The organism is Marivirga sp., assembly GCF_051117495.1.
Classification (GTDB): domain Bacteria; phylum Bacteroidota; class Bacteroidia; order Cytophagales; family Cyclobacteriaceae; genus Marivirga.
On sequence record NZ_JBNPEF010000042.1, the window covers coordinates 1 to 47,219 of the forward strand.

Annotated in this window: 40 protein-coding genes and 1 tRNA gene; 8 read left to right on the forward strand and 33 right to left on the reverse strand. The window is 33.9% G+C overall.

Annotated elements, in window-relative coordinates; all coding sequences use genetic code 11:
• Positions 1 to 106 precede the first annotated feature (106 nt).
• Together ACFE0M_RS18395 and ACFE0M_RS18400 are read right to left on the reverse strand one after the other, a co-directional pair.
• Positions 107 to 1,057 (reverse strand): Gfo/Idh/MocA family protein, encoded by a 951-nt coding sequence (locus ACFE0M_RS18395; protein ID WP_434547258.1) that lies wholly within the window; start codon positions 1,055 to 1,057, stop codon positions 107 to 109.
• Positions 1,058 to 1,304: 247 nt separating this feature from the next.
• Entirely contained in the window at positions 1,305 to 1,784 is a 480-nt protein-coding gene (locus tag ACFE0M_RS18400) for a hypothetical protein (protein ID WP_434547259.1), read from the reverse strand.
• Between the two features lie 114 nt (positions 1,785 to 1,898).
• Between ACFE0M_RS18400 and ACFE0M_RS18405 the strand changes: the two genes are divergently transcribed.
• On the forward strand, positions 1,899 to 2,252 hold the full coding sequence (locus ACFE0M_RS18405; RefSeq protein WP_434547260.1) for an arsenate reductase family protein: 354 nt from the start codon (positions 1,899 to 1,901) through the stop codon (positions 2,250 to 2,252).
• 6 nt (positions 2,253 to 2,258) lie between these two features.
• Here the strand turns inward: ACFE0M_RS18405 and ACFE0M_RS18410 are convergent, their stop codons facing one another.
• From ACFE0M_RS18410 to ACFE0M_RS18440, 7 genes are all read right to left on the reverse strand, one after another.
• A complete protein-coding gene (locus ACFE0M_RS18410) occupies positions 2,259 to 2,747 on the reverse strand; it encodes a hypothetical protein (protein ID WP_434547261.1) in 489 nt (162 codons plus the stop codon).
• 4 nt (positions 2,748 to 2,751) lie between these two features.
• Complete coding sequence (locus ACFE0M_RS18415; protein ID WP_434547262.1) at positions 2,752 to 5,103, reverse strand: TonB-dependent receptor; 2,352 nt, start codon at positions 5,101 to 5,103, stop codon at positions 2,752 to 2,754.
• A 17-nt stretch (positions 5,104 to 5,120) separates the two neighbouring features.
• The gene (gene rpe, locus ACFE0M_RS18420) at positions 5,121 to 5,777 is read right to left on the reverse strand and encodes a ribulose-phosphate 3-epimerase (RefSeq protein ID WP_434547263.1); all 657 of its coding nucleotides are present in this window, start codon (positions 5,775 to 5,777) and stop codon (positions 5,121 to 5,123) included.
• A gap of 35 nt (positions 5,778 to 5,812) precedes the next feature.
• Positions 5,813 to 6,724 carry an ROK family protein gene (locus tag ACFE0M_RS18425; protein WP_434547264.1) on the reverse strand — a complete coding sequence of 304 codons (912 nt, stop codon included), beginning with the start codon at positions 6,722 to 6,724 and terminating at the stop codon, positions 5,813 to 5,815.
• A gap of 286 nt (positions 6,725 to 7,010) precedes the next feature.
• A complete protein-coding gene (locus ACFE0M_RS18430; RefSeq protein ID WP_434547265.1) occupies positions 7,011 to 9,461 on the reverse strand; it encodes a TonB-dependent receptor domain-containing protein in 2,451 nt (816 codons plus the stop codon).
• A 279-nt stretch (positions 9,462 to 9,740) separates the two neighbouring features.
• Positions 9,741 to 11,000 carry a sensor histidine kinase gene (locus ACFE0M_RS18435; RefSeq protein WP_434547266.1) on the reverse strand — a complete coding sequence of 420 codons (1,260 nt, stop codon included), beginning with the start codon at positions 10,998 to 11,000 and terminating at the stop codon, positions 9,741 to 9,743.
• Between the two features lie 79 nt (positions 11,001 to 11,079).
• The gene (locus tag ACFE0M_RS18440; protein ID WP_434547267.1) at positions 11,080 to 11,679 is read right to left on the reverse strand and encodes a response regulator transcription factor; all 600 of its coding nucleotides are present in this window, start codon (positions 11,677 to 11,679) and stop codon (positions 11,080 to 11,082) included.
• 319 nt (positions 11,680 to 11,998) lie between these two features.
• On the opposite strand from ACFE0M_RS18440, the gene ACFE0M_RS18445 reads away from it, so the two are divergent.
• From ACFE0M_RS18445 to ACFE0M_RS18455, 3 genes are all read left to right on the forward strand, one after another.
• Complete coding sequence (locus ACFE0M_RS18445; protein WP_434547268.1) at positions 11,999 to 15,898, forward strand: PAS domain-containing protein; 3,900 nt, start codon at positions 11,999 to 12,001, stop codon at positions 15,896 to 15,898.
• A gap of 1 nt (position 15,899) precedes the next feature.
• On the forward strand, positions 15,900 to 16,568 hold the full coding sequence (locus tag ACFE0M_RS18450) for a haloacid dehalogenase type II (protein WP_434547269.1): 669 nt from the start codon (positions 15,900 to 15,902) through the stop codon (positions 16,566 to 16,568).
• 264 nt (positions 16,569 to 16,832) lie between these two features.
• Complete coding sequence (locus ACFE0M_RS18455; RefSeq protein ID WP_434547270.1) at positions 16,833 to 17,162, forward strand: thioredoxin family protein; 330 nt, start codon at positions 16,833 to 16,835, stop codon at positions 17,160 to 17,162.
• A 68-nt stretch (positions 17,163 to 17,230) separates the two neighbouring features.
• Here the strand turns inward: ACFE0M_RS18455 and ACFE0M_RS18460 are convergent, their stop codons facing one another.
• Complete coding sequence (locus tag ACFE0M_RS18460) at positions 17,231 to 18,535, reverse strand: amidohydrolase family protein (protein ID WP_434547272.1); 1,305 nt, start codon at positions 18,533 to 18,535, stop codon at positions 17,231 to 17,233.
• A gap of 6 nt (positions 18,536 to 18,541) precedes the next feature.
• Positions 18,542 to 21,568, reverse strand: coding sequence for an amidohydrolase family protein (locus ACFE0M_RS18465; RefSeq protein ID WP_434547273.1), 3,027 nt, complete (start codon positions 21,566 to 21,568; stop codon positions 18,542 to 18,544).
• A 244-nt stretch (positions 21,569 to 21,812) separates the two neighbouring features.
• Here ACFE0M_RS18465 and ACFE0M_RS18470 point away from each other — a divergent pair, with 244 nt between their 5' ends.
• On the forward strand, positions 21,813 to 23,393 hold the full coding sequence (locus ACFE0M_RS18470) for a GAF domain-containing protein (RefSeq protein ID WP_434547274.1): 1,581 nt from the start codon (positions 21,813 to 21,815) through the stop codon (positions 23,391 to 23,393).
• A 3-nt stretch (positions 23,394 to 23,396) separates the two neighbouring features.
• On the opposite strand, the gene ACFE0M_RS18475 is transcribed toward ACFE0M_RS18470, so the two are convergent.
• The 17 genes from ACFE0M_RS18475 to ACFE0M_RS18555 all read right to left on the reverse strand — a co-directional run bounded on the left by ACFE0M_RS18475 (position 23,397) and on the right by ACFE0M_RS18555 (position 39,694).
• Positions 23,397 to 24,698 carry an MFS transporter gene (locus ACFE0M_RS18475; RefSeq protein WP_434547275.1) on the reverse strand — a complete coding sequence of 434 codons (1,302 nt, stop codon included), beginning with the start codon at positions 24,696 to 24,698 and terminating at the stop codon, positions 23,397 to 23,399.
• Between the two features lie 87 nt (positions 24,699 to 24,785).
• A complete protein-coding gene (locus ACFE0M_RS18480; protein WP_434547276.1) occupies positions 24,786 to 25,268 on the reverse strand; it encodes an ExbD/TolR family protein in 483 nt (160 codons plus the stop codon).
• A gap of 3 nt (positions 25,269 to 25,271) precedes the next feature.
• Positions 25,272 to 25,847 carry an ExbD/TolR family protein gene (locus ACFE0M_RS18485; RefSeq protein ID WP_434547277.1) on the reverse strand — a complete coding sequence of 192 codons (576 nt, stop codon included), beginning with the start codon at positions 25,845 to 25,847 and terminating at the stop codon, positions 25,272 to 25,274.
• Positions 25,847 to 26,170 carry a hypothetical protein gene (locus ACFE0M_RS18490; protein ID WP_434547278.1) on the reverse strand — a complete coding sequence of 108 codons (324 nt, stop codon included), beginning with the start codon at positions 26,168 to 26,170 and terminating at the stop codon, positions 25,847 to 25,849. Before ACFE0M_RS18490 ends, ACFE0M_RS18485 begins: the two co-directional genes overlap by 1 nt.
• Positions 26,171 to 26,194: 24 nt before the next feature.
• Positions 26,195 to 27,052, reverse strand: a complete 858-nt coding sequence (locus ACFE0M_RS18495) for a MotA/TolQ/ExbB proton channel family protein (RefSeq protein WP_434547279.1) — start codon at positions 27,050 to 27,052, stop codon at positions 26,195 to 26,197.
• A gap of 174 nt (positions 27,053 to 27,226) precedes the next feature.
• Positions 27,227 to 27,313 (reverse strand) — tRNA-Ser (locus tag ACFE0M_RS18500).
• Positions 27,314 to 27,502: 189 nt separating this feature from the next.
• A complete protein-coding gene (locus ACFE0M_RS18505; RefSeq protein WP_434547280.1) occupies positions 27,503 to 28,573 on the reverse strand; it encodes an asparaginase in 1,071 nt (356 codons plus the stop codon).
• Positions 28,574 to 29,329, reverse strand: a complete 756-nt coding sequence (locus ACFE0M_RS18510) for a TatD family hydrolase (protein ID WP_434547281.1) — start codon at positions 29,327 to 29,329, stop codon at positions 28,574 to 28,576.
• Positions 29,326 to 30,384 carry a glycosyltransferase family 2 protein gene (locus ACFE0M_RS18515; RefSeq protein WP_434547282.1) on the reverse strand — a complete coding sequence of 353 codons (1,059 nt, stop codon included), beginning with the start codon at positions 30,382 to 30,384 and terminating at the stop codon, positions 29,326 to 29,328. The genes ACFE0M_RS18510 and ACFE0M_RS18515 overlap by 4 nt, the downstream gene beginning before the upstream one ends.
• A gap of 47 nt (positions 30,385 to 30,431) precedes the next feature.
• Entirely contained in the window at positions 30,432 to 31,034 is a 603-nt protein-coding gene (locus tag ACFE0M_RS18520; RefSeq protein ID WP_434547283.1) for a polysaccharide deacetylase family protein, read from the reverse strand.
• 28 nt (positions 31,035 to 31,062) lie between these two features.
• Positions 31,063 to 32,295 (reverse strand): GAF domain-containing SpoIIE family protein phosphatase, encoded by a 1,233-nt coding sequence (locus tag ACFE0M_RS18525; RefSeq protein WP_434547284.1) that lies wholly within the window; start codon positions 32,293 to 32,295, stop codon positions 31,063 to 31,065.
• Positions 32,296 to 32,589: 294 nt separating this feature from the next.
• A complete protein-coding gene (locus ACFE0M_RS18530; RefSeq protein ID WP_434547285.1) occupies positions 32,590 to 33,585 on the reverse strand; it encodes an isoaspartyl peptidase/L-asparaginase family protein in 996 nt (331 codons plus the stop codon).
• Entirely contained in the window at positions 33,582 to 35,162 is a 1,581-nt protein-coding gene (locus tag ACFE0M_RS18535; RefSeq protein ID WP_434547286.1) for a beta-N-acetylhexosaminidase, read from the reverse strand. The genes ACFE0M_RS18530 and ACFE0M_RS18535 overlap by 4 nt, the downstream gene beginning before the upstream one ends.
• A gap of 141 nt (positions 35,163 to 35,303) precedes the next feature.
• The gene (locus ACFE0M_RS18540) at positions 35,304 to 37,763 is read right to left on the reverse strand and encodes a leucine-rich repeat domain-containing protein (RefSeq protein ID WP_434547287.1); all 2,460 of its coding nucleotides are present in this window, start codon (positions 37,761 to 37,763) and stop codon (positions 35,304 to 35,306) included.
• Positions 37,750 to 38,550, reverse strand: coding sequence for a hypothetical protein (locus ACFE0M_RS18545; protein ID WP_434547288.1), 801 nt, complete (start codon positions 38,548 to 38,550; stop codon positions 37,750 to 37,752). Before ACFE0M_RS18545 ends, ACFE0M_RS18540 begins: the two co-directional genes overlap by 14 nt.
• 26 nt (positions 38,551 to 38,576) lie before the next feature.
• A complete protein-coding gene (locus tag ACFE0M_RS18550) occupies positions 38,577 to 39,116 on the reverse strand; it encodes a hypothetical protein (protein ID WP_434547298.1) in 540 nt (179 codons plus the stop codon).
• Between the two features lie 74 nt (positions 39,117 to 39,190).
• A complete protein-coding gene (locus tag ACFE0M_RS18555) occupies positions 39,191 to 39,694 on the reverse strand; it encodes a nucleoid-structuring protein H-NS (RefSeq protein WP_434547289.1) in 504 nt (167 codons plus the stop codon).
• A gap of 229 nt (positions 39,695 to 39,923) precedes the next feature.
• Between ACFE0M_RS18555 and floA the strand changes: the two genes are divergently transcribed.
• The 3 genes from floA to ACFE0M_RS18570 all read left to right on the forward strand — a co-directional run bounded on the left by floA (position 39,924) and on the right by ACFE0M_RS18570 (position 43,923).
• Positions 39,924 to 40,811, forward strand: a complete 888-nt coding sequence (gene floA / locus ACFE0M_RS18560) for a flotillin-like protein FloA (RefSeq protein WP_434547290.1) — start codon at positions 39,924 to 39,926, stop codon at positions 40,809 to 40,811.
• 160 nt (positions 40,812 to 40,971) lie between these two features.
• Positions 40,972 to 43,416: a zinc-dependent metalloprotease gene (locus tag ACFE0M_RS18565; RefSeq protein ID WP_434547291.1), complete on the forward strand. Its 2,445-nt coding sequence runs from the start codon at positions 40,972 to 40,974 to the stop codon at positions 43,414 to 43,416.
• A 78-nt stretch (positions 43,417 to 43,494) separates the two neighbouring features.
• Positions 43,495 to 43,923, forward strand: a complete 429-nt coding sequence (locus ACFE0M_RS18570; protein ID WP_434547292.1) for a hypothetical protein — start codon at positions 43,495 to 43,497, stop codon at positions 43,921 to 43,923.
• A 166-nt stretch (positions 43,924 to 44,089) separates the two neighbouring features.
• Here ACFE0M_RS18570 and ACFE0M_RS18575 read toward each other — a convergent pair whose 3' ends face one another.
• Genes ACFE0M_RS18575 through ACFE0M_RS18595 form a run of 5 tightly spaced genes read right to left on the reverse strand, consistent with a single transcriptional unit; the run spans position 44,090 to position 47,078 of the window.
• Complete coding sequence (locus ACFE0M_RS18575; RefSeq protein WP_434547293.1) at positions 44,090 to 44,425, reverse strand: YnfA family protein; 336 nt, start codon at positions 44,423 to 44,425, stop codon at positions 44,090 to 44,092.
• A 4-nt stretch (positions 44,426 to 44,429) separates the two neighbouring features.
• Entirely contained in the window at positions 44,430 to 44,786 is a 357-nt protein-coding gene (locus tag ACFE0M_RS18580) for a DUF3703 domain-containing protein (RefSeq protein ID WP_434547294.1), read from the reverse strand.
• Between the two features lie 9 nt (positions 44,787 to 44,795).
• Positions 44,796 to 45,053, reverse strand: coding sequence for a hypothetical protein (locus ACFE0M_RS18585; RefSeq protein WP_434547295.1), 258 nt, complete (start codon positions 45,051 to 45,053; stop codon positions 44,796 to 44,798).
• Positions 45,034 to 46,158 (reverse strand): glycosyltransferase, encoded by a 1,125-nt coding sequence (locus ACFE0M_RS18590; RefSeq protein ID WP_434547296.1) that lies wholly within the window; start codon positions 46,156 to 46,158, stop codon positions 45,034 to 45,036. The genes ACFE0M_RS18585 and ACFE0M_RS18590 overlap by 20 nt, the downstream gene beginning before the upstream one ends.
• Complete coding sequence (locus tag ACFE0M_RS18595) at positions 46,155 to 47,078, reverse strand: lysylphosphatidylglycerol synthase domain-containing protein (RefSeq protein WP_434547297.1); 924 nt, start codon at positions 47,076 to 47,078, stop codon at positions 46,155 to 46,157. Before ACFE0M_RS18595 ends, ACFE0M_RS18590 begins: the two co-directional genes overlap by 4 nt.
• Positions 47,079 to 47,219: the final 141 nt, after the last annotated feature.

A 47,219-nucleotide genomic window follows, 5' to 3' on the forward strand; every position in this document is an offset into this window, starting at 1 on the left:
TGGAAATATTCGAGAATGCCCTCTGGCAAAAACAACTCAATTAAGCTCTGATCCACTTTGTCTTTTTTTTTGACAAAGTTAATTCTTCAATCCTAAATCCCCAGATTTATTGCTTGATCCGTATTTTGTCATCCAATATATCACCATTGCTCGCACTTCCTCTAATGCCACTATAGGCTTGAAATGGATTGAGTTTATACCATCCATTAGTACAGGTCACCTGTAGATTATTGACTTTCATTCCAAAACTAGCAGAACAATTGGCTAAAGCCCCGCTAGGAAATTCAAGTTGGAAAAGGGTCGTTTCATCTACTTCATTAAAAATATCAGGTCTATTGGTAAATTGCTGAGCCATTACCGATATTGGTTCCTCACCTGTCACGTATCGGCATGCATTGAGTGGGTAAACGCCCATATCGTACATAGCTCCACCACCCATTTCTTTATCAAATTTCCAGTGATCAGTTCTTCCATCGTAATAACCGGCAGCGGATTGTACTAAATTTATAGCACCAAAAGTATTATTATTTCTATAATTAATGATTTTTCTGGTATTGGGTTCATGCTGCATTCTATAACCAATACTGAGTTTCACTTTATTTTCATTACAGGCATTGATCATCTTTTGACATTCCAATTCAGTTACAGCCATGGGTTTTTCACACCAAACATGTTTACCTGCATTAGCGGCTCTTATGGTAAATTCAGCATGCATTGAAGTAGGAAGCACCACATATACTATATCAATATCAGGGTTATTGGCAATGGAATCAAAGTTTTGATAGTTATAGATATTATTATCCGGGATATTATATTTTCTTTTCCATTTTTCAGCTTTTTCGGGAGTACCTGTTACAATACCTGATAAATAACAGCTATTGGTCAATTGCAATGCAGGAGCGAGTAAATCAGTACTGTAATAACCTAAACCGACCAGTGCCACTCCCAATTTTTTCTTGTTTTTGGCTAATAAATACGGGCTTAATGCATTAGCTGACAAGCTTATGCCTGCCATACCAATCAAAGATTTTTTGACAAAACTTCTTCTATTCTCCATCTTTTTTTCAACTTAAGTTAATGAAAAATGAGAGATGAAACTATTATTTAAAGTATGAAATTTAATTTTACAAAATTTGCGGTTTGGTACTCAATATCAGGATATTATAATTTTCTTTGTGTGAAAGGTTAATAGCTTCTATGTAATTCAAAAAAAAGGATTTTGAATAAAATAAAATGAAATTTTTAGACAAAAAAAAGCCACTCTAAATTAATAAAGTGGCTCTTGTATAGTTAATTAAATAAAATTAAGCACCTGTTTCAGCAGGACCAATTCTGTTTAAAATAGCTTCGTATTTTGCTTTTAAATCTGGGTCAACAGAAAGGGTTGATTTGATAGTTTTGTATTTCTGAACACCAACCATTCCTTTTACTAGTGTATTTAAAGCACTTTTAATATTATCGATTTTTTCTTCTTGTTCTTTAACAAGTAAGCCCATAAATTTAATTTCGAATTCATTGGCTCCTAATTCTTTTAATTTCGCCTCATCATCTCCAGCACCTTTCAATTCATTATATCTCTTCCCGTCAAAACCTTCCTGCTCTTCAATTAAGCTTTGGATAGCGGGTCCAACTTCCGCTTTCATTTGTTCTACAACTTGCACTACTAATGCAAAATTATACAAATCCTTGTCCGTAATTTCTGAATCTTGCGCCATTGCAACATTAGAATTCAATAATACTAATGCAGCTAAAGCCAACATTCCTTGTCTTACTAATCTTCTCATAATTGTTTATATTAGATTTTTTGAATTGATTACATATTTTAAAAACCCGAATTAACACTTTTTGTTGGCATGACGCAAATTTTTTCATTACTTTATCACCAAAAAGTAATAAATATGAGGAAAGTCGTCTATTATTTAAGCACTTGTGACACTTGTAAGAAAATTATGGGACAATTGGACTTGGAAGACTTCGCTAAAATCGACATCAAAAACAACCCACTTACTGAGCCTCAGTTACTTGAATTGTACGTGATTACCGAATCTTATGAAGAGCTGTTCAATAAAAGAGCTATAAAATTTCGTCAGCAGGGCTTAAATAAACAAGAATTGACTGAAAATGATTATAAAAAATTATTACTGGAAGAATACACTTTTCTTAAAAGACCAGTTTTTTTAATAAATGGTGAGCTCTATGTGGGGAATGCTAAAAAAAACATAGAGCAACTCGTAAAAAGGATTGGGAAATAGAAGAAATCAATCTTTAATATATTTCTTTACAACGGAATTGTCTTCCCACAAGATTTTCCCATTTAAGTCTTTTAATTGGGCACGTAAAACATAATCAATATGATTTTGGTCTTCCGTTGCAAATTCCTCTGCATTAATACTTCCCGTCAAATTGAATTCAGCTGATTTTTGATCCTTGTTTTTGATTAGTTCAATAGCAGTGTTAGCATTCAAATATTGGGAGAAATATTTTTCCAAGGAACCTCCCCCATTTTTAAAATTACTTTCAAACTTCATGATCTCTATTCTAGGATTTAAATCATATTGATCTTGATGATTTTTTAACCAACTAGAGGTAATAAGATTATTAAATAATTCGCTAGTGGCAATTTCAGCATCTGTATCATTCCATCTCCCGCTTAAATCAATATCATTTTGACTATCCGTTTTTAGTACTTGTTGAGTACTGCAAGATGCAAAAATGATAAGTATCAGAATAAATAATGTGTTATTCATATTATTAGAATTTAACGATACCTTTTAAGTTCAAAAATCTTGCCGATAACGAATTGGGTACTGCAAATGTTTGTGCGTTTACATCTTCTATCCATGAATAGGAGATGGTATTACTGACACCTAAGACATTTAAAACATCCAATCCAAGCCATAATGATTCAATATACCTTAGATTTTTGATTTTATCGCCCATAAACTGTTTGGAAAAACCCACATCCATTCTTCTGTACCATTCTCCAGTAAATATATTTCTACTTTCCAGACTATTGGGCGGGCCGAATGGTAACCCAGAACCTATTTGAAGTTTTAAATTTACTTTTATTGTAGGATCATATATAAAATTATCTTGAAAGAAAATAGAGGCTGTAACTCTTTGATCAGTAGGTCTTCTGATATATCCCCTGCTATCTTCTGCTACATTTTCTTTAGTCGATAAAAATCCTAAACTAAACCATGATTCTATATCGGGAATAAAATTACCGCTAAACCTGAAATCTGCTCCATAGGCATATCCATCAGCCGTTAATTCTGGTCTGTATCGTAATCGAATATTATCAACGTCAAACGGAATTATATTATATAGATACTTATAATAAAGGGAAGAATTGATTTGGAAAGGTCTTTGCCAAATTTCTAGATTCTTGGAATACATACCCACAAAATGCAAAGCGGATTGTGCCCTTACATCTGGTGTTATATTGCCTGAAAAATCTCTTAATTCTCTGTAAAAAGGATATTGTCTATATAATCCTGTAAAAAAATTGAATTGACCACTTTTATCGGGATGCAAAATCACTTGATATTGAACCCTTGGACTTAACAACCACTCCCCAGTGTTGGAACCATAATTTAACCTGAGTCCTGAGTTTAAAGAATGTCTGCTATTGATTTGCCACTCATGTTGCACATAAACATTGGCAAAATTGGCCACTAGATTATTTTCTTGCTTGACCACTCTATTGACTTGCGCAAAATCAGCCGAATCCCTAAATTCGAATTCATCTAAGTAATCATTTACAAATTGTCTTTTATACTCAACTCCAAAAGCCAGTAAGTGATCCTTTTGAATTTGCCAATCGTTTCGAATTATAGCTTGAGCTATTTGTGCATATAAAAAATTACGGGCATAATTATAATTAGCTCCTATCCCTCTTAGGCTAATACATTCATCAAAGGTATCCGAAGAAAAATCTCGATCCACATCACACAATCTGTAAAAGCCTTCTGTATTATTATATTCAGCTTCCGAAGTGGAAAAAGCAGACAATATTACTGAAGTCCTAAAATTATCAGTAAATAAATGGCGCAAGCGAGCCCCTCCTTGAAAACTTCTGTAGCTTAAGGATTCGGCTCCTTCATAAGCCACAAAAAACCTTAACTTTTGTTGGAATGACCCAAAATCCGTTTCCCTTGATGCTGGTTCAATACGGTAGTCATTTTGAGCAAAAACTGCCAATAAATCCAAAGTAGTTTTATCAGAAAAACGGTAATTATAGAAAGCTTGAAAGTCCAGGAATCTAGGTAAGTACTCACCTGCTGTTTCAAATGTATTGAATAAATATTTAGCGTTTTTATACCTTAACCCAAGTAACAAATTATCTTTCTCACTAAATTGAGTAGATAAATAACCTGAAGCCCCTAGCAGTCCCAGGTTAATATTGCCCTCAGTTTCTTCTGTTTGTTTGTAATCAATTAGCAGGTTGCTTGATAGTTTGTCTCCATATTTTGCCTCCCATCCTCCAGCTGAAAACTCTATATTGCCCACCAGATCTGGGTTTATAAAACTCAAGCCTTCTTGCTGGCCAGCCCTTACTAGAAATGGTCTGTAGATTTCCATTCCATTTACATATACTAAATTCTCATCGAAATTCCCCCCTCTTACAGCATAAGAACTGCTCAATTCATTATTGGAAACTACTCCAGGAAGGGTTGCCAATACTTGATTAAATTCATTAAAAGGAGTTGCCGTTTCATTTACGGAAAGTGGTTGAACTTTTTGCAAACCGTTTCTTGGCAAGTTATCGGTCTTTCCGCTTACATCCACCTGTTGAAGCAAAAGATTATCCACTTGCATCTCAATCAAAATAGAGTCTGATGAAACTATATTGATATTTTGGTTGATAAAGCTAACATGCGAAATTCTTAAAAAATATTCCTCTAATTTTGGAACTTCAAATTCAAAAAAACCCAGACTGTCAGTCTGGGTATGAAATTCAGTATCGATCAACTCAATTCCGGCAGAGGCAATTCCTTCATTATTTCTAGCATCTACCACTCTGCCTTTTAATTGATGGCTTTGCCCCAAGGTGATAAAAGGAATTGAGAAAATCAGAATTAGAATAAAAATTGATCGCATGAAATGCCGGCTATTTTTCAGAAAGAAACGTCTTTAAGTTCCTTTATAGTATGTATTGGGTTTTCTGATTTAAAAACAAAATTTCCGGCTACCAAGACATCGGCTCCAGCTTCCAATAATTTGGGAGCATTATCAATATTGACACCACCATCTATTTCGATTAATGTAGAAGCATTTTGATCTGCTATTAGTTCTTTTAATTGACGAACCTTGGTATAAGTTTGCTCAATAAATTGTTGCCCGCCAAAGCCTGGATTAACAGACATCATACAAACTAAGTCAGTATCTTGAATAACATTTTCCAACAAAGACACATTGGTGTGAGGATTAATTGCCACTCCTGCCCTTAAGCCTAAATCACGGATAGCCTGCAACGTTCTATGCAAATGAGGACTAGCTTCATAATGCACAGAGATTGTGGCCGCACCTGCATCATGGAAAGCCTGAATGTAATTTTCGGGCTTCTCAATCATCAAATGCACGTCCAATGGTTTTTTTGCATGTCTATAGATGGCTTCGCAAACGGGCAATCCAAATGAAATATTGGGAACGAAAATGCCATCCATAATGTCCACATGGATATAATCTGCTTGGCTTTCATTCAACATTTCCACATCTCTTTGCAAATTAGCAAAGTCTGCGGCTAAAACGGAAGGGGCTATTAAATGACTCATTCGGCAAAGATATAAAAATTGAATTTACCCACCACCTATGCAGTTAAAAAAGCGGCACCAAAAACTCCCGCACTATCACCCAATTTTGGTTTCACTATGGGCGTTTTCATGTCAGGATTGAAAGTAAATCTCTTTACTGATTCAATTCCTTCATCATATAAGTGTGGAATATTTCCAACACCACCACCTATAATTATCACATCCGGATCAATTACATTTATAATTACGGATAATCCCTTGCCAAAGAAATGAATTAAGCGCTCATAAGTTTTTTGTGCATATTCATCATCGCTCCTATCAGCCATGATGTCTCTTAAATTTTTATCTGCCCCTGAAATCTTTTTATAATATCTTTCCAATGCCTTACCGGCTAAAAGGGTTTCCACGCATCCATGTTTTCCGCAATAGCAGTCCTCTCCATCTTCATCCAAAAATATATGACCCCACTCACCTGCTATGCCATGCTTTCCATTCCAAACCTTACCGTTGATAACCAATCCGCCTCCCACTCCAGAGCCCATAATGACCCCAAAGACGACTTCTGTTTTAGGGAATTCATCTTTGATAATACCCATTTGGGTTTCTGCAATAGCAAAACAATTGGCATCGTTGGCCATCAAAACCGAAATCCCTAAAAGTTTTTTTAGGTCCTTAAGCAATGGTTTATTATTTAGATTTGTGGAATTACTGTTTTTCAGTAAACCGGTTTGAGGATCTGTAGAACCCGGGGTTCCAATTCCTATGGAAGTAGGTTTGAAACCAATTTCTTCAGCCATCTGATTGACCAGTAATTGAATTCTTTTTATGATATGTTCGTAACCTTTATCAGCTTCGGTCGCAATTCTTTTTCTCAATAAAACTTCTGGTTCTTCTTTAGACCTTAAAATGACGCCTTCTATTTTGGTTCCACCTAGATCAATACCCCAAAGTGCATTTCGCTCTATCATATAAAAAATATTTTTGATAAGCTAATATGGAATAAATAACTAACTATTTGAAGAGATATTCTAAATAAAAAAAGGCATGAATAGAAAATCCATACCTTTTAAAAACTAAACTATAACCTAATCTTAAAATCCTACCTTGTCATATTTATGCTTTGCTCGAATAATATTAGTTTTTCAAATGAGATTCAAATGGTTGGTGTGCTGCCAGCCATGGCATTCACCTCGATAGTTGGGAAACCGACCGAAAACCATGATGAATAATTTAGGTAAACCTGACAAAACAGGTTTAATACTCATCACCTCCGCCTTCAAAGTCACCACCATCTCTGCCTCTTTCGCCTTTCCTTTTATTGGAATTAATTCTGTAATCGAATGAAAGCGTTACTGTGGTTGTTCTCCATTGGAATTCTGAATCGTAAAAGAAATCCTCACCTACTGTAGTGGTTCTCCATTTTCTGGAATTTAATAAATCCCTTACGTTAAGTGCTAAAGTTCCTTTATTATCCAATACCTCTTTACTAAATCCTAAATCAACCATATAAAAGGCTTTTCGGGTACCTTGGGTAGTTTGTTGAGGAGCTCTGTAGAATGCGCTTAATTGAAAATTAAAATCATTTTTAAAATTCATTTGCGAGGTAGCCCTACCAGAGGCTGTAAATGTTTGCGCCTCAAAAACTTGTTCATTCACCACTCCATAAGTATCCGAATAGAATACATTTAAATTTCCGTTTAATCTCCACCAATCATTTAAATCATGAGAATAATTATTTTCAATGCCAATTGAATTTCTTTCTGCCAAGTTCTGTGGCTGTACATAAGTAATTCCATCTATTACAGTATTAATCCTTTCAGTTACCCCAGTGGTTCTTCTGTAATACAATCCACTGTAAAGTGTACCATCGCTAAAATTATTCATCAATCCCATTTCGTAGGAATCCGTAAATTCAGGATTTAAATTTGGGTTACCGATTCTAATATTTCTATCATCATTAAAATTCGAAAATGGGTTTAATGATCTAAATCCAGGACGGTCGAATCTTCTACTATAACTTGCCTGCAAAGCATGTAATTTATTGAATTCATAGGTCATGAAAACACTAGGAAACAAATTCAAATAATCTCTTGCATTGGTAGTATCCACTGGTGATTTTAATCGAGTAGTGATATCTGTCAACTCAGCTCTTAATCCAATTTGATAAGTGAATTTATTAAACTCACTATTATATATAGCATAAAGTGCATGAACATTTTCATTATATATAAAATCATTGGTGAAGTCGCTCAAAACACTATCGGCCTCTTGACCTTCTATATTTTGTGTTACTTCATATTCGTTTGTAATAGTTCTTAAAGTACTTCTCCAACCGGCTTCAAATGACCTATTTTCTCCAATTGGTTTAACATAATTCGCTTGCATTAAGATGTTTTCCGAGAATTCATCTATCAATGATCTTTGTTGAATACTATCCACAAATTGATCTTGAGATATCACAAACCTTTCATTTCTCAAATCTGAGTCTTCAGTTTCCGTATTGTTTCTGTATTGAAGATCAGCAGTTAATTTGTGATCATCATCTCCCCCAAAAGTTTTGGTAAAATTGAGATCATATTCTAAAACTTCCTCATCTTCTTTTTCATTTTGAATACGGACAGAACGTCTTACAAGCTCTCGAGTATTTCTATCGATCCCATCATAATCATCATAATAATTATAGCTTAAATTATTTTCATCAGAAATTCTATAAAGAAAAGATCCGGTTAAGGTTGTACTTTCATTAAAACTGTAGTCCAATCCAAATCTTGCATTTTGGGATACACCGCTTCTTTCTCTTTGACGATCTACATAAGTTGAGTAAGTAGTATCTTCAGGTGTAAATTCCTGGTCAATGTAACCACCTCCAAAATTCTCACGATAAGTAATTCCGTATGCTCCGAAAAGGTTAATTTTTCCTTTTCTATAATTAAGATTTCCGTTTACCCCGCCTATAGCTGGGTAACCAACATTAGTACTTACACTACCATTAAAACCACCTTTTTTCTCTTTTTTCATAATGATATTAATGATCCCTGCATTTCCTTCTGCCTCGTATCTCGCTGATGGGTTTGTAATGACCTCTACCCTTTCAATTTGATCAGTTTGGATTTGCCTTAAAGCAGAACCACCACTTATACCCACTAAACCTGATGGTCTTCCATCGATTAATATTCTTACATTTCCGCTTCCTCTTAATGAGACGTTGCCATCGATATCAACGGTGACGCTTGGTAAATTATCTAACATGGCTTCCGCATTACTACCAATATTACTAAGGTCTTCACCTACGTTAAAAACCCGTTTATCAAGCTTCATTTCCATTTGAGGACGCCTAGCAACTACTTCAACCTCGGAAAGCTGATTTACATCTTCACTTAATTCAATTGTCCCAAATTCAATCTTACTTTTATCGGCTACCAATTTTCTATTGATAGTCTGATAAGATATAAACTGAATTCTTAAATTATATTCTCCTCTTTCAACCTGAAATTGGAAAATCCCCGATTCTGGAGTGACGGTACCAGTCACTATTTCATCATTTGCATCCAAAACACTCACATTCGCATAAGCTAGTGGTTCTTTGGTATTGGCATCAATCAATTTTCCGCTCACTGTTGTGCTTTGTGCCCAAACTGATTGGAAACCAAAACTGAATAGAATTAGAATAAATAACTTTAGAATATTTGTTTGCGCGTTTTGCATTTTTTTGCTTTTCAATCTTTATTATGACTCAAAATTACGATCCAATTCTGAAGGAAATTTGAATTTCATCGTCTTGGAACAAAAATTTAATGTAGATACAAGTATTTTTTTGCCATATTGTTCAAAAAAACATCCAATAGCTTCTAAAAAGCAGTTAAGAGTACTTTTTGGATTGAAAAATGAAGGGTATAAAAAAATTAAGTAACTTAAAATATCGAATAAGTTGGGATTAAGTTGTCTATAATATCAATAAATTCCAACTTGTCTATTGTCTATTGTCTATTGTGGACTTTCTATGGTGATCTGATGAAGTTGTTCCTTATTGATGTAATTAATTTTTAGACCACTTACTTTACAAATTTTTTGAATTATAGCTAATCCTAAACCTAAAGAAGAACTGCTCTGATTACCCTTTTTAAAGCGAGCAAAAAGTAGTTCGGGCTTGTAGTTTAATGGTTTACCAGAATTTTCGATGATCAATTGATTATTCTCTAAATAGATTTTAATAAATCCATTTTCAGTTAAATTATGTTTAATGGCATTATTTAAAAGGTTAGTAATAAGAATTTCCAAAAGGACTGGATGTATATTCCATTGAATATCATCATCAATTTTTTTGCTTAAATTAATTCCTTTTAAATAGATTAATTCCTCATATTCATCGATAAAGTCTTCCAATGTATTGCTTACATCTACGCTTTCTTTTTGTTCAAATTCCTGATTATCAATTTTAGCCAATAGTGTCAATGTATTGCCCAATTTTGATAAATTATTTAAGCTTTTAGATGCATCTGAAACCAATTTCTTTTGTTCCTCGTCCAAGTTTCCATCTTGCAATATCTCTAATTTACCCTTCGCTATACTTATAGGAGTTTGAATTTCATGACTGGCATTCTCTGTGAATTCCTTCAGTGATTGATAATCCGCCATCACTTTTTGAGACATTTGATCAATAAATGCATTTAACCTCTTAAATTCCTTGGTAGCTGTATTAGATAAAATAAAAGGTTCATTTTCCTTAATATCAAATTTCTTGATAGCCGCAAGTGTATCTTCAAATGGCTTTAATAATCTCCTAGATAATAACCAACTTCCTATTAATACTACAACAAGCAAAAGAATATAGGTTTTCACTAGAGATTCCACTATACCATCTACAATATCATCTTGTTCAATTATGATGTCATAAAGAATGATTTTATAATACCGACCTTCAATCTTCTTACCTACTTCTAATTTGTTGTGTTGTTCTGGTCTTTCTAAGGTACTATGGTGGACAATGGTATCCGAAAAAATAATGTTATCAATTTCAATGGAATCTTCCTGAGGCAGAATCATTACTTTATCGCGAATGATATCTTTGGTAGGCTGCCTTCTTTCAATATATTTCTCAGTAGAACTTAGTCTTTCTTGCAAAAACCAACGCTCCTCCTTTTTTACTTCATTGGAAATAATTTGAACAGTTACTATACCCCCTATGAAAAATACAATCAATGAAAGTCCGAGGAATATCAATACTATTTTGGTAATTAATCTCATACTATAATGTTTTAAGCTTATACCCTACTCCATAAACTGTCTCTAAGATATCAGTTCCGGTAGCTTTTTGAATCTTTTTTCATAAATTTTTAATATGTTGATAAACAAAATCAAAAGAATCACTTTCATCAATAAAATCGCCCCAGAGATGTTCCGCAATGTTTTGTTTGGTCAGCACTCTTTTTGCATTATTGGCAAAAAATAAAAGCATCTCGTATTCTTTTTTTGTCAAATCCATTTTTTGATTATCAACTCTCACCTCTTTCTTATCGGTATCAATCAGGATTTTATCAAGTTCAATTACATTACTGCTTTCCTGTTTTCGTGTTCGGTAAATTGCTTTCAAACGGGAGGCCAATTCTAATAGATGAAATGGTTTTCCCAAATAGTCATCTGCACCAGCATCCAAACCCCTAACTTTATCATCAATTGAATTTTTGGCAGATAAAATAAGTGTCCCAATATTTTTTCTATTTGCCCTCAAAGAATATAACAAATCCATTCCGTTTCCATCAGGCAACATTAAATCAATAATGACCACATCATATTCATAAGCTGCCAACTTATCAGTTGCAGTAAAAAAATCTGGAGCTACACTAATTTGAAAGCCTTCCTTTTTGAGGTAATCTTCAATGTTTTTAGCCAGCTCTATTTGATCTTCAACAATTAAAACTTTCATGTTTTCTCCCTATAGATTTATTCACTATTCTAGTTTAACCAAATCCTTGATAGTTGTAATATCTCAACAGCCTATCACTTCTCCAGTATTTATAGTACTAATATGGCAATGTTTTCATTGCTAATATCAATTAAAAACCTGACAGATTTCCAATCACGATATTAAATTTTTAGGACAAAATTAACACTTAATTCTGAAGCAAATCTGAAGATACGAATGTAATTAAGTTAATATATACTTCAAGTGAATTAAAATTAATGCGAGAAACAATTGAATAAATCAAAATAAAATATGAATTTAAAGGAAGAATAGGGAAAAAATGAAAGATAATGATATATCAATTGCTAGTGAACTAAAAGAAAGCAATCAAAGATTATTAGAAGCACAAAAATTAGCCAAAATAGGGAATTGGGAAGCCAATGTGGACACAGGAAATATTTATTGGTCGCCAGTCGTATATGAAATCTTTGAATTAGACCCTAAAAATTTCAAACCCACCATTAATTCATTTAAAGAAATGGTTCATTCTGATGATGAAGCCATGGTATATGAAGAAGACATAAATGCTTTTAAAAGTGGGGAATTTAGCCTAACACACAGAATTATTACTAAAAAAGGTAACATAAAATATGTTCAACAAACAGCCTCAAAGATTGATGATAAAAATAAATTAATCTATAGAGGCACCATACAAGATGTTACCAAACTAAAAAAAACTGAAAATGCATTAAAAGAAGAAAAAAAGAGGCTTGACTTGATTATTTCAAGTAGCAGTTTGGGCACTTATGATTGGCATAGGGAAAAGAAATGCTACGTCATTAATGATTATTATGCCAATATTTTAGGTTATAAGAAAAAGGAACTGCCTGATATCACTATGGAAAAATGGATGGAATTAGTTCATCCGGATGATATGGCGTTTATGACAGATCATTTTTTTAAAAATAAAAATGAAGCCATCATTCGGTATGATTTTGAAATTAGGTTAAAGCATAAAAAAGGTCACTGGGTGTGGGTACTTAATAATGGAAGAGTAGAAGGCTTGACAAAAGATTTAAAGCCTATTGATCAATCAGGTATCATACTGGAAATTTCCGAAAGAAAAATAGCTGAAATTGAATTAGATAGAACAAAAGCATTACTGCAACAAACTAATTTGATTACAAAAACAGGAGGCTGGACTTGGAATATAGAAACCGGACAAATTTATTGGACAGAAAACACCCGGAATATATATGAGATGCCTGAAGATTATGATCCTAATATAAATGGTGTATTTGATTTTATTGAAGATAAAACACAAGTCGAATCTTCAAAACAGTTGATAGAAAACGCAATAAATAAGCAGGAAAAATATGACCTTCAGTTAAGACTGATCTCAGGTAAAGGTAATCCATTTTGGGCTAGAATTATTGGAGTACCAGAAATCGAAAATGGTAAATTGATTCGTTACTACGGTACAATTCAAAACATTGAAGAACAAAAACAAAATGAATTTAAGCTCCAAGAAAAAACGAAACAATATAATGAGCTCGTAGAAAACATTCCAATTGGAGTATATAAGCTTAATAGAAATGGTGAATTAAATTACATGAGCCCCCCTTTTAAAAGCATCATTGGCATAGGTGAAAGAAATATTGACACCAATGATTTTGCGAAAGAAATTGTCCATCCCGATGATCTGGAAATGTTTTTAAAAGCCAACAATTATGCATTGGAAAACTATCAATATTTTAATTTAGAGTTTAGAATAATTGCTAAAGGACAAACAAAATGGGTCAAAGCTACTTCACAACCCAACAAAGACATTGATGGGAATTGGTATTGGTTTGGAACACTTTCCGATATCAATTATCGAAAAAATACTGAGTTAAAGGTTCAAGAAAATGAAAAGCAATTACAGAATATCATCACATCAATGTCAGAAGCATTGCTTTTCTATGATGAGGAAGGCATCATAAGGTCCATGAATGATAGTGCTGCCCAGATTTTAGATCTTAACAAATCTGATATAGTAGGAAATAAACTCGCTAAAACCATTATAAAGCTTTTGGATGACAAGGGGAATGAGTTAAAATCAAATCAACACCCCGTTGCCATAGCATTGAAAGAGAAAAAGTCTTTTAATGATGTGAGAGTACAATTATTAAATGCAAAAACAAATAAAACAATATGGATTGCCGCTAACATTAAAATAATAGATGAAAAGGATACACATTGGGCATTGGTAACTTTCAACAATATTACAGATCGGGTAAAATCAGAAAAACAGTTGATTGAAGCCAAAAAAGTGGCTGAAGATGCCAATAAGGCAAAATCAACTTTCTTAGCTAATATGAGCCATGAAATTAGGACTCCTCTGAATGGTGTAATTGGTTTTTCAGATTTGTTAAGAAAAACCAACCTTAATAATTTACAAACTGATTACACCAAACACATATACAATTCAGCTCATTCCCTTTTGGGAATTATCAATGATATATTGGATTTCTCAAAAATTGAAGCTGGTAAACTAAACTTGCAATATGAAAAAATCAATGGTTTAAAATTAGTTGAATCTGCTTCGGCATTTATCACCTACCAAACCTCTCAGAAGGGTTTGGAATTGGTAATAGATTACCAAAAGGAAGCACCTCATTTTTTCCAAGCTGATGAACTAAGGCTTAGACAGATTCTTATAAATTTATTGGGTAATGCTGTGAAATTCACTGAAAAAGGCACTATTTTATTAAGAGTGAGTACGGTTAAAAAATCTAATAAATTACGTATTGAAGTAATGGATACTGGTATAGGGATAAGCAAAGAACAGCAAAAAAATATCTTTAGTGCATTTGAACAAGCGGATGTTTCAACCACTAGAAAATTTGGAGGATCAGGACTAGGACTCACCATTTCAAATAAATTATTAAAAATGATGGGGAGTAAGCTAAAGTTAAAAAGCGAACCTAAACAAGGAAGTAATTTTTATTTTGACATTGAATTAGATGAAAAAGAAATTAGTAAAGAAAGATGGACAGATAATATAACTTTCAATATTATTCGAAAAGTTCTATTGGTAGATGATAATTCAATACTAAATGAATCCTTAAGAGACTTTTTGGAAATGTTCGGCTTGGAAGTACTTGTCAAATCATCAGCTATTGAGGCCCATAAAACTATAAAAGACAATGAAAATTTTGATCTAATTATCATTGATGAGGAAATGGATAATATTGATGGTCTTGAACTCCTAGAAATGCTGAAGGAAAAAGAATTGATTCATAACACACCCATAATAATACTTCACAAACATATTGATAGCAAAATTTTCATATCCCAATATGCTGATGATGAAAACATCTATAAAGTACCTAAACCTGTGGTCAATAGCGAGTTGATAGAAACAATTGAATGCATTGAAAAAGGTGTCAAAAATAAAGATGACCATCAAACCAAAAAAGCAGAGGAAGGTATGGATGAAGGATCCTTAAAACTTAATAAAATATTAGTGGCCGAGGATAATGAAGTGAATAAATTCCTGATAACGCGTATATTGGAAAATGTATTGCCAGATTGTGAATTATTGCATGCAGAAAATGGTGAAATAGCGGTTGATAAATATAAAAAGGACAAACCCGATTTAATATTAATGGATATTCAAATGCCCATTATGAGTGGTATTGAAGCAACGGAAATTATTAGGGCTTATGAAAAATCTGGAGAAAGAATTCCTATTATTGCGCTTTCTGCAGGGGTATTGAAGGAAGAAAAAGAAAATGCATTGAACGTTGGGATAGACGATTTCCTTGAAAAACCATTGATTCAAGAAGACTTCATCAATACGCTGAAAAAATTGAAAATAGAGGGTAAAATCAAAGAAGCCCAACAGCAAGAGATCAAAAAGAATATTCAGAAATTCAATAAGCAAGATTTACTCAAAAGGCTGAACCACAATGAAAAGCATTATTTAAGCTTCATTAATTTGGCAAAGGAAAACATGTTGACATTTGAAAGACAGCTCAATGAAACAATAGAAACTGAAAATATTCAAGCCTTAAGATCTGTTTTACACAAACTAAAGGGTACTGCCTTGGCCGGGTGCTTTGAAAATTTAGCGCTCTTGATAAACCAATTTGATAGACCAAGCTTTTATAACCAAAAAGTAAGTAATTATATGAGATCCAAAATTATACCTGAACTGCATAAACTAATGGATATTTTGGATAAAGAAGTAAAATAGAATGAATAAGCCTCAATTATTAATATTTGATGTAAATGAAACTTTATTGGATTTAGGTAAAATTAAATCTGCTATCCATCAAGTTTTTCAAAATGAGGATGCATTTTCAATATGGTTTTCTACTTTATTGCAGTATTCCATGGTAGAATCAATTTGCAATACCTATCACGGATTCGGAGAAATTGGCAAAGCTACTTTGAAAATGACAGCCAAAAAATTGAAGGTAAATATTAAAGATGAAGAAATCTCTAGAATTCTTAATTTGATAACCCAACTCCCGCCCCATCCTGATGTTAAAGGAGGATTGAAAAATTTAAAATCAAATGGTTTTCTTATTGTTGCCCTCACAAATGGCTCTTCAGAAGCATTAAGTGCTCAAATGAAATATGCCGGTTTAACGCCTTATTTTGATAAACTATATAGTGTAGAAGAAGTCAGAAGTTTTAAGCCCCAAGGCAAAACTTATCAATATGTTTTAAGTGATATGAATTGTAAAGCTGAAAATGCTATGATGATAGCAGCCCATCCCTGGGACATTGCAGGTGCCAAAACTGTTGGAATACAAACTGCTTTTATTGAAAGAAAGGGACAGATATATTATCCTCTAATGGAAAAAGCTGATTTTCATGTTACTAATTTAAAGGAATTAGCGGAAAATATTCTCAATTAAGTTTTATCTTAATTCCTACCTCAGATATATTTTTTACTGATAAAACTTTTAGTAATTAAAATTCACAAGAGCTTCTTTTTTGGCTATTAAAAGCTCAATACTTTCGATAAGAAAAATCGGTTAAAGAGTACCTTAGAATTATCATAGTATTAGAATATCATATCTGATGATATATCACATCCACGCTTTCTAGAATTAAAATGCTAACTAAACAATCAACATCACCTATTGGTAATTAAGCCTGAATAATAAATTTTTTAAGCTATGATTGAAAAAGTTACCGATATTAATTTAGAGGAGAAATTGAAAAAGCATGACAAAGTGGTCATTAAATTTTATGCTGATTGGTGTGGAGTATGTAAAGCATTTGAACCTCAGTTCAGGAAATTGGCTGAAGAAACAAATGATGATGTCAAATTCCTTGAAATCAATGCGCCTGATAATCCAAAAGCAAGACTATCTGCCGGAGTTTACAGCCTACCTTTTTTTGCCACTTATGAAAATGGCGAGTTAAAGGAAAAAATTTCAAGTGCCGACAGAATAGCTGTCCAAAATTTGATAAAAAATATCCAGTCAACTCCAGAATTAAATTGATAAAAAAAAGCCGGCTTTTACCAAGCCGGCTTTATTCAATTCAATGAAAATATTGATCTTAACAATGTTTATTTCTGATCAAATTTTTCTTTAAACTTTTTATATAATCTTTGTTGGTGAGCTTCTAAATTAACCTGTCTTCCTTCCACAAAAACATATTCAGGTTGGTTGCCTTCCATATCCAATATATCTCCTTGAGAAACTACAATAGAGGCAATTTTACCTTCTTCCAAACTTCCTATTTTATCATCTACCCCCATGATTTCTGCAGCATTTAAAGTCACCATTTTCAAAGCTTCTTCTTTACCTAATCCATAAGAAGCCGCAGTTCCAACACTAAAAGGCAAATTTCTCACTTGCATTACTTCTCCCCATTGTCCAATCGCTACTTTAATGCCTGCCTTATGAAGTAAATTTGGCAATTGATATGGCATATCAACAGGATCGGCTGTTCTACTTGGAAGTCTTAAAGTTTCCTCTAAAATAACCGGAATATTATTTTCTTTTAAGAAATCCCGAACATAATAGGATTCATCCCCTCCTACCAATACTATTTTCTTCACGCCCATTTCCATGGCAAATTGAATAGATTGAACAATTTCTTTTGCCCTGTCAGTATGAATATAAAGACTCTTTGCACCATCAAACAACCCTTTCATGGATTCAAGCTTTAGATTTGTGGTTTCCAGATTATCAATTTCATTATAGGAATTTGCATCTTTAAAAAATGACTTTACCTCATCATACTGCTTGTCATAATCCTCATTTTCCCTCCATTCAGTTTCACCTAACCACCATCTTGGGTATCTTAATTTTGACGGCCAGTTTAAATGAATGCCTTCATCATTCTTAAGTACAGCATCTTCCCAATTCCAAGCATCCAAATCCATTACAGAACTACTTCCTGAAATTCTTCCACCTCTTGGCGTTGTTTGGGCATATAGTACTCCATTAAAACGAGTGGTAGGGATAATCTCAGAATCCGTATTATAGGCAATTAATGCCCTTACGTTTGGATTAAAATCCCCAGTTTCATCCTGATCTCGAGTGGCTCTAACAGCGGCAATCTCCTCCAAGCCAATAATAGTGTTACTTGCAATCAATCCAGGATATACATGCATACCCTCAGCTTCTATTACCTTATAACCAGATAAATCCAATCGAATACTAGTCGCATCTGCAACATTGGTGATTACTCCATTTTCAAAAGTAATAACAGAATTTTCAATCACTTCTCCATTACCCAAATGAGCATAAGCATTCATGATGGCAATAGGCTCTTTTTGTGGTTCACCAGGAGCCGGTACTTGAGCCATAACTGAAAAACTCAGTACACTCAATATTATAATTCCTATATATTTTAATATCTTCATATCAACTTACTTTAAAGATGAATAATTTTGAATTTCTGTTTCACAGTGGTAGATAATCTGTGATTTTTTCTTTGCCTTTTGGGTAGAATTTCCATTGGACTTCTCTCCCTGCATTTTAGCTACTAATCGAGCTCTTTCGGCTTGAATAGCATTTAATTTTTCTTCTTGCTCATCCCTATTGAAAAATACAGTACCTTCTATTATGGTTTTCTCTGCTTTGGCATAAATAGACAAAGGCTCATCACTCCACAATACCACGTCAGCATCTTTACCAACCTTGATACTTCCCATTCTATCATCCAAATGCAATAGTTTAGCAGGATTTAAGGTAACCATTTTCAAGGCTTCTTCAACTGGTACTCCACCATATTTCATGGTTTTGCCAGCTTCTTGATTTAATCTTCTTCCCATTTCGGCATCATCTGAATTAATGGCCGTAACCACACCTTCACCATGCATTAATGCGGCATTATAAGGAATTGCATCATTCACTTCAAATTTATAAGCCCACCAATCTGAAAAAGTAGAACCTCCAACACCATGTTCTTTCATTTTATCTGCCAATTTATAACCTTCCAAAATATGAGTAAAAGTGTTGATTCTAAATCCATATCGCTCGGCTACTTTCATCAACATATTGATTTCAGATTGAACATAAGAGTGACAAGAAATAAATCTTTCACTATTCAATATTTCCACGAGAGTTTCTAATTCCAAATCCCTTCTTGGAGCATTGGCATTAGCTTTATCTCTTTTTGATAAAGCATTATAAGCTTTCCATTCGGCTTCATATTCTCTTGCTCTTGTGAAAGCATCTTCAAATACTTGTTCCACACCCATTCTGGTTTGCGGGAAACGGATGGTATTTCTTTCCCCCCAATTCGATTGCTTTACATTCTCTCCTAAAGCAAATTTGATAAATTTATCAGCCCAATCAATTTTCATTTCCTCAGGACTATATCCCCATTTCAATTTAATGATGGCAGAACGCCCACCTATCGGATTGGCAGAACCATGTAATAATTGAGAAGCCACAACCCCACCTGAAAGCTGACGGTAGATATTGATATCTTCAGAATTTACTACATCCTCAATATTTACTTCAGCAGTTACAGCTTCAGAACCTTCATTTACACCTCTACTGATGGCAATATGCGAATGTTCATCGATAATGCCTGGAGTCAAATGTTTACCAGTTCCATCAATCTCCCTGGCACCGGAAGCAGTCAAACCTTTTCCTATTTTGGCTATTTTACCATTTTCCAATAAAACATCTGTGTTTTCCAAAACACCCTCCGCCTCATTGGTCCAAACTGTAGCATTCTTAATTAAAATAGTCTCGGTTTTAGGTTTTTCAGTGTTACCGTGAGCAACGAACGGATAAATTAAAGAACCAAGATCATCTTTTATGGCTTCTTTTTCTTCATCCTTTTTATCTTCTTCGGTATCCTCTTCAGTGTCCTGATTATTTAATGTGGCATTCCATTTTACCCAACTTCCATCAGGCATTTTAGCGTTTCCACTTAATCCACCATCATTAAGCCAGCCTGACAATCTTATCTTGCCAGCTTTTTCTTTGCTTTCATCTTTGAAAGAAAGGCTGATCAGTTGTTTAGAAATATCTGACTTTATATCATAAGATGTAGAGTCGTTTACCACAATTTTGAATTTCTCTTTTCCAGGATCTCCTTTTGCTTCCATTTGGTATTCAAGCTCTCCAATTGATAAAGTATAATCACCAGCTAATTCAGGTAAGCTATAATCTAGGTATTTGTAAGGATTTCCTTTAACCCAGTTTTCATAAATTTTCGTATCCTTTTTTATAGGACTACCATCAGTAATTATAAAATTGGCATATTTTCCTTTTGATAAACTTCCTAGCTTATCTCCCATTTTCACAAATTGTGCAGGATTATAAGTTAAGGCTTTTAAAGCTTGTTCTTCAGCCAAACCTGCCTCCAATGAATGGGTAATCATGGAAGAAAGTTTAGATGGATCTTTTAAACCATCAGAAGTAATGGAATAATTAATACCTTTATCAGCCAACATTTTTAGATTAGAAGGCGCCATTTCCCAATGCTTCATATCTTCTAGGCTAACATTCATAGCTTCAAATGGATCTTCTACATCGTAAGCTTCAGGATAATTAACAGGAAGTATTAATTGTGCATTGGTGGCTTTGATCTCATCCAATCTTTGGTACTCATCCCCGTTTCCTTTTATGATATATTGAACACCAAACTCATCCCCTAATTGATCAGCTCTCAAAACATATAATTTATCTCCACCAGCATCAAAAAACTGAGGGTAACTTTTGTTTTGATTAAATGCATTCAAGGAAATATCAATCATTTCGTTTTGGTTTGCATACCATTTAGCATCCAAATATGTTTGCTTAATTAAGGCTATAGCACCCATTAATGAGGACGGATTATCTTGAGTAGAGCTCCCCTTGTCGAATGAAAAATGCTGGGAAGCAGTTTCTTTTAAGATAATTTCGTTTTCTGGGCCATTATGTAAGGCTATCACAGATCCGGTTCCTCTAACCAAGCCATCTTGATTATGCGTTAAAACAACTCCAAATCCGGCTTTACGCATTTTATCTGCATCGGAATCTTTATATTCAAAGGCTTCATGAGCATTAAAATAAGCCTTAATGGCATCATTTGCGTTATAAGCCCCCTCTTTTTTAGGGCCTAACTGAGGTCCTGAACTTCTGCCATTCTCAGCTTTTGGCATACCAATTTTGCTCGATAGCTCAATGAAAGAAGGATAAATATGTTTCCCCTTTAGATCGTGAACTATAGCACCATCAGGAACAACTGCATTTTTACCAGCGTCAATTACCTCCCCTTTTTGAATTACCAAAGTTGCATTTTCGATTGAGGTTTGATAATCGACATGTAATGTTGCATTAATAAAGGCGTGTAAGCCTGGTCTTTCATCTTTAACACCATTCACTTTATAAGTTTCCTGAGCATTTGTTGAAAAGAACCAAAAGCTAAAACACACTAAAAGTATTTTTTTCATCATTTTCTGTAGTTTTAGATTAAGAAATGAAAATAGTACTTTTTATATAATTAAATAAAAATTATTGCATCTATTATTTTATTGGTTTTTAATGAGTATTAATGGAGTTGATCTTATTATGATGAATTTTATTAAAATCTGCACAATAAAGCACAACAGTCAATTTCTTTAATATGAAATAGCACTTTGTTTTACCAAAATTTAATTATAATTTAATGTAGTTAATCATATAAATTTTTTAAGAATTATGAGGAAATTTTTAAATAAACACTTGATATCCATTGCCATATATACGGTTTCAGCATTGATTTTATTGAGTGTTAGCCTTTCCTTTTATAATAAAAAAGTAATGAGTGATGCTTTGGAAACCCAAGAACAAGCTGATATGGTAGTAAGGGTTTCTGAAAACACATTACTTAATATTCGACAAATGGATATTAGTGGCAGAGGTTATGCATTAATGAGGGAAGATGGTTTTTTATTTTGGAGTGTAGCGGATGCAAGAAGAGAAAACAGAGAAAATTTTAAAACATTAGATAGTTTATTTTCCATTCAAGGATATTCAGATCCTGTAAATTACCCCAAATTAAAAGCTGGCTTTAAAAAGTATGCTGATATGTACGAAGAAATGGTCAAGCTTTTGAAAAATGATGATCTGGAAGGCTATAAAGAAATATTGAAAGATGATTTTGGAAGGACTTTCTGGCCTATAAACGCAGCATTTACTTCCAGATTATATGAATTTGAAGATGAGTTGGTAGCCAAAGCACAAGCTCGATATGAAAGGGCTATTTTTCAAAATACTATTGTACAGCTATTATTGTTATTAATCGGCTTACCCACTTTAATTTTCATTATAATTAAGCTTAGAAGGGATGAAAAAAATAGAACTGCATTGTTAATCAACCTTAGGGAAAACAATAAAAAATATTTATTTAATGATGGTGACACTCAATTTAGAGGTGCGGCCAAAATACTAAACGGTTCAATCGAAAACCTTAAAAAAGCAGCACATTACGTAAGAAAGGTAGCTTCTGGTGAATTTGATGTCAAATGGGAAGGTATGACTGATGAAAACAGGGATTTAAACAAGAAGAACCTTGCTGGTCAATTGATTGAAATGAAAAAGCAAATGGAACTGGCCGATATAGAGAATAAAAAGAGAATATGGTCAACAGAGGGGCTTTCAAAATTAAGTGAAATTATACGTAACAGTGAGCAAGACACCAAACAACTAACATTTGAATCCACTAAATACCTCACACAATATTTAGGAGCTCAACAAGGCAGTCTTTTTATTCTGGTACAAGATGAAGAAGATTCCAAACATAAATATTTAGAACTTTCAGCAGCTTATGCTTTTGACAGACGTAAATTTTTAAATAAAAAACTTGAAATAGGCCAAGGATTAATTGGTCAAACATATAGAGAAAGAGAAACTTTATTATTAACGGAAATTCCACAAGATTATACCTTTATAAAATCTGGTTTAGGTGATGCTACCCCAACTTGTTTGGCCATTGTCCCTATGATGTATAATGATGAGGTACAGTCTTTAATAGAACTGGCCTCTTTTAGGAAATTCGAAGAGCATGAAGTTAAATTTTTGGAGAAAGCAGGTGAGTATGTTGCCTCAGCTATAGCTACTACTCAAAATAATGAAAAAACTAGAATTCTATTGGAGCAAATGCAACAGCAAGCAGAAGAAATGAGGGCTCAGGAAGAAGAGCTTCGTCAAAATATGGAAGAGTTAGAAGCCACGCAAGAAGAGATGAGAAGAAAAGAAAAAATGATGGAAGAAAAAATGCAGAAGGCTGAAAATCAATAATGATTAAGCTTTCTTAAAATTTAAGGATGAAGGAATACGAACCATTAGCAAAAAGCCTATGCCCACCGCAAAAAATAGACCTAACGCAATTGTACTATTCCGCATACTTCCCGTCCATTGTTCTATAAATCCATAAGAGAAGGTGCCAATTACGACTGCTAATTTTTCCGTTACATCGTAAAAACTAAAATAGGACGCTTTGTCGGGGGTGTTTTGTGGCATTATTTTGGAATAAGTACTTCTTGATAGAGATTGAATACCACCCATGACTAAACCAACAACAAAAGCCAAGATATAAAACTGATAATCAGTATATACAAAATAAGCATAAATACATACACCCACCCAAATAGCCAACATATTCATTAAGGAAAACTTATTAGTTCGTTTCTTAGACAGGTAAGCAAAAGCATAAGACCCAATAATTGCCAATGCATTAATAATAATGATGGTCAAAATTAATTTGTTTCCCAGGAGATTAAGTTCCTTACTTCCAAAAGATGCGGCCATGTACATGACCGTTTGTACCCCCATACTATAAAAGAAAAAGGAAGTTAGATAATATTTTAATATAGGTTGGGATTTAAGCTCTTTGAAGACTTTATATATTTCTCTATAACCATTAATGATAATGGATCTTGAATAGTCAATACTTCTTTTAGATTCCTTCAAGGATTTAAAGGTAATTTGAGCAAAACCCATCCACCATAAACCAACAGTTAAAAAAGAAAAGCGTGCAATCAAGACCGTATTGTCTAAGCCAAACCATTGAGGATTTGATATACAGATAAGATTAATTATTAATAAGAGAATACTACCAATATAACCTAATGAAAATCCCTTTGCACTGATCATATCATGTCTATCAGGTGTAGCTATAATAGGCAAAAATGAATTATAAAATACTATGCTCCCAGTATAGCCAATACTTGCGAATACTGAACAAATAATAGCCCATTCAACATTTTCACCAGTAAAAAAGAACAGACCTATACAGGATGTTGCTCCTAAATAAGTAAAGAATTTCATATAGCTTTTCTTGCTAGAAGAATAATCCGCAATTCCTGAAAGTAAAGGAGAAATAATGGCAACCACTAAAAAACTAAATGATATAGCAAAAGAATATAAAGCAGTGTTTACAAATTGGAAGCCAAAAAAATCAACTATATCGCCATTAAAGGCATTCTGTGTGGCGGTATTATAAAATACTGGAAAAATAGATGATTTAATAACAATGGCATAGACTGAATTGGCCCAGTCGTACATGCACCATGCATTTATGGTTTTAGCGTTATTTAGCTTCAATTATATAGGATTAAGATTAGGTCCTTCAGACATAAAAAAAACCTCATTCCACAATTGGGAATGAGGTTTTAATTGATTTATAGAATTTTACAATAAAGAATTTTCTTTATCTCTATTGGTCAATTTTAAAGTATTATACATCAACTTACGTGCATTTGCCTTTCTTAATTCTTGTTGAACATCGGATAAAATACCCATTTTAGCTTCACTATCCACTTTCAATGCTATTGTAATTTTATCACGTTCAGCTTCTGACAATTTATCTTTTTCTTTTGCAACCCACAAAAGAACATCTCTTGGCTCAATAAATACATCATTGGCTTGGATTTTCGCCTCGCCCCCAAACTTCTCTGTTTGTTTTGGTTTACCGATGTATAAATAACTTACCAAAGACTTTCTTTCAATCTTCTTCAATTGTTCAGCTTTAGGTATTTTTTGTTCCACCTTAATTTCGGTTTCACGTAATACCGTAGTCACCATGAAAAAGAATAGGAGCATAAAAATAATATCCGGTAATGCAGCGGTAGGAATATCCTGACTTGCACTTGTTTTTTTCTTAAACTTTGACATAACTTATCCTCCTATGTTAGTTGGTTCTGCAATAGAAATCGCCATTGGAATCTCGTCATCACCTTCTCCTTTACCTCTTTGATAAAGTGCCTCTTCCTTAGGGTCTTTCCTATTCAACGCTCTGTATTCCTCAGCTGTAATGCCCGCTCTATCAGCATAAATCTGATAATATGCACCTTGCAGCTGATCTAATACATTGATATAAATCTCATAACTTGTTCCTCTATCTGTTTTAAAGGAAACAATTGCATCCTGTGGACTTTCCGCTAATTCAGGATTTTCACTTGGATTCAAAATATGTTCTATTAACATATCTTTTATCTCCGTATAATCATCCAAACGCTCGCCCTCTACTAAAAGTCTATCTGCTGAATTAATGGCCACCTTAAATAGGTTCCTTTCTCTTATTTCAACATCCACTTGATCAGCATCATCCTTTTCGGGAGGTAAAGTCAAAGTCAAACCTTTATCAGATGCAATGGTAGTAGTTACAAGAAAGAATATTAACAATAAGAATGCTATATCGGCCATTGAACCGGCATTCACCTCTGATGTTGCTCTTCCTTTACTTCTAGCCATTAGTTTAAAATTTTTCTGATTTCAGAATATATAATAGATATTACTGCTATACCCATCAATAAATAAGTAGTAATTAACACTCCACCTATTACTTGAGATGAGGTACTCGTAATATCAAATTTTATGTACCTAGCAGTTACTTCATCACCGGAAACTCCCCAGCTGATCAAGTAAATTGCACCGATTATCACTATACCCAAAGCAGACTTTATAAGACTCTTTGGATTATCCAGCGCATTAATTAGTGGTAAAACAATTGCTCCCAAAGCAGCAACGATTACCAATAAATATGAGCCGTATAACATTATATCAACAAATTCCATTTAGTTAAAGTTTAAAGGTTAAACTTACTTAGTAAGATTGTGTTTTACTAAAATATCAACCAAAGCAATAGAAGCATCTTCCATTTGGTTTACTAAAGAATCTACTTTAGAAACGCAATAGTTGTAAAATAATTGTAAGATAACCGCAACAATCAAACCACCTACAGTTGTTAATAAGGCTACTTTAATACCACCGGCAACCAAAGATGGAGAAATATCACCTGCTTCTTCAATAGCATCAAAAGCACCAATCATACCGATTACAGTACCCATGAAACCTAACATTGGAGCCAATGAGATAAATAATGAGATCCAAACCAAACCTCTTTCTAAACGACCCATTTCAACTGAACCATAAGAAATTACTGATTTTTCAACCATTTCCACACCTTCTGACATTCTCATCAAACCTTGTGTAAAGATAGATGCAACTGGTCCTCTTGTGTTTTTAGTCACTTCTTTAGCTGCTTCAACACCACCTTGGTTCAATGCATCTTCTACATTGGCCAATAATTTGTTAGTGTTAGTTGTTGCAAGATTCAAAGTGATGATTCTTTCAATAGAAATAGCTAATCCTAAGATTAAACATATTAATACTACTGACATGAATTCCCATCCACCTTCGATAAACTTTTCTTTTACAATTTGGTGAAAGCCTTGCTCTTCTACCACTTCTTCTTCATCAACAACGGCAGTAGCAGTAGTATCAGGCTCATCTTCCATCATTGAAGTATCAGCCGCAGCTTCCGTAGTGTCACCATCCATTGATGTGGTGTCATTTTCCATTTCAGAGGTTGCTTCCTCATCCTGAGCAATTGCATTGCCATTAAAACCGAATACTAAAGCTCCGGCCATCATCATTAAAACAAATAGCTTTTTCATAGTTAAGTTGTTTGTAATTTTCTTTTTTAGTTAATGTATGTTAGTTATAATGAAACTAAGTCCAATTTTACACAAATATCCACAAACAGAAAATTTTTTTAGCAATTCTTTAACCCTTTAACTTAAATAATAATCATTTATTTAAAATATCAAGTCTAAAAATTGAACAAAATGCGGAGAAGGAGGGATTCGAACCCTCGGTACCCGTGAAGGCACACTCGCTTTCCAGGCGAGCCCGATCGACCACTCTGGCACCTCTCCTTTGTCTGTCAATACTTATTTATCGATTGAACTCTTTTCAAACGTGCACAAATAAATTAATAATTTATTCTTCATGCAAGCCCATTTTGCCAAATGGTAAATAATAATCCAATAATAACATGCAAATCAGTTGCAAATAGAATGATTGTAGTTTATAATTATATTATTCCATGTATAAACATATTTAAATTATTCCATTTCCCCCCGAAGTGGCTTAATCAAATAGCTTTGTTGCATTTCTTTGGTGTGAGCATGGCTTAGAACATACATCATTTTGGTAATGGCCGCTTCTGTTGTGATATCACTGCCACTTATTACACCAATGGATTGCAAGTCCATGCTTGTTTGGTAGCGACCTTGGATCACCTTCCCTCCCATGCACTGAGAAACATTCAAAATCAGAATATCTTTTTCAATGGCTTTTTGTAAGCAATCGATAAACCATTTTTCGGTTGGGGCATTTCCTGAGCCATAGGTTTCTATAACCAATCCTCTTAATCCTTTAATGGATAAAATACCCTCCACCAATGATTGGGAGATACCCGGAAATACCTTTAATATGGCTACCTCCTGTTGAATATTCTTTCTCACTTTTAGTTCAGCTTCTGCTTGGAATGCCCTTAAGGCTGAAAAATTATATTCTATGATGACTCCAGCTTCAGCCAAAACTGGATAATTTTCACTTTGAAAGGCATCAAATTGCACGCTTTCCACTTTTTTAGACCTATTCCCCCTCAATAGTAGGTTATCAAAATAGATACATACCTCTGATACAATAGGTCTATGATTTAATTTTTGGCTGGCTATCTCTATTGCGGTAATTAAATTCTCACGGGCATCCGACCGTGCCGCACCTATGGGTAGTTGAGCCCCCGTAAAAATAACAGGCTTATTTAATCCCTCCAACATAAAGCTAATAGCAGAAGCCGTATAAGCCATGGTATCAGTACCATGAATTACTATAAAACCATCGTATTCTTCATAATAATCTTCCACCAAGCCCGCAATATCATCCCAATGCTTAGGGCTTACATTGGAAGAATCTATTAAATTATTAAACGAGGCAACCGTGATTTTCAGGTTGAAATTTCTAAGTGAAGGCACTTCATCCAGAATATTTTGAAAATCGAAGGGTACTAATGCTTGTTCCTCATTATAAACCATGCCTAAAGTCCCGCCCGTATAAATGATCATCACGGCACTTTCCGGTGCTTTAGGTATTGCGGTATCTATATGTATTAATTTGTATGGCTTTTCCATCTAAGCAAATAATTGATTAGCATTTGATGACGTAATTTTAACCAATTCTTCTTTGGAAATCTGCTTTAAATCCGCAATTCTTTGTGCTATCAAATCAAGAAATGCCGGTTCATTTCTTTTACCTCTTTTGGGAGTTGGTGCCAGATAAGGTGCATCAGTTTCTAATACTATTCTATTGATATCAATATCTGGAATATGCTCAGCTAGGCCACCATTTTTAAAAGTGACCACCCCTCCTATTCCAAGATAAAAATCTAAATCTATTACTTTCTTTGCATCTTCTACATTCCCCGTAAAACAATGAAAGACTCCTTTTAAGTTGTCATCCTTCATTTCTTTTACAATTTCATAAGTTTCATCAAATGAATCCCTACAATGTAAAATAATAGGAATTTGATGTTTTTTTGCCAATTCAATTTGAATTTTCAGCGCTTCTTTCTGCTCTTTCATTAAACTTTTATCCCAATAGAAGTCCAAGCCTATCTCTCCAACAGCTACAAATTTTCTTTTGTTAAGCCAATCTTCAATCTCATAAAGTTGCTTTTCAAAATGCTTTTCGATGGAGCAAGGGTGAACACCCATAGTGGCGATGGTAGTGGGGAATTGAGCCTCCACTTCTAACATGGGTTCAATAGATTCATGGTCAATATTGGGCATGTAGAATTTCTCGACTCCTACCTCCATTGCCCTTTCCATCATTTCCGCTCTATCCTCATCGAATTTATCAGCGTATAAATGTGCATGTGTTTCAATCATCCTTTAGCAAATTTTCTTCCTTTCCATTTTACGGGCAAAGGTAAGAGATAATAAAAGAGAAGTGCAATAGAAATGAAACCACTGTAAAATTCAAATATAAAAAGATTGCCAAGAGGTACATATTGATTCAACCTTTCTAAAATTTTATTTATAAATAAGCTTTGCAAAGTAATTTTCAAGCCAAATAAAGGAATGGCTACAAATGGGTTGACAAAAATCATGGCCAACATAGCAGGATAGTATAAAGCCTGAAAAACTAAAACTGTTACCATGAAGGGTGGTAATTTCAGGGCTCCACTCATCCATCTTTTGCGCTGATTCATTAAATTTTTAAACCCTTTTACTGCAAAGGTCCTTACTAAGCTGTCTTCATTGGCCAATTGCTGATATTTATAACCTTGTTTGGCTACTGCCTGAAATAAAGCAAAATCTTCTGTAACGGAAAAGGGAATATTTTTATACCCGCCTACTTTATTGTAAGCTTCTTTGCTTACCATCATATTGTTACCCACTGCGGTAACTGGAATTTTCCAACCGCTCACAATTTTCACCATTCCCAACGCCAAACTCCAGTCTATCATCTGCATGCTGGAAAAAAAATCTTTTGCTTTTATGATGGTAAAACCGCTTTGAATTCCGGCACCTTCTTTCCAGCAAGCCAATTGCTTCATCAACCAACTAGGTGGAACTTCTACATCAGCATCAGTAATCATCATGAATTCTCCTTTTGCTTTTTCAGCTAATTGTTCCAAAACATTGGCTTTGGCATCTAAATGCTCCACCTTATCATTAATAGGGAAGTAGAAAAAATTATTTGTTTCTTTATCCCATTCTTGCATGATTTTAGTACTGCCATCAGATGAACCATCATCACCCATTAAAACTTCATACTTATCTTTCGGATAATCAAGCTTTTCAAGTGAATTAAGGGCATAATTGACTGTGTGAACTTCATCACGGACGGCTATTAAAATGGAAATAAAGGGTAATTCGCCTTCAAAAGGCTTAAGGTTCTCCTCTTTTGGTTTCCATGCCATCCATAAAATTAAGTCCATGAAAATTACAATAAGTATAATGATCAATAGGCCTAAGAATAGATAGGTCATAGTTTTTTAAATTTGTATCCAATATCGGAAAAATGTTTGAGATACAAAGGTAGGAATTGCAATATTTTATCTTTGGCTTTTAAATTATCATGAAAAACTATAATACTACCGTTCTGAGAATTTTGGATACTCTTTTTCAATATTTTTTTTGCAGAAATGGATGGATTATAATCTTTCGAAAGTACATCCCACATTATTAAATCAAAACCATTTTTCTTTAATTGACGAGCTATTCTCAAATTAAATTGCCCGTAAGGAAATCTAAAGAGCATTTTTTCTTGATGCATGTGTTTTGCTATTTCTTGCTGACACAGATGCACATTGTCCAAATACTTCTTACCTTTAGTTTTCCAGGCTTTTAAATGATTAAAAGTATGATTGCCCACCGAATGACCATCTGCTATTATAGCTTGAAAAATTTCAGGATGTTTTCTAATATTATCCCCAACGCAAAAAAAGGTAGCTTTGGCATCAAATTTATTTAGTATTTCCAGAATTTGAGGGCTTAATTCAGGAATGGGGCCATCATCAAAAGTTGGATAAATGACTTTTTCTGAGGTATTAATTTTCCAAATTAGGGAAGGAAATAAACTTTGCACTAAGCTTGGGGTTTTATAAAATGCCCAATCAAACATGGTATTGGCAAGCTAATAAGGTAATATCATCGGATAGAGCTCTCTTACCAATAAATTTATTGATCTCATCCAAAATTGCTGTCAAGATCATATTGGGCGTAACTGAAATATATTTACTTAAAATTTCCATTACCCGCTCGGGTCCAAACTCCTCTTCATCCTCATTAAAGGCTTCGGTCAGACCATCCGTATAAAGTAAAAGTGTTTGAGGCTTTTCTATGGCAGTAGTCCCGATTTCCAGAAAAGGAATCTCCCTTAAAGCACCAAGCACTAATGTTCCTTTTTCTAGCTTTTCTATTTTGCCATCCGATGACACTAAAAATGGAGGGTTGTGACCTGCATTAACATATGTAAGTCTTTTTTCTTTCAAATCAATCAGTGCTATAAAACATGTAATGAAATTCTCTCCATTCGCACTTTCAAATACCTGAAGATTCAAATCATGAATAACTTCTTCCAAGTCTGTAGTTTTTCTCATCAGCGTTCTTAATGATGCTTGAAAATTAGACATCAGCAAGGCGGCAGGAACTCCCTTTCCTGATACATCAGCAATACAGACTATTTTCTTATTTTCATCTATAGATAGCCAGTCGTAATAATCACCTCCTACCGTATGATGTGGAGAATAATGTGCATCAATAGTGAAATTATCATTTTCAGGTAAAGATTTAGGAAATAACAATTGTTGCACCTTTTTAGCAATTTCCATTTCCTTGGCAAGTACTTCTTGCTGTAATCTTTCTCTGGCCATTTTCTTATTTTCAATGGCCACCATAATGATATTGGTCAGTGCCTGAATGAAATTCAAATGGTTTTCAATTAATTCTTTTTCCCCTGTATTAGCTACACCTCCTAAAAACACTGTGGCCAATAATTCATTTTTATGGAAAACCGGAATGGCTACTTCAAATTCATCAAAAGGTGAATCTACTAAGTCTTCATGAAATAAAATTTGCCTTTTATTGACTAATTGATTGGCGCTTTTTACCTCATCAGCATAATTCATTTTGGTGCCAAAGGAAAGTTTTTCCTCCCAATGGCCTGCCTCTTGAACTAATAACATCAATTTTCCTAACTTTAGATTCGCTCTCAAGGTAAAATTATAGATTTTATATAAAGAATCTTCTGGCAAATTCTCATTGATTGCCTGGGTAATTTCAAGCAATGCATTTAACTCCAATTCTTTGAGTTCGTATCTATTCGCTATGTTCAAGGCTGTATCCATAAATCAAATGTGAAGTTAACAATTAGAAATGATAAAAGTAATTTTGTGTCAATAAATGGGGAATTGAAAATAATTTCCGTCTTTAAAAACCGAATAAAACTCAATATTATTTCAATCTAATTGAGAAACTTAAAACAATTAGTTTTTAAGATATACAATCAAAAGAAATAAATCCAATACTTATAAAAAATAACCTCAAAGATTAATATAGTCCATATTTCTCCATTTTCTGAGGAAGGATTAGTGAAGAGGTGCCAATTAAAAATTCAATTAAGCAACATTAAATTATAATCATTATTTAATTAAATAATCTGCATCAATTAGTCTATTTCCTTTTTTCTCATCCAAAACAGCAAAATTAAATCCTTTTTGAAGACAGTAAGCACCAAATTCTCCCGCTTTATTTAGCGCAATAAATCCAATTTGTGTAGCGGAGTAATCCTGTTGCCTAATTTTAAATTTTTTAAGGATCAATTGAACTGCTGCTTCGCAGGCATCTTGTGGTGATTTTCCATGTCGCATTTGTTCCACAACCAAATGAGATCCGACCACTCTAATGATTTCTTCTCCGTGACCAGTCGCCACGGCAGCACCTACTTCATTATCAACATATAGGCCTGCTCCAATGATGGGAGAATCACCAACCCTACCCTGCATTTTATAGGCCATGCCACTGGTAGTACATGCACCAGATAAATTTCCATGAGCATCCAAAGCAATCATCCCGATAGTATCGTGATTTTCAATATTTACAACCGGTTTATACTCAGAGGTTTTAAGCCATTCCCTCCATTCTTTTTCAGATGCTTTGGTTAATAAATCTTCTTTTGGAAAACCTTGCCTCATAGCAAATTGTAATGCTCCTTCCCCAACCAGCATAACATGTGGACTTTTTTCCATTACTGCTCTGGCCACTGAAATGGGATGTTTTATATGTTGCAAACATGCTACAGAACCAATATTGGCTTTTTCATCCATTATACAAGCATCCAGCGTAACATTTCCGTCTCGATCCGGCCTGCCTCCATAGCCCACACTACGTTCTTCAGGATCTGCTTCCACTCTTTGAACACCTTTTTCTACTGCATCCAATGCACTTCCATTCTGTTTTAAAATTCCCCATGCATCATTATTGGCTTCTATACCGAACCTCCATGTGCTTAACACAATAGGTTTTGTGATTTCAGTAGCTTGTAAATTTGTATTAGACAACGCTTTAAATGGTCTAAGCGCTATTCCTGATGCCACTGCAAGTCCTGTTTTTAAAAAATTTCTTCTATATAATTTCATCTCATTTCATTTAAAAAATGATCACAATAATTCACCTCCATGCGATCTAAAATTTTGGTGTTAATTTTTAATCTGTTGAGAAAATCTTCATAATTTTTAACCTCCACTTGTGACCATAAAACTTCAGATAAGGCCAACATTCTAGGTATGGCCATATATTCTACTTGACTAAATGTTTTCATATATTCCGTCCACACATTTCCTTGGGCGCCCAAAATAAAGCCTGATTCACTAGGATTAAGAGCATCTGGAATAGGCTCATAAGCATATACTTTATGCAAAGGATTATAGCCTCCAATTGCCAATGGCTCATTTTCAATATTTTCAACTTGGTAATGATCAAAGTAACATGGACTTCCTGGTGACATCACCACAAAATGAGATTGTTTGGCTGCCGCAATTCCGCCTTCTGTTCCTCTCCAACTCATTACAGCAGCATTTGGAGCCAGACCACCTTCTAAAATCTCATCCCAACCAATGATTTTACGCCCTTTTGCATTTAAGTAGCGTTCCATTCTTTGAATAAAATAGCTTTGAAGTTCATGTTCATTTTTAAGCCCTTCCTGAATGATTCTTCTTTGGCATTTATCACAGTTTTCCCATCTATTCTTGGGAGATTCATCACCTCCGATATGGATGTATTCACTTGGAAATAGTGCCAAAACCTCATCCATTACAGCCTCCAGAAATTCAAATACTTCCTCATTTCCGGCACAATAAACATCCTCAAAAACTCCCCAACCTCTTGCCACTTTAAAAGGACCTCCTGTACAGGATAAATGAGGATAAGCGGCCAAGGCTGCTAGGGAATGTCCCGGCATTTCTATTTCAGGAACTACATTAATGTGCCTTTCCTGAGCATATTTCACTACTTCTTTAATCTCTTCTTGTGTGTAAAAACCACCATACCGAATACTATCATATTCTTGATTATCATACTTTCCAACCATAGTGCCCTCACGCCATGCACCAATTTCAGTAAGACGGGGAAATGCTTTTATCTCAATTCTCCAGCCTTGATCTTCGGTAAGATGCCAGTGAAAATTATTCATTTTATACATTGACATATAATCGAGATATTTTTTTACTTCCTCTACGCTAAAAAAATGTCTGCTACAGTCAAGATGCATACCGCGCCATTCAAATCTTGGACTGTCCATTATTTTCATCTCAGGAAGTTTGCCATTATCCGCGGTAATTAATAATTGTTGTAATGATTGTATTCCGTAAAATATCCCAGCACTATTTGATGCGCTAACAACAATCTTATCGTTATTAATTTCTAGTTCGTAGGCTTCTTTGTTAATATCCGTTTTGGATAATAATAATTTAATTTCATTTTTTCTTTTTGAAATTCCATTCGAGGCATTCTCTTGAAAGTAATTATCAATGACGGATTTTAAATACTTTGATTCAAATGCAAGTCCTGTATCAGCTTTTATTTCTATTTCAGCAAACAATTGAAAAACTCCCTGGCCTTTTTTCATTTGATTAGGAGCAGGGATTATAGATACTGAATTCTGACCCAAACCCGCTGAGGAAATCAGGAACAAAGCTAATAATAGTAAATACTTCATTTGAACAATGATTTAAGCTTAGAGACTTTATATAAAGCTGAATTTAATGAAAATAAATATTAATTATGGTGGGATCAAAAATTATTGAAATTGATAAATTAATATAAACTCCAATTGATTTATTTATTACAGAGTGAATATTTAATAAAATCTCACTTCACAATCAGGATGTTCGTCTTTGAATTTATTGAGGCTGAAATCAAAAATTCTGGTATTGAAACAAATGAATTGTTCTAAATTATCTAGCAGTTCCAGTTTACCAATCCATCTAACTCGAGTACTAGAAATATCTAAATATTTTAAGCCGATTAAATTCTCGATACCTTTAAGATTCTTAATTTGTGTTCCTGCCAAGCTCAAATATTCTAGGCTTTGTATAGACCCCAATGGTTTTAGATCGGATATAGCTGAAAAATCCAATACTAATTTCTCTAAATTATACAGTTGCGTAAAAGGTTCTAAATCGTTTATAGGACTTTCCTTAATACTTAATTCTTTAACATCTTTAATAGCTTTGATGCTTTCCAAATTAAACATCTCTACCCTTTTCAAATGAACATTTTCTAATAAGATAAATTGAGCCAATGGATTTACATTTTGAATGTCTTCATCCTCAATTACAAGACTGTTAATTGCCGTTAAATCATGTAATTCTTTGGCAGTTGGTTGATTACTAAGCGGAAATTGTAATTTAAAAATGGCTTGCCAAGTATCATCTAAGCCATTCCACCACGCTTGCATTCCTTTTTCATCGTATATTATACTAACTTTTGATCCCTTATTTGAATAGAATTTGCCAACAATATCTTTTTTGATTCCATTTCCATCTACATTTAAATCCACTAGATTAATCAATTTGGCTAAATCTAAAAATTGCTCTTCAGAAAGCTGATTTTGGGCCAGATTCAGCTTCTTTACTTTCTTTAAATTAAGGATTGATTCTACCGATTTTAAGCCTATATTTTCAGCCTCCAAAACAGTCAATGTCGTTAAAACTTCAATCGGGTTTAAACTTTTTATTTGGTTATTAGAAACAGATAAATAACGCAAGCGGGAAAATTTCATCAATGGATTTAGGTCATTTAATCCTTTATTATTTAAACTTAAACTGTCATTTAATAATAATTTCGTTAATTGTTCTTTTCCAAAATCTGATATTCTTTCTCCATCTACGTAAGCAAAAAGCGCCAATTTCCAATCAACACTTAATTTATTCCACCATTCCATTATTTCCTCCGAATTTACAACCAGCAATTTGTTGGGATTCTCATCTATAAATTCATTGAGTTCTTCTTCACTTATAAAGGTATTATCGGCATATATTTTCTCTAATGAACTTAACTTATTAAGTGGCTCTAAACTCTCCACTTGAGTATTGTTAATATTCAAAGTATGAAGACTTTGATAATGCTCCAAGGGACTTAAATCAGAAATAAAAGCAAATGAAATATCAAGATTTTGCAATGTTTTTGGACTCATTTTATCGGTCAATTGGGACAAATTACTTTTGGACATATTAAGCTCCTCCAATTTTTCCATTTCCGATAAAATCTCAGGGGAATTAAAGAAAGTCTCACTTAAATCTAGATTTTTTAGCTGTGTATAATTTTTTAAAACCTCAAAATCCCTAATATCGGCCCCGTTTAAATGTAATTCCTTTAAAGCTTTAAGATTTTCCAATTCATCAATATTCTGAATGGGTGTAAAGGAAATGTCTAAATATTCCATGTTTTCAGCATATCGCAAAAAGCTCAAATCTTCTATAGTGGTATGAGAAATATTCAAATGTCTCAACTCTGTCAGACTGCTTAATGGGGCTATATCCTCAATTTTGGTGTGACTTAGGTTTACATATTCTAAATCCACCAAAAAGCTAAGTGGCGCCAGGCTCACAATAAATTCATTATTGGATAAATTGAGTGAATCAATAGAGGCTATTTTATACAATTTCTCCATTTCAACACTATCTTCTGCTATCTGAAATTCCTTTTTGAATATGTCTTTCCAGCCTAATGAAAGATTATTCCACCATTCTTTAATGGCTTCATCCCTACTGACTTTTGTAGTGTAAATACTGGCAATCTGTAGCTCATCCGATTCTTTATCCAGATTAATTTCCACAAATCGGGTTTTGGTGTTGAGTATAGATTCGCCTTCAATCCCTGTAGCTTTCAAGGTTCTGTTTAATTCTATTTTAAAGGACAAACCTCCATTATCTCTCAGAAATGGTTCTGAAGCTTTTATATCAAAATCAAATTTTGCATCCTGAAAAAAGAAATCGATATCCTTTAGGTAAGCCGTAACATCTTTATTAATGAGCACATTTCGATTTTCAGTCAAGTCATCCTCTATTTGGACTTTACTGTCTCTAAATATCTTCAAATAGCTTTCCCTGATAATAACATCCTTATCGCGATGACTAGCATTCTTGCTTCCTAAAGTATTGAGTAAATATTCCAAAAAACGAACTTGGTCCTCTGCTTTTGATTGGTAAGATTCGATTTCTTGCTTTTCAAAGCCCTCGATATCCTGAGCGGAGAGCTTAACATTTGGAAGAAGAATCAAGCCTAGAAAAAATAAAATGAAATTATTTAGCTTCATATATAAATGATTTCAATTTTGGGACATCTTGCTTTTCAATAGGCGTTAGGTCTGATATCAACCATCCGCTATTATAACCTTTTCGGTTATATTCTGCGATTTGAAAATACCAACCTTCACATTGAAAGAAGTGGAATTTACTTCCCGTAACCGTTTTAAATTCAATTTGATTGGAAGCCATTTCATACAGAAAAATAGAAAGCGGATCTTCTTCAAATTCATCAGAAGTAAAATCCACAGCATTCTCTTGATTTAAGGATTTATGCAGATTCATAAAATCTAATTCATGGCTCATGGGATGTAAAAATGGTTTCTCATCACTTTTATCCTTATCAAAAAATTCTTGGTAATGAGCGGAAGAAACTTGTTCTAAAACCCATTCATAACCTTCTCTTTCCTCCTGGATTTTAAAGAAAAGCAAAATGTTTTCTTCCTTTCCATTTCTCATAAATACTACATTGACCTCGGCAAACCAGCCTTCTTCATGGAAGTCAAGAAATTTAGGATTACGCTTATCCGTTACATCATTAATAAAGTCTTTTTTCTGTTCAGTGGAAATATTTTGGTTTTCCCTATCAAAAAGTAAGCTGAGATAATTTTTTCGTAATGAAGCTTCTCTAAATTCTTTATCGCTTTCATAATAGCGCTTTCCTTTTTGGTTTTCTTCTCCGTTAAACCGTCTGAAAAATTGATTGACTTGTTTAGTGGAAGCATACAACTCAGACTCATCACGGGTACTTCCATCTTCCTGCACTATTTGCGCAGGAAGATTGAAAGTTAAAAACATAAATAAATTTAGAAATAGGATTCGTATCATGAAGAGGTTTCAGTCACGCGAATATCACCCAACATCACATCCCAAAACTCAATGGTTCTACCAGAAATTTGAGTTTTCTTTTTCTCCACATAAATGGTAATGTCTTTTTTGGTAGTGTCTTTATAATTCAGTCCATCATCTGAAGTTCCCTCGAATCTTTGATAAACTGTAACTACACCCACATATTTTCCATCAGGCTGTTTTTCCAAATCACTGATATAATGAATATCATACCAGCTGATTTTCACATTATCATAATTCAAAGCCATTAAACGCTCGAAATATTTTCTTACTTTATAATATTCTACTTCCTCAGTGGTTAAAGAAGAAACGCCCATTTCGCTATCAGGAGCGAATAGTTCTTCTGCCCTATCCATTACCCTATTAGCTTCAGAATATGCAGTTTCCTTATCACCTATGATGCTGATATACTTGCTCAAATCTCTTACTTTTTCCAATGCCAAAGAATCAATGGCTTGTTTTCTTTGAGGGGAAACATCATCACTTTGTGCAAAAGCACCAACAGAAAAACCCATCAAAAGCGCTACAAAAGCTATATATTTTATCTTTATAATATTCATCATTTTAAATTTTATGTTAGTTCAATTAATTATTTGCGAATCAATTCAAGTTCCGTAATTCTACCTCTGTCATTGGTTTTCACCTTATAGATATCATTAAGGTTCTTTCCTTGATCTTTCAAATAATTCATATAATCCAAAATATTGGTAGGCTCATCATAATCCTTTGTTCCATCCGCTGATTCATTAATAATAATGAGAACGGGAACACTTGGGGAAGCAAACATAGATTTCGCTTCATTGATATTACTATTGGCTTTTGCAGTATTGTCAGAGGCGTTAGCAATAGCATTGAAATAATTATCAAGCTTGCTTGCTAATTCTTCTTCAGATGCTTTTGTGTTTTTGGCAGTTTCAGAATCTCTTGGCGACTCCAAATCAACTGTAGTATCATCAGGTTTCTCCTGTTGCTCTTCTGTTGCATCTGCGTTGGATGCATCAGCCACCTTTTTACTACTCTTGCAGGCAAATAAACCAGCACTTAAAATTAAACACAAGGCCGCCAGCCTAAAAATAGATTTCACTTTATTCATTTCATACAATTGTTTAGTACACGACTTGTAACGTAATTTTACAAGAAAGTTATATTTATCGATCAAAATAATTGCTTTATCGATTAAAAAATACACTTGGTGAAATATCTCCAAATCATTTTTCATACTATAAACTGAAATATCTTGATAAAAATAAAATAAACTCAATCAAGTTAAAATCTGATGGTAATTCACTACCTTTCAACACACATAATAACGCTGATACCCAATGGCATTAAATTCAATTGTTTTACTAGTTGCCATTTTAGTCGGCATTTGGTTATTTTTATTCATATTTCCAATTAATATATGGATAACCGCCATATTTTCAGGTGTAAGAATCAATTTGTTGGAATTGGTATTCATGCGATTTAGAAAAGTCCCACCAGTGCTCATTGCCAATTCAATGATAAATGCCACAAAAGCAGGGATATTGGATGTAACAGTGGAAGAAATGGAAACTCATTATCTCGCCAATGGAAACCTTCCCAATGTCATTAAAGCTCTGATTGTAGCCGATAAGGCTAATTTAAAATTAAGTTTCAAACAAGCTACTGCCATTGATTTAGCTGGAAGGGATGTATTGCAAGCCGTTCAGGTTTCGGTAACTCCATATATGATAATTGTCCCAGCCATTACTGGTGTTTCATTAGACGGGATTCAATTAATTGCTGTTGCTAGGGTTACAGTAAGAACAAATTTGGAAAGATTAGTGGGAGGTGCTGGAGAGGAAACCATTAAAGCCAGAGTCGGTCAAGGTGTTATTTCCTGTATAGGAACTGCCAAAACCTATTATGAAGTCTTAGAAAATCCGGAAAACATATCCAAAAAGGTGTTGGCTGATGGATTGGATGCAGGTACAGCCTTTGAAATTCTGTCTATCGATATAGCGGATATTGATATTGGGAAAAATATTGGTGCATTTTTGCAAATCGACCAAGCCTCAGCTGATTTGAATATTGCCAAAGCCAAAGCTGAAAAAAGAAGGGCAATGGCAGTCGCACTGGAACAAGAAATGTTGGCTCGTGTTCAAAAAGCTAAAGCTACTGTGATTAAAGCTGAGGCCGAAATTCCGGTTGCCTTATCCGGGGCTTTTAGAACGGGGCGCTTTTATTGAATTGGAATTTAAAATTTGGGGAATAAAAGTTTATAAAAAGATAACCCCATTTTTACATTCACATATTTGTTTTAAAATTTGCTTTATCAACTGACCATCTGAATAATTCCTTCTATATTTTTTAAGATAATTTTTTACCTTTCAGAAAATAAAAAATATCATGAAGCAATATCTCTATATTTTCATTATCCTAATTGCAGTTTCATGCAATGCACTTAAGAGTAATCAAAGCACTGAACCTGAATTATCTAAATATGATAAATTAATTAAAGGAAAAGAGAAATTCAGCGGATTCCTAAATTACTATTGGGATGCCGAAAAAGGTAAAATATACCTTGAAATTGATAAATTAAATGAAGAATTAATCTATGTGAGTTACCTCTCCGCAGGCTTAGGATCTAATGACATTGGTTTGGACAGAGGGCAAATTGGCAATTCGAAAATTATCAAATTCGAGAAAATCGGTAATAAAATCATGGTTTTTGAGCCCAATTATAAATTTAGGGCTGATACTGAAAATGAGGCAGAGAAAAAAGCTGTTAAAGATGCCTTTTCTCATTCCATTATCCATGGATTTGAAATTGAAGCCTCCAATGATTGGTCTCATTTAGTGGATGCCACAGATTTTTTTATCAGAGATGCACACGGAGTCAGTAAAAGGTTAAAGCAATCAAATGAAGGTAACTATAGTTTAGATAAGAGTCGTTCTGCATTTAATATGGAGGGGGCTGGTAATTTTCCTGAAAATACGGAGTTGGATTTCTGGATTTCCTTTAAGGGCGATGCAAAGGGACGGGAAATATATTCCGTTACGCCTGATGCTGATAATATCACTGTACGCCAGCACCATTCATTTGTGCAATTACCAGATGATGGATACCAAACTAGAAAATTTGATCCAAGAGCAGGCTATTTTGGTACTACCTATAAAGATTATGCCGTACCGATTAAGGAAGACATCAATCAAAGGCTTATTAATCGCCACAGATTACAAAAGAAAAATCCAGAAGCGGCAAAAAGCGAGGCTGTTGAACCTATCATTTATTACTTAGACCCAGGTACTCCAGAACCTGTAAGGTCTGCATTACTGGATGGTGCCAAATGGTGGAATCAAGCCTTTGAAGCAGCTGGATATGAAAATGCTTTCCAAGTTGAAATACTGCCAGAAGGTGCAGATCCTTTAGATATCAGATATAATGTGATTCAATGGGTGCACCGATCATCACGCGGTTGGAGCTATGGCGCCAGTGTGACTGATCCTAGAACCGGGGAAATCATTAAAGGCCATGTGAGTTTAGGTTCATTAAGAGTTAGACAAGATTTCCTAATTGCAGAGGGTTTATTAGCACCTTATGATATGACAGGTAAAAATGATTCCATGGAAGAAATGGCTTTGGCTAGAATCAGACAATTATCTGCCCATGAGATAGGACATACTTTAGGTTTGGCTCACTCCTATGCATCCAGTACTGAAAATGATGCTTCTGTAATGGATTATCCGCACCCAAATGTAGATTTAGATGAAAAAGGAAATATTACTTTGGAAAATGCTTATTCCGAAAATATCGGTCTTTGGGACAAGTATGCCATTCGATATGGATATGAAGAGATTCCAACCGGTGAAAATGAAGCGCAATATTTAGATAATATTATAAAAGAAGCCAATGAAAGAGGATTAAGCTTTATTTCGGATAGAGATGCAAGAGCAACAGGTGGAGCTCATCCTTATGCTCATTTATGGGATAATGGTAAAGATGCGGCTGTTCAGCTTAATCATTTGCTCAATGTAAGACAAAAAGCACTGTCCAGTTTTGGGGAAAATGTAATACAATATGACAGACCTTTGGCACAAATACAGGAAGCGTTGATCCCTATTTATTTTCTTCATCGATACCAAGCAGAGGCCACATCCAAATTGATTGGTGGCTTAGATTATTCCTATAAAATGAGAGATGATAATTTAAAGGAAATGAAGATTGTACCGGCTGAATGGCAATTGGAAGCCACCAATAGCTTGGCCAATGCAGTTAAACCGGAAAACTTGGCATTACCTGAAAAACTTTTAAATACACTTTATCCAAGACCTTTAGGATATTATGATGGACGGGAGCTTTTAAATGGAAGAACAGGATTGACTTTTGATGCCATTGGTGTAGCCGAACAGGCTTCTGCTATGGTCTTTGATTTGGTGTTGCACCCGCAAAGATTAAGCAGGTTGGTAGAATATCATGCTAGAGATAAAAAATTTCCGGGTATTCAGGAAACCATGGAAATCTTTCAAGCTACTTTATTTAATTCAAAAGTTAACAATGACTATCATGAAGCTATACAATTAACCAGTCAGTCTGTTTTTGTTAATAAATTAATGAACAGCATAAAAAAAGGAAATTTATCTCCTTTAGCAAGAGCTGAGTTAATTTCGGTTTTGAATGATATTTCTTCAAAACTGGCTAAACCAAATTACCGCGATAGCAATTTGAAAAAAACTCATAACAAGATGATAGTAAATCAAATCAAACTTTTTATGGAGTCTCCCCAGGAGTATGATGTAGCGCCTATTCCATCTCTTCCTCCTGGCAGTCCGATTGGTAGTTGTGACTATTAAATCAACATTAAAAAAAATGTTTCAACTTAAACTATCGTTTGAGTTGAAATATTTTGTCATTCTTAAAATTTGAACCAAATGAAATTTATTTACTTAACAGCCTTAGTATTATTACCATTTTTTTCATTTTCTCAATCTATAGTAAGTTATCATCAATCACCAAATGGAGGGGAAGTATCCTATGCTTATGAATTAAAAGATAAATTCAGACCCGAAATAAGACTTTATCCCAATACAATTATTGATGATTTTTTCGTAAAGCTTATGTTTAATTATGATTGGGTTGAAAAAAACGATTATGAGTTTTACAGTGGAATTTCATTATTAGGATCAACAACTGGTTACGCCACTTTTGGCTTACCTTTAGGTCTAAATATTTACCCTTTTGAAAATAAAAATTTTGGGTTTTTAATGGAGTTTGCCCCTAGTTTTCCATTAGGAGAAGGAAATGGGGCTTATTTTACTGGCAGTTGGGGTATTCGATATAGATTCAATAAAAAAGAATAGTGAAATGAATATCAATCTTGTTATTTACCCAAACCTGTCAGGTTTAAGTGAATTATAGTATTAAAATTGGTAGTATTTTCATCTTTCTAATAACATTAATAACCTGACAGGTTTCAATTTTTTAATTGGCCCAAGCGAGAAGCCTGAACCAGAATAAAGATCTTTATTAATTTCCTCTCGGGGCATACATAATGATCAGCATACCCAACAAGGCAATTGCGCCCCCAATCAAATCAAATTTATCGGGAATTATACCATCCACTTTCCAGCCCCATATTATGGCCATGATGATGAAAATACCACCATAGGCCGCATAAACTCTTCCAAAATTAGCTGGTTGCCATGTGGCCACAACACCATATCCAACCAAAATTATTCCTCCCAAGACTCCAACCCACCAAGGTTTTTCTTCTCTAAGTGTGAGCCAAACTAAATAACCACCACCAATTTCACATAAGCCTGCTAAAATAAATATTGATATGGATTTGAGTATGGCATACATATAATTAAGCTTTTTCTAATATCAATTTTAAGTCAGCAGGAATCTCCATTGGTTGCAATGGTGGTACATTTGCACCTCCGGTATTTCCAACTGGAATCTTTCCGACAAAAGATTTCACTCCGCCAACCAACAGCCTTGGTATTTGACCCACTACTTCTTTAAAATCCTTAATCTTAAATCCAAAATTCAACATTAGCCAATGAACATAAGAGTGCTGAATTGGAAATGCCTGTCCAATGATGTGGGCTCGTTCCAAATGTCTCCAAGCTACTTGATAATGCTTAGATTTAAGATTTGACCTAAAATCGATTAGTTCATTTTTATAATAAGGTTTTAATCCTTTCGGAAATTTAAAGTTCATAGCAATCATTTAAAATCCATTATGTTCCAATAAACCCTTTTTGGTGGCCAAAAAATATAATTTACTCCAAGGAACAGATTCAATTGACTCAATTTTGTGGGGAAAATCTTGGTCATGATCGATTAAGATTTTGATAAATTCCTTTTTATATAAACCTAGGAGTTGATTTTGTAGGTTTTCATCTTTCCACCCCAAAGCATCCTTTACTTCTTTATAGGATTGCACAAAATATAATTCATCCATTAAATCAATTTCCTGATCGTTCATTACTATTATATTTTCTTTCTTTCCAACTATAGCTCCCAAAATTGGCTAATAGACCAAATATCACAACATAAATACTATAAAGCAACTGCAAAACAGCAAAAACGAATGAATTGAAACTCTGTTTTTGAGATTTTAAAATGAGATAAATAAATATTCCCTCAGATAGGATTTTAAAAGAAAGAATAGGTACAAGAATCAAAAATTCATTGCTAATGAAGCTAAAAATTATACTTGTGATGTATATTAAATGAAATGACCAAACCGACAAAGCTGGTAAACTGTCATTCATATTAGCTGTAGCTCTCCATTTGGCTGCCCAGCGTTTTCTTTGTGCAAAAAAATATTTGAAATTTTTAGGTGGATTGGTTTTGACTACTGCCTCCTTCTGGAAAAATATCCCATTCGGATAATGTGATTTAATTTTTTGTAATAAAAAAATATCATCTCCAGAAGGTATAGTCAAATTATCAGTATAAGGTTTAATCTCTTCAAATGTAGATTTTCGAAAAGCCAAATTAGCACCGTTTGCCATAGTAGGCTTACCAAGGTGGATACTCACCGCCCCCACTCCTATCAAAGGGGCAAACTCCATTTGGAATATTTTTGAGATAATATTATTAGACTTAAAGACCACACTTCCACTCACCAATTGAATATCTTGAATTTCAAACGGTGCCTGCATTTTTTGTACCCAATCAATCGGGAAAATACAATCCGCATCCGATGTCACAATAATTTCCGCCTTTGAATGTTTGATTCCAGCTGATATTGCCATTTTTTTTCCTTCTAAATTGACAGGAAGATTCAAGACCGTAATCTTAAATGGAAAATTAGATTCAAAAGATTGAATGACTTTTTTATAATTATCATCAGAATGATCATTTATTAAAATTATTTCCAATAATTCCTTTGGATAATCTAAAGCTGATAAACTTTTGAGTAAAGCATCTAAATTTTCGAATTCATTTCTAAAAGGAATTAATATAGCGACTGATTTCAGTTCCCCACTTTCAATTAATTCAGGCAAACTCTTCCATGTTTTAGAGGCGAAAAGCAAGGCTAATCCATAAAAGAGTATGACCAATGAAAAAAATGCTAAAATCACGTATTTTTCAATTTAAGTTGTGGAATGAAGAACAAGCCAATAAATGCTGGTAAAGCAATATTGATCAACCATAAAATTAAGCCAGATGCAATAATAGAAGCAACCTCTACTTCTAAATTATCAAAAAATAAAGCTACGCTAAATTCCCTAACCCCTAAATCACTTAAAAAATTAAAGGTGGGCAATATGGATTTCGCTAAAAACATAAAAGCTATTCCCATAAACTGTAAGAATAGGCTTAGTTTCAGGCCCAATACGGAAAGTAAAAGTAGAAATTGTGTACTAAAAACCAGATATCTTAAGAATGATAATCCCGCTAAAATACTGATCAGTTTCAATCCCATGCTCTTTACTGGTTGAACATAATCATTAATTCTAGGATGCTTCCTCTTCAAGAATAAGATTAAAAATATGATGACAATTAGAACACCCAAAACACTTAATATAGGATATGTAATGGATATTGGGATATCGATTTGAGCCAAACTTTTTTGCGAATAAATGTAAAAAGCAATCAAGCCAAATAATGCAGTGGGTAACATTTGCATTAAGCGTGAAATGAGAATCAATCCCAAGGCTTTTTTACGGTCTTGATGGCTGATTGAAAAAACTTTGGCAAAATAATCACCTATTGCGTGGGGAGTAACAAAACCCATGGCCACACCTGCCAATACTCCAATTATTGCATTTGAAAAAGTAATGTGTGTAATGGGTTGAATAGAAAATTTCCATTTCAAAACCTCCATCAGCCAATTTAATGGCATCAAGAGTATAACAAGCAATAAAACCCCAAGATTATCTTTAAATAACTGAAATGCAGCTAAAAAACCTGATTGGTCTTCTCTGATTTTTTCGTATAAAAATATCAGTACCAGTAGTGTAACAAATACTTTAATGACAATCAGTAGATATTTTTTCAAGTTATTCTATCTAAATTCAATACCGTCCTAAATAAAGAGAGGGGTTTAAGTTTTATCCCAAAATATTAATTTTGGGTTGACACAAAAACCAAAAAACCCCTCATGAGCAATATTACACTTTTTGCACAGATAATTAAAAAA

Excerpts from the sequence above, each read along its gene's own strand:
- ACFE0M_RS18580 (WP_434547294.1), bottom strand. The coding sequence starts at position 44,786 with ATGAACTTTAAATTTCCGAAAGGATTAAAACCTTATTATAAAAATGAA.
- ACFE0M_RS18495 (WP_434547279.1), bottom strand. The coding sequence starts at position 27,052 with ATGAAAAAGCTATTTGTTTTAATGATGATGGCCGGAGCTTTAGTATTC.
- ACFE0M_RS18505 (WP_434547280.1), bottom strand. The coding sequence starts at position 28,573 with ATGGAAAAGCCATACAAATTAATACATATAGATACCGCAATACCTAAA.
- ACFE0M_RS18400 (WP_434547259.1), bottom strand. The coding sequence starts at position 1,784 with ATGAGAAGATTAGTAAGACAAGGAATGTTGGCTTTAGCTGCATTAGTA.
- ACFE0M_RS18415 (WP_434547262.1), bottom strand. The coding sequence starts at position 5,103 with ATGCGATCAATTTTTATTCTAATTCTGATTTTCTCAATTCCTTTTATC.
- ACFE0M_RS18570 (WP_434547292.1), top strand. The coding sequence starts at position 43,495 with ATGAAATTTATTTACTTAACAGCCTTAGTATTATTACCATTTTTTTCA.
- ACFE0M_RS18455 (WP_434547270.1), top strand. The coding sequence starts at position 16,833 with ATGATTGAAAAAGTTACCGATATTAATTTAGAGGAGAAATTGAAAAAG.
- ACFE0M_RS18525 (WP_434547284.1), bottom strand. The coding sequence starts at position 32,295 with ATGGATACAGCCTTGAACATAGCGAATAGATACGAACTCAAAGAATTG.
- ACFE0M_RS18470 (WP_434547274.1), top strand. The coding sequence starts at position 21,813 with ATGAGGAAATTTTTAAATAAACACTTGATATCCATTGCCATATATACG.
- ACFE0M_RS18445 (WP_434547268.1), top strand. The coding sequence starts at position 11,999 with ATGAAAGATAATGATATATCAATTGCTAGTGAACTAAAAGAAAGCAAT.
- ACFE0M_RS18485 (WP_434547277.1), bottom strand. The coding sequence starts at position 25,847 with ATGGCTAGAAGTAAAGGAAGAGCAACATCAGAGGTGAATGCCGGTTCA.
- ACFE0M_RS18550 (WP_434547298.1), bottom strand. The coding sequence starts at position 39,116 with ATGGGTTTTTCTGTTGGTGCTTTTGCACAAAGTGATGATGTTTCCCCT.
- ACFE0M_RS18535 (WP_434547286.1), bottom strand. The coding sequence starts at position 35,162 with ATGAAGTATTTACTATTATTAGCTTTGTTCCTGATTTCCTCAGCGGGT.
- ACFE0M_RS18585 (WP_434547295.1), bottom strand. The coding sequence starts at position 45,053 with ATGAACGATCAGGAAATTGATTTAATGGATGAATTATATTTTGTGCAA.
- ACFE0M_RS18490 (WP_434547278.1), bottom strand. The coding sequence starts at position 26,170 with ATGGAATTTGTTGATATAATGTTATACGGCTCATATTTATTGGTAATC.
- ACFE0M_RS18555 (WP_434547289.1), bottom strand. The coding sequence starts at position 39,694 with ATGAATAAAGTGAAATCTATTTTTAGGCTGGCGGCCTTGTGTTTAATT.
- ACFE0M_RS18410 (WP_434547261.1), bottom strand. The coding sequence starts at position 2,747 with ATGAATAACACATTATTTATTCTGATACTTATCATTTTTGCATCTTGC.
- ACFE0M_RS18435 (WP_434547266.1), bottom strand. The coding sequence starts at position 11,000 with ATGAGATTAATTACCAAAATAGTATTGATATTCCTCGGACTTTCATTG.
- ACFE0M_RS18515 (WP_434547282.1), bottom strand. The coding sequence starts at position 30,384 with ATGGACTTAATTTTATGGATGGCATGGAAACCAAAAGAGGAGAACCTT.
- floA (WP_434547290.1), top strand. The coding sequence starts at position 39,924 with ATGGCATTAAATTCAATTGTTTTACTAGTTGCCATTTTAGTCGGCATT.
- ACFE0M_RS18425 (WP_434547264.1), bottom strand. The coding sequence starts at position 6,724 with ATGATAGAGCGAAATGCACTTTGGGGTATTGATCTAGGTGGAACCAAA.
- ACFE0M_RS18480 (WP_434547276.1), bottom strand. The coding sequence starts at position 25,268 with ATGTCAAAGTTTAAGAAAAAAACAAGTGCAAGTCAGGATATTCCTACC.
- ACFE0M_RS18460 (WP_434547272.1), bottom strand. The coding sequence starts at position 18,535 with ATGAAGATATTAAAATATATAGGAATTATAATATTGAGTGTACTGAGT.
- ACFE0M_RS18565 (WP_434547291.1), top strand. The coding sequence starts at position 40,972 with ATGAAGCAATATCTCTATATTTTCATTATCCTAATTGCAGTTTCATGC.
- ACFE0M_RS18575 (WP_434547293.1), bottom strand. The coding sequence starts at position 44,425 with ATGTATGCCATACTCAAATCCATATCAATATTTATTTTAGCAGGCTTA.
- ACFE0M_RS18530 (WP_434547285.1), bottom strand. The coding sequence starts at position 33,585 with ATGAAATTATATAGAAGAAATTTTTTAAAAACAGGACTTGCAGTGGCA.
- ACFE0M_RS18450 (WP_434547269.1), top strand. The coding sequence starts at position 15,900 with ATGAATAAGCCTCAATTATTAATATTTGATGTAAATGAAACTTTATTG.
- ACFE0M_RS18405 (WP_434547260.1), top strand. The coding sequence starts at position 1,899 with ATGAGGAAAGTCGTCTATTATTTAAGCACTTGTGACACTTGTAAGAAA.
- ACFE0M_RS18465 (WP_434547273.1), bottom strand. The coding sequence starts at position 21,568 with ATGATGAAAAAAATACTTTTAGTGTGTTTTAGCTTTTGGTTCTTTTCA.
- ACFE0M_RS18440 (WP_434547267.1), bottom strand. The coding sequence starts at position 11,679 with ATGAAAGTTTTAATTGTTGAAGATCAAATAGAGCTGGCTAAAAACATT.
- ACFE0M_RS18430 (WP_434547265.1), bottom strand. The coding sequence starts at position 9,461 with ATGCAAAACGCGCAAACAAATATTCTAAAGTTATTTATTCTAATTCTA.
- ACFE0M_RS18510 (WP_434547281.1), bottom strand. The coding sequence starts at position 29,329 with ATGATTGAAACACATGCACATTTATACGCTGATAAATTCGATGAGGAT.
- ACFE0M_RS18545 (WP_434547288.1), bottom strand. The coding sequence starts at position 38,550 with ATGTTTTTAACTTTCAATCTTCCTGCGCAAATAGTGCAGGAAGATGGA.
- ACFE0M_RS18395 (WP_434547258.1), bottom strand. The coding sequence starts at position 1,057 with ATGGAGAATAGAAGAAGTTTTGTCAAAAAATCTTTGATTGGTATGGCA.
- rpe (WP_434547263.1), bottom strand. The coding sequence starts at position 5,777 with ATGAGTCATTTAATAGCCCCTTCCGTTTTAGCCGCAGACTTTGCTAAT.
- ACFE0M_RS18540 (WP_434547287.1), bottom strand. The coding sequence starts at position 37,763 with ATGAAGCTAAATAATTTCATTTTATTTTTTCTAGGCTTGATTCTTCTT.